The sequence below is a fragment of the Trichocoleus sp. AS-A1 genome, from assembly GCF_039962015.1.
Lineage (GTDB): Bacteria > Cyanobacteriota > Cyanobacteriia > Cyanobacteriales > FACHB-T130 > FACHB-T130.
Map to the genome: position 1 here is coordinate 1 of NZ_JAMPKG010000042.1, position 48687 is coordinate 48687.

General features: G+C 46.9%; 35 protein-coding genes and 1 pseudogene. 27 read left to right on the forward strand and 9 right to left on the reverse strand.

All coding sequences use genetic code 11. The annotated features are described in order from the left end of the window. Positions 1–183 precede the first annotated feature (183 nt). Both NC994_RS23555 and NC994_RS23560 read right to left on the reverse strand, forming a co-directional pair. Positions 184–570, reverse strand: a complete 387-nt coding sequence (locus NC994_RS23555; RefSeq protein WP_190438442.1) for a protein kinase — start codon at positions 568–570, stop codon at positions 184–186. Further along, a pseudogene (locus NC994_RS23560) lies at positions 501–1295 on the reverse strand (IS5 family transposase). Before NC994_RS23560 ends, NC994_RS23555 begins: the two are co-directional and overlap by 70 nt. A gap of 809 nt (positions 1296–2104) precedes the next feature. On the opposite strand from NC994_RS23560, the gene NC994_RS23565 reads away from it, so the two are divergent. From NC994_RS23565 to tilS, 4 genes are all read left to right on the forward strand, one after another. After that, positions 2105–2461, forward strand: coding sequence for a DUF565 domain-containing protein (locus NC994_RS23565; protein WP_190414525.1), 357 nt, complete (start codon positions 2105–2107; stop codon positions 2459–2461). After that, positions 2461–3519, forward strand: a complete 1059-nt coding sequence (locus tag NC994_RS23570) for a glycerate kinase (protein WP_190438361.1) — start codon at positions 2461–2463, stop codon at positions 3517–3519. The genes NC994_RS23565 and NC994_RS23570 overlap by 1 nt, the downstream gene beginning before the upstream one ends. A gap of 78 nt (positions 3520–3597) precedes the next feature. Further along, entirely contained in the window at positions 3598–3900 is a 303-nt protein-coding gene (locus NC994_RS23575; protein WP_190438364.1) for a KGK domain-containing protein, read from the forward strand. Continuing rightward, positions 3900–4955, forward strand: a complete 1056-nt coding sequence (tilS, locus tag NC994_RS23580; RefSeq protein ID WP_190438375.1) for a tRNA lysidine(34) synthetase TilS — start codon at positions 3900–3902, stop codon at positions 4953–4955. The genes NC994_RS23575 and tilS overlap by 1 nt, the downstream gene beginning before the upstream one ends. Positions 4956–5032: 77 nt before the next feature. On the opposite strand, the gene hmpF is transcribed toward tilS, so the two are convergent. Beyond that, positions 5033–6844, reverse strand: coding sequence for a pilus motility taxis protein HmpF (gene hmpF / locus NC994_RS23585; protein ID WP_348225628.1), 1812 nt, complete (start codon positions 6842–6844; stop codon positions 5033–5035). A gap of 524 nt (positions 6845–7368) precedes the next feature. Here hmpF and NC994_RS23590 point away from each other — a divergent pair. The 5 genes from NC994_RS23590 (at position 7369) to NC994_RS23610 (ending at position 20551) form a co-directional block, all read left to right on the forward strand. After that, complete coding sequence (locus tag NC994_RS23590; RefSeq protein WP_190438378.1) at positions 7369–8673, forward strand: response regulator; 1305 nt, start codon at positions 7369–7371, stop codon at positions 8671–8673. 284 nt (positions 8674–8957) lie between these two features. Continuing rightward, positions 8958–9323, forward strand: coding sequence for a response regulator (locus NC994_RS23595; RefSeq protein WP_190414517.1), 366 nt, complete (start codon positions 8958–8960; stop codon positions 9321–9323). A 111-nt stretch (positions 9324–9434) separates the two neighbouring features. Further along, a complete protein-coding gene (locus tag NC994_RS23600) occupies positions 9435–9965 on the forward strand; it encodes a chemotaxis protein CheW (RefSeq protein WP_190414516.1) in 531 nt (176 codons plus the stop codon). 85 nt (positions 9966–10050) lie between these two features. After that, the gene (locus NC994_RS23605; protein ID WP_190438380.1) at positions 10051–12912 is read left to right on the forward strand and encodes a methyl-accepting chemotaxis protein; all 2862 of its coding nucleotides are present in this window, start codon (positions 10051–10053) and stop codon (positions 12910–12912) included. A gap of 229 nt (positions 12913–13141) precedes the next feature. After that, the gene (locus tag NC994_RS23610; RefSeq protein ID WP_199299724.1) at positions 13142–20551 is read left to right on the forward strand and encodes a hybrid sensor histidine kinase/response regulator; all 7410 of its coding nucleotides are present in this window, start codon (positions 13142–13144) and stop codon (positions 20549–20551) included. 206 nt (positions 20552–20757) lie between these two features. On the opposite strand, the gene prfC is transcribed toward NC994_RS23610, so the two are convergent. Next, positions 20758–22407 (reverse strand): peptide chain release factor 3, encoded by a 1650-nt coding sequence (prfC, locus tag NC994_RS23615; protein WP_190438385.1) that lies wholly within the window; start codon positions 22405–22407, stop codon positions 20758–20760. Positions 22408–23150: 743 nt separating this feature from the next. On the opposite strand from prfC, the gene NC994_RS23620 reads away from it, so the two are divergent. From NC994_RS23620 to NC994_RS23675, 12 genes are all read left to right on the forward strand, one after another. Then, positions 23151–25370 (forward strand): ATP-binding protein, encoded by a 2220-nt coding sequence (locus NC994_RS23620; protein WP_190438388.1) that lies wholly within the window; start codon positions 23151–23153, stop codon positions 25368–25370. Positions 25371–25508: 138 nt separating this feature from the next. Then, entirely contained in the window at positions 25509–25853 is a 345-nt protein-coding gene (locus tag NC994_RS23625; protein WP_190414512.1) for a DUF4870 domain-containing protein, read from the forward strand. A gap of 91 nt (positions 25854–25944) precedes the next feature. After that, entirely contained in the window at positions 25945–26109 is a 165-nt protein-coding gene (locus NC994_RS23630; protein ID WP_190438391.1) for a hypothetical protein, read from the forward strand. 57 nt (positions 26110–26166) lie between these two features. Then, positions 26167–27150, forward strand: a complete 984-nt coding sequence (locus tag NC994_RS23635) for an alpha-ketoacid dehydrogenase subunit beta (protein WP_190414510.1) — start codon at positions 26167–26169, stop codon at positions 27148–27150. A 137-nt stretch (positions 27151–27287) separates the two neighbouring features. Next, on the forward strand, positions 27288–28706 hold the full coding sequence (secD, locus tag NC994_RS23640) for a protein translocase subunit SecD (protein ID WP_190438394.1): 1419 nt from the start codon (positions 27288–27290) through the stop codon (positions 28704–28706). Beyond that, positions 28703–29680, forward strand: coding sequence for a protein translocase subunit SecF (gene secF / locus NC994_RS23645; RefSeq protein WP_190438399.1), 978 nt, complete (start codon positions 28703–28705; stop codon positions 29678–29680). The genes secD and secF overlap by 4 nt, the downstream gene beginning before the upstream one ends. A gap of 125 nt (positions 29681–29805) precedes the next feature. Further along, a complete protein-coding gene (locus NC994_RS23650; protein WP_190438448.1) occupies positions 29806–30222 on the forward strand; it encodes a hypothetical protein in 417 nt (138 codons plus the stop codon). A gap of 676 nt (positions 30223–30898) precedes the next feature. Beyond that, entirely contained in the window at positions 30899–31474 is a 576-nt protein-coding gene (locus NC994_RS23655) for a TerD family protein (protein WP_190438403.1), read from the forward strand. A gap of 96 nt (positions 31475–31570) precedes the next feature. After that, positions 31571–32173 carry a TerD family protein gene (locus tag NC994_RS23660; RefSeq protein WP_190438406.1) on the forward strand — a complete coding sequence of 201 codons (603 nt, stop codon included), beginning with the start codon at positions 31571–31573 and terminating at the stop codon, positions 32171–32173. A gap of 93 nt (positions 32174–32266) precedes the next feature. After that, complete coding sequence (locus NC994_RS23665) at positions 32267–32839, forward strand: TerD family protein (protein WP_190438409.1); 573 nt, start codon at positions 32267–32269, stop codon at positions 32837–32839. 114 nt (positions 32840–32953) lie between these two features. Beyond that, a complete protein-coding gene (locus NC994_RS23670) occupies positions 32954–34324 on the forward strand; it encodes a VWA domain-containing protein (protein ID WP_190438412.1) in 1371 nt (456 codons plus the stop codon). 66 nt (positions 34325–34390) lie between these two features. Then, positions 34391–35092: a zinc-dependent metalloprotease family protein gene (locus NC994_RS23675; protein WP_190438415.1), complete on the forward strand. Its 702-nt coding sequence runs from the start codon at positions 34391–34393 to the stop codon at positions 35090–35092. A 73-nt stretch (positions 35093–35165) separates the two neighbouring features. On the opposite strand, the gene NC994_RS23680 is transcribed toward NC994_RS23675, so the two are convergent. Further along, on the reverse strand, positions 35166–37040 hold the full coding sequence (locus tag NC994_RS23680; protein ID WP_190438418.1) for a PAS domain S-box protein: 1875 nt from the start codon (positions 37038–37040) through the stop codon (positions 35166–35168). A 396-nt stretch (positions 37041–37436) separates the two neighbouring features. Here NC994_RS23680 and NC994_RS23685 point away from each other — a divergent pair, with 396 nt between their 5' ends. The 4 genes from NC994_RS23685 (at position 37437) to NC994_RS23700 (ending at position 40473) form a co-directional block, all read left to right on the forward strand. Next, positions 37437–38222 carry a prolipoprotein diacylglyceryl transferase family protein gene (locus NC994_RS23685; RefSeq protein WP_190438421.1) on the forward strand — a complete coding sequence of 262 codons (786 nt, stop codon included), beginning with the start codon at positions 37437–37439 and terminating at the stop codon, positions 38220–38222. A gap of 135 nt (positions 38223–38357) precedes the next feature. Beyond that, positions 38358–38609, forward strand: coding sequence for a hypothetical protein (locus tag NC994_RS23690; protein ID WP_190438423.1), 252 nt, complete (start codon positions 38358–38360; stop codon positions 38607–38609). Between the two features lie 67 nt (positions 38610–38676). Further along, on the forward strand, positions 38677–40101 hold the full coding sequence (locus NC994_RS23695; protein ID WP_190438427.1) for a radical SAM protein: 1425 nt from the start codon (positions 38677–38679) through the stop codon (positions 40099–40101). A gap of 54 nt (positions 40102–40155) precedes the next feature. After that, a complete protein-coding gene (locus tag NC994_RS23700; RefSeq protein ID WP_190438428.1) occupies positions 40156–40473 on the forward strand; it encodes a hypothetical protein in 318 nt (105 codons plus the stop codon). 408 nt (positions 40474–40881) lie between these two features. Here NC994_RS23700 and NC994_RS23705 read toward each other — a convergent pair whose 3' ends face one another. After that, positions 40882–41208, reverse strand: a complete 327-nt coding sequence (locus NC994_RS23705) for a hypothetical protein (protein WP_190438430.1) — start codon at positions 41206–41208, stop codon at positions 40882–40884. 182 nt (positions 41209–41390) lie between these two features. Next, the gene (locus NC994_RS23710; RefSeq protein WP_190414500.1) at positions 41391–42401 is read right to left on the reverse strand and encodes a phosphoribulokinase; all 1011 of its coding nucleotides are present in this window, start codon (positions 42399–42401) and stop codon (positions 41391–41393) included. Positions 42402–42964: 563 nt separating this feature from the next. On the opposite strand from NC994_RS23710, the gene petH reads away from it, so the two are divergent. Continuing rightward, positions 42965–44251, forward strand: a complete 1287-nt coding sequence (gene petH, locus NC994_RS23715; protein ID WP_190414499.1) for a ferredoxin--NADP reductase — start codon at positions 42965–42967, stop codon at positions 44249–44251. 552 nt (positions 44252–44803) lie between these two features. Beyond that, positions 44804–46690 carry an ATP-dependent zinc metalloprotease FtsH2 gene (gene ftsH2, locus NC994_RS23720; protein ID WP_190438432.1) on the forward strand — a complete coding sequence of 629 codons (1887 nt, stop codon included), beginning with the start codon at positions 44804–44806 and terminating at the stop codon, positions 46688–46690. Positions 46691–46813: 123 nt separating this feature from the next. Here the strand turns inward: ftsH2 and NC994_RS23725 are convergent, their stop codons facing one another. After that, positions 46814–47728 carry an ankyrin repeat domain-containing protein gene (locus NC994_RS23725; protein ID WP_277881138.1) on the reverse strand — a complete coding sequence of 305 codons (915 nt, stop codon included), beginning with the start codon at positions 47726–47728 and terminating at the stop codon, positions 46814–46816. 65 nt (positions 47729–47793) lie between these two features. Continuing rightward, a complete protein-coding gene (locus NC994_RS23730; protein ID WP_190438438.1) occupies positions 47794–48564 on the reverse strand; it encodes an ankyrin repeat domain-containing protein in 771 nt (256 codons plus the stop codon). Positions 48565–48687 lie beyond the last annotated feature (123 nt).

Genomic DNA, 48687 nt, shown 5'->3' on the forward strand with positions numbered 1-48687 from the left:
TGTGCATTTAAGCGGATCATGTGGGCGCGGTCGCGCGTCCGTTGCGGCACGGTTTGAGCAACTCGCAACTCGCTTAACATTGAGTCCTCTGCTTCGCTTAAGATAATCCGAATAGGAGCAGGCATAAATAATGGAAAACTTCGTTTAGGGGCTTTATGCCATCTTATATTTAATTAGTCCCACCTACTTAATATCTTTATGAATAATCTGGTTTTGATGCAGGGCAGCCAGGGTATCTGCTAGCTGAATGGCAATTAGAAGAAAATGGTTTAAATCAGTTTTTAGGGAAGAATTGATAACTTTTTCCAGAGATTCTCCGTCAAAATATTCTAATACCAGTGCTAGACCGTTGTTATAGTTTTCCAATGCCAGTGATTTGACAACTCCTTCTATATCCAAAGGAAGTAAAATTTTATATTCATGTCTCAATCGAGAAATTTCTTCAAGAGTAGGATATTCTGCTTTAAGAGGATGTTTGAAAAGGTGTGAGGTGTAAGCTTTTATGCCAAGCGGCGCACCATAATGCGAATCATGGCTAGGTAGATTAACGTCTCTGATGTTTGTGGCAATAACTCATAGTCTCTAACCAATCGCCGATAGCCCATCAGCCAGCCAAAAGTCCGTTCCACGACCCAACGCTTTTTGAGCAAGACGAAGCCTTTAGTCTGCTCTGGTCTGAGCACGACTTGCTTGGGTCCAACGGCACACGTCCATCACCCAAGTCATGAAGGGATTGCCATCATGCACCACCATCAACCCAAATCGTGTGTAGCCGTGACACTGCTTTGTCCATGCGTTTGACACTCTTGAGGACTTGGAAAGCCGCCTTCGCGTTCACCTACACTGGCAGTGGTCACGAAAACACGCAACACCAAGCCCAAGGTATCGACCGTCAAGAACCGCTTGCGACCCTTGATCAATTTTCCAGCATCAAACCCAACCTGCTCACTGACCATCGCAGCAGTTTTGACGCTTTGACTGTCGATGACGGCTTCTGATGGACTGGGATGTCGCTGCTGCTCCAAGCGCACCCACTGGCGCAAATGGTCATGTATCCTCACCCAGGTTCCGTTGATGCGCCAGTTGCGGAAGTAGGTATAGACAGTCTGCCATTTGGGAAAGTCACCCGGCAGAGCACGCTAGCAACACCCCTCACACAGAAGGTAGAAGATCGCGTTGAGGATTTCCCACATCTCGACTTCACGTGGACGACCACCGGGTTTTGGTTCTGGAAGCAGGTCATTGAGCAATTCAAATTGCTCTAACGTTAGGTTGCTAGGATAAGCTTTACTCATGTAGCTCTCTCGGTGCTGTGGAATCTCTATTCGCAGCGTACACTGAATGAGCTTTTTTACTAATCTTCCCACTTCTCAAACATCCTCTAAGGGCTTTTATACTCACAGAGGTTTGTTCAGCCTCTCTAGTACCCTGATAAATAACCGTTTTGGCTCCTTCATGAAGGGGCAAAGGAGAAAGCTGATAACCCGTTAGGTTAATGCTCATTTTTGGAAGTTAGATAAGTATAGTATTGATGTGTGATATTGATAGATTCTAGGAGAGGAGACTTCTTTCGAGAAATTTCTCCGGCATAAGTTGTCGCGAAATTGACACAAATTGAATTTATACCTTTTTTTCTATAAACTCCAAATTCAATTTTTAAATCTTATAGAGCGTATGAGAGGTGTTGGGTTTTGGTTATTGCGTTTTATAAGTTACTCACGATTAGAAAATGAATTTGGAGGAAGTGCAAATCTACGCTGGAAATGTAAAATGTAGCGATCGCTACCCCATTGCCGCAGCGCGATCGCTCCAATCCTAAGTTGTCTCCTGATTACCGTTGCCAGGGCTATCTGTATGCTGGTTGGCATAGGAGAAGGCACGGACACATCATCTCATCTGTATTGAGAATGCCCTTACTTTTAAAAAAATTTTTGATTCTAAATAAATCTCTATATTACAAACACAAATCTTTATTAAGGCGGCGCTTAGCGCGATCGCCGCCTCCAGCTTTATAAAACTTCCCAATCGAGGAAGTGGTAGGAGCATTAGATAATTAAAAAAAGCTTTTGGAAAGCAGGACATTACTTCGGAGTCAGCCTCAACGATGCAAAGGACTCGTCTCAACAATCTCTTTGATGTTGTCAGCCAACAGCTGAGGCGATGGTTTCGCAATCCCTGGCGACGGATATCGCTGGTGGTGATGAGCCTATTAGTGGGCGTGTTTCTAGGAACCGCTATTCCCACAACAGCGGGACAAACCGCTAACTGGGATGTGATTGCCGCTGGATTTTTAATTTTTTTCACCGAAACCGTGAATCGGTTCGTTTACGGCAGAAACCGGCGAGTTGTGCCAACAGGTGAAGGCGTTCCCAACCGCTTATTAGTGACAGAAATGTTGAATGCGCTGAAAATTGGTCTGACTTACAGTTTATTTATTGAAGCCTTTAAACTTGGTTCGTGATGGACTCTCTTCGCCAAATTTTTAACGATTGGATCGCTAGAAAAACGCCGACTTCAGCACAGTTGGAACATTTGGCAGCACAGGCGCTAGCAGATGACTTCCGGGCGAAAGCTTTTGGGATCGCACCCGCCAATGTGGAGGAAGTCATCCGCAAGCGATCGCATTTGTTCCTCTTAATCTATCCCCATCTTTCCTCAGTCCTTAGCCCGCAGTTCCTATCCCTCAGTTTAGAAACGCTGTGGAACCTCTGGCTTCCCCTAGCCACAAAACTAGCCCAGGATCGGCAACAGTTAGGACGCCCCCTCATCCAGGGAATTTTAGGGGGACAGGGAACTGGCAAAACGACTCTGGGAGCCGTCCTTACCTTAATTCTCAAACACCTAGGGAACTCGACACTCAGCCTGTCTCTAGATGACCTCTACAAAACCTATCGCGATCGCCTTGCCTTAAGAAAGCAAGACCCCCGCTTAATCTGGCGCGGGCCACCCGGAACCCACGATATTCAATTGGGTTTAGACGTTTTGGACTGTCTGCGTCAGCCATCCGGGCAACCGATTCCAGTCCCCCGCTTTGATAAATCTGCCTGGGAAGGTGCCGGTGATAGGACGCAGCCAGAAATTGTCCAAAACATCGATATCATCCTGTTTGAAGGGTGGTTTGTCGGCGTCCGTCCCATAGACCCCGCTACCTTTGACAATGCGCCACCGCCGATTGTAACCGCTGCTGAGCGAACGTTTGCCCGTGACATGAATGCCCGATTGCAGGACTATGTACCTTTGTGGGAACGGTTAGATCGGCTGATGATGCTGTATCCCGTTGATTATCGTCTGTCTGTGCAGTGGCGACGGCAGGCAGAACACGACATGATTGCTGCTGGTAAATCTGGCATGACAGATTCGGAAATTGATGAATTTGTCAAGTATTTCTGGAAATCGCTCCACCCAGAGTTATTTATCAAACCGCTGACGAGAAATCCTAGGACGGTAGACTTGGTGATTGAGATTAATCCCGACCACTCCCCCGGTGACGTTTATCGACCGAGCGATCGCACTGATTAAAATCAATAGCAGCCTAACAAGTAAACTCGTGGCTACTTCTGAAAAAATGTAGAACAAGTGCTGGAACTGGAGATTCACATGAACAATGGATTCGAGCGGATAGAAGCGGACAATGTTTTGTGTGTTAATACAAATACTCAGAGACTTTTAATTCAGCACCCTACTTTCCAAGTGGGTGAATTCATCAACCAGATGCAGGATAAATTGGGAGCGGGAAATGAGCAAAGAAAGTGGTTTAGCGAGGGGATAAATTGCAAAGTTCTAAGACCCGGTGCTAACTGGAAACAAGGAAAGGTTAGAGTAACTCTAGAATTTTGCCCGGATGAGCCAGAATCACCACTAGAGGATATTCGTCAGCAACTCAAAGAAGATGATAGCTAATGGCTAATCTTCCGACTTGGACGCCTCTCCATGCCCAATTGCATCGAATTTTACGCGATCGCCATCTCTTACCGCGAAACCAGCCCCTATTAGTTGCAGTCTCCGGGGGACAAGATTCTCTCTGCTTAATCAAATTACTGCTAGATTTGCAGCCAAAGTGGGGATGGCATCTAGGAATTGCTCACTGCGATCACCGCTGGCGTCCGGATTCCCAAGCAAATGCTAACCATGTGGAACAGTTGGCGAGAACCTGGCAAGTCTCCTATTACTTGGAAACCGCCCCAGAAACGCCATCTATCACCTCAGAGGCAGCGGCGCGGCAGTGGCGTTATCAAGCCTTGAGTGCGATCGCCCAAACCAACAATTTCCCATACATTGTCACAGGTCATACAGCGAGCGATCGCGCCGAAACCCTTCTCTATAACCTGATGCGCGGCAGTGGTGCCGATGGATTACAAGCCCTAACCTGGCAGCGTCCGCTGACTCCAACACTGCATCCAACACTGCAACTGGTGCGCCCTCTTCTAGAAGTCACTAGGGCACAAACCGCTCAATTTTGCCAAGAATTTCAGATTCCCGTTTGGGAAGATTCTACGAATCAAGATTTCAAGTATGCCCGTAACCGTATCCGCCAGGAGTTACTGCCATACTTACAAACTCACTTCAACCCCCAAGTTGAGCAAACACTGGCGAAGACAGCGGAACTTTTACGGGCAGATGTGCAATATCTTGAAGAAGCCGCTCAGAAGCTGCTGCAACAAGCCCTAGAAAACGAAGACTCGCCACTTATCTCTCAGCATGGGCAGGGAGACGGCTCTACAACACTCAACACTAACAAAAGACTCAATCGTTTCGTATTGCGTCAAGCCCCCCTAGCCCTGCAACGTCGCGTCATGCGGCACTTCCTCGCCTCAGTTCTACCCATCGCCCCCAGCTTCGAGCAAATCGAAAAACTGACTGCCTTAATTACAGCCCCCAACCGCTCTCAAACCGATCCCTTTCCTGGGGGCGCGATCGCACAAGTCGATGGAGCTTGGATTTCAATTAAAAATTAACAATCCAAAATTAAAAATTCAGAACGACTCATTTTTAATTTTGGATTCTTAATTTTTAATTCTCATGCCGCATTCAACTAACCACCGATCAAGGTGAGGAGAACTTGCCGCATCTCAGTAATTGATTGCAGCTGATAGTCACCCGTTTCCTGAACCTGAGCCAACGTCCCTACGATTGCCTCTAACTTCTGCCGCATCTCATTCAGGCGATCCTGCATTGGCTGTAGCGTTTCCTGATAGGTATTTACCTTGCCCACGAGTTCCGCCGCCGCCGCTCTCATTTCCTGCAATTTCTGCTCTAGCTGCTTAATCTGCTGGCGCTCTTGCTCCTGTTCGCCAGCTTGATGGTCAATCATGCCTTGAGCTTGCTGAATGCTCATCCGCACCTGCTCAATCTGGCTTTCCAGCTTTTGTAGTTCCTCTGCCTGTTGTTGTCGTTGTCCCTCTAACTGACTCAGAACCGGACCCAAGTCAATCTTTTGATTGTCCTGCCCTTCATTGTCCACAATCCCTTGCCGTCGCCGCAGCACCCGCAAGTGTTGATTTAAAACTTCTTCTCGCTCCCGCAGATAGATGCGTTGACCCACCAGCGTTTCATCCAGCATTTGGTAGCAATCCTGCTCCTCTGCTAGCTCATTTTCCAAACTGAGGCGGTCATACTCGCTGGCTTGCTCAATTTTCGTCTGCAATTCCTCAACCGTTTGGCGCTGCAAGGTCAACTCTTCTTCTTGGTCATTGACAAAGCGCATCACTTTTTCCAAATCTTGCTGAAGATTTTGCACGGTTTCTTGCAGCTCGCCTAGGGGCATTTTCTCCAGCGCTTCCAGATCGACCTTTTGGCTAATTTTGACACCCGTTGAAGTTGTTGCCAGACGGTGAAGTTGCTCGTACAGCTCCTCCTGATTTCGCAACTGGAGACTCTGCATCTGAGCATACTCCTGCTTGATCTCCAGGGAGTTTTGAAGCACCATCCGCTCTAAACGCACTTTTTCCAGAGCCTCTTGAGCCTGCTTTAACTCCTCCGTGCGCCTTTGCAGTTCTTGAGTTTGCTGGTCTACTTCCGCTTGCTTCTGTTGGGCATTGTTGCGTTGTTGCTCCAGATTTTGCCAGTGCTGGTCTAGGGTTCCCTGCTGCCCATTGACAATTTCAAAAGCCAGATTCAGTTGTTCTCGCACTGCTTCCGTAGGAGCGATCGCCGAAGCTAAACGATCTAGTAATTCCCGAATCTTTTGACCTTGCTCCTCATCTAATACGGTTCCCTGTTGGAACTCCGCCTGTCGTTCCTCCAAGCGTCGCTGCTCGCCCCGCAAGTGTTCCCACGCTCCCTCCATCTCGATGCGGTTGCGATCGCACTCTTCCCGCAGTCGCTCAATTTCCTCCCGCGAACTGTCAATTTCTTGACGTTGCGCCTCCAACCGTTCAAAGTCTTCCTCCAACTGTTGCAGCTGTTCCACCCGCGCTTCCATTTCCATTTCGCGCCGGTTTAACTCCTGACTCTGATAAGTCAGCGACTGCTTCCACTGTTCAATTTCTTCTTCCTGAGTTTTCGACTTTTCCAGTTGGCGAGAGAAATTCTGCAAAATATTCACCAACTGACGCCCCGCCTCTGTCGGCGGACGCTGCACTTGCCGATTCCCGCTTAGCTCAACCAGCACCAAGACGCCACCATTAAAATTATTGGCTTCTTCAGGAGCGGGAATCACTTCATCAGACGCAGCACGCCAACTCTGGTCATTCTGCTGACAAGCCAGCAGTTTTAGTTCGGCCTTGCCACCACCAAAAACACCGCCACTCTTTTTTTGTACTTCTGCTAGATACAGCACGCTGATGGTCCTCTTGATGTATCTTGTGCCCGCTTGTTGACCGATCTCTGGTCCCACCAGAGCCATGCCGCCATAATTCTCGCCCAGGCTTCATACCAGAACGATCCTAACCTTTTCAGACCTTGTTGTGGAAGTGCCGACCCACGAAGCGCTTCCACCTTTGAATTCACACCCCAATCTAAAACGCGATCGCCTTTTGGTCAGTTTCTCCCTGAAGACTCCGTAATTTAGCCCGTGTTGGCAGCCACGTCAAGTCTTAAATTAAACTAAATATGTTTCGATTTCTTTCTTATTTAATATTTAACTTGAATCCTAGGCAATCCTGCCACAGACAATTCTCGGCTAGTTCCATTTCTAATTGAACCCGGCAAAAGCAACCAGACAAATAACTTGCATGGGTTTGACTTTTGTCAGTAAAGATTGCGCCTTCGCCAGAATCTCTTTCCCTGGTACTGTATTATCTGGCTCCATCCTTTACTCAAAGAAAAACTACCTAACTGTAAAGATTTTTATAGCAGGCACCGCGTAAAACTTGACAAATGCCACATTAACTCAGATTCAAACGGTTATTAGGAGCGCATTTTCATTACATGCAGGGAACGTTAAATGAAATTGATATACGCAGCATCCTGCAACTGATCGAATTAGGTCAGCGAACAGGTGAATTATTCGTGGAGGCATACAGCTCACCCGTCCAAGGAACGGGTGAGCATGTAGGGGCGCGACGTACCAGCATCCCCTACCGAGACGCGAAACTCAAAGAACCAGGGCCGTTTTGGTTTGTCTTCTTCCTCAACGGACAAATCGCCTATGCTAGCGATGGAACCGGCAGTTTGTTGCGTTTGCGCGACTACCTACGCCGTTATCGAGCCGAAACCTCCCTCAAAACTCTGGAAGTCCCCTTAATTGATGCGATTAATGCGCCCGAATACGGCTACTTGTGGGCACTGTTGGAAAATCATATTTTGACCCCCGCTCAAGGGCGCAGCATCATCCGCAGTATGGTGCATGAAACCTTATTCGACCTCCTCAGCCTTCATCAAGGCTCCTTCATCTTCGACATTGGCCCAGCGCTAGCACCGCAACTTACCACCCTAGAAATTGCCCCCCTCGTCGCCAAGATCATGAAGCAGGTGCAGGAATGGAAACAATTTCATCCCCACATTCAATCTCCCAATCACTGCCCAGTCATTGCCGATGCAGTTTCTTTACGCGCTGCCCTGCCAGAAAATGCTTTTAAAACCCTAGATCGCCAGCTAGATGGAAAAACCTCCCTACGGCAGCTAGCCCGATATCTGAATCGTGAAATTTTAACCGTGGCAAGAGCCATTTATCCCTATGTACAACAAGGTTGGGTACAACTGCAAAGTTGTACCAGCGACGAAACAGCAGCCAGTCGCCGAGTCGGAATTAGCATAGAATCCGATTCGACCCCAGCCAACAAAATTCCTCGCGTTGTCTGTATCGATGATGACGTTGCCATCGGTAAAACCGTCGAATATATCCTAAAACCACAAGGTTATGAGGCAACCGCGATTAGCAATCCTCTCAAAGCACTCAGTCTCGTCTTCCAACTCAAACCCGACTTGATTCTTTGTGATATTGCAATGCCCGACCTCGAAGGCTATGAGATTTGTGCCATGCTCCGGAAATCAACCGCTTTTCGACAGACCCCCATCATTATGCTGACTGGCAAAGATGGATTTATCGATCGAGTCAGAGCCAGGATGGTAGGCGCAACCGACTACCTAACCAAGCCTTTTGGAGAAAGTGAGTTATTAATGCTACTAGAGAGATATATTGGCCCTGGTGAAAAGGAATCAACGATATCAGAACCTTTAGACGCTACAGAGTTAAATCGAGAGATAGAAGAAACAGATGTACGAGTCGGGTAAAATTGCCCCACCGATGAGGCGGGGCTTCATTCAATGATGAAATTAGGAATAAACTATGGACTAGGGACTATCAACGACGGGCTACCGACTACAGATACTAAGCAAGTCGTGGGGGCAATCGTTTACCAGCGACTCTCCAAAGTAGGGGAGACATCTCGTAAACAGCGCCCGTACAGGAGTCTAAAGTTAGATGGGATACTTAAGTCATGACATGGTTGAGGGGTGAACCAATCGTGGCTTACGAGCGTTCATGTTTGAACCGGCAGACAGGTAGGTAGGGAGTTATGAGTGTAGTTCTGGTTGTAGAAGACAGTCCCGCACAACGGGCAATGATCTCAGACCTCCTCAAGGGAAGTGGGTTAACTGTAACGATTGCCACTGATGGTGTCGAAGCCTTGGAACAAATTCTCAAGTCTTGTCCCGACTTAGTGGTATTGGATATTGTCATGCCCCGAATGAACGGTTATGAGGTATGTCGTCGGCTCAAAGCCGACCCAAAAACCCAGAATGTTCCTGTGGTAATGTGTTCGTCGAAAGGAGAAGAATTTGACCGCTACTGGGGGATGAAACAAGGTGCAGACGCTTATATAGCCAAACCCTTTCAGCCAACCGAGCTAATAGGGACGGTCAAACAGCTGCTACGAGGCTAACAAGCCATTAGCCATTAGCCCAAAACTACTAACCTCCAAAGTTCTAGTAGCTTTTAGGTTTCGAGAAGTAACAAAAGCTAACAGCTAACAGTTAACAGCTAAGGAGATAGAATGGTCGGCAATCCGGACTTTTTAACAGGCAGCGGTCAAGATCACTCACCCGGATTTCAGGAACTGGAGAGTCCTGAAGGTGAATTACACCTGCGGTTTTACGTTCCATCCGGTAACGAATTTGCCCTAGGAGCCAGTGGAATCCGTGAAGTGGTTTCTCCATCACCAGACAGGATTACTCCAATTCCCAACGCTTCTCCCCTCCTGTTAGGAACGCTGAACTGGCGCGGGCAAGTGATTTGGGTCGCAGACCTCGGGCAGTTTTTAGGGGATTCATCTGCCCTGAACACAGATAAACCTGAGATTCCAGTGATTGCCGTTGAAGACCAGGACACCATGTTAGGCTTAGCCGTTGAGCGTATTGTCGGCATGGACTGGCTCGATATCGATCAGGTACAGATGCTTACTAACGTTCCAGACAGTATGGCACCTTTTCTTAAGGGTGAGTGGTTATTAGACAAAGAGAAAAATCAGTTTCTCCGACTATTAGACCAAGTCGCAATTGTTCGCTCAGCGCGATGGGCAGCATGAAATCAATTAAAAATTAAAAAGTAAAAAGGCAAAATGAATTTTTTAATTTTTAATTTTTAATTTTTACTTGTTTTGGGGGAAGCAAATGAAATCAAGTACAGATTACACACAAGAATATCAACACGCATTTTCGGCCTACACGCTGGGCAACTACGAAGAGGCAGCTGCCATCATCGATCGGTTAGTCGAAAATTTTCCCAATGACCCAAATGCTCGGATTCTACGGGGTCATATTTACTGTTATGGATTACAGCAGTACGCGATCGCGCAAGAACAATACGAGTTGGTGCCTCAGCTCACCGACGACCAAGAGTTTATCGATTGTGCCAACAACGGAATAGAATACGCCCTCTCTTGCCAAAACTACTCCGAATCGGTTGGTGCAACTTCCGATCCCGTTGGTGGCGGGTTGGAACCAGACGAATTTGCACTCAACCATGATGATTATGCGATTCAAGAAGCCAACGCAGCATGGCCATCCCTAGAAGAACCAGAGATGGCAACTCAGGACATCTCTTCTCTAGATGATTTCGACTCCGGAGATTTTCAGGATATAGAGTCTTACTCAGCGGCGAATCCGTTTGTCAGCTCGGACTATACAGATAGTGCAACAGCACAAACACCAGAAGCCTATCACGACCCCTTTGCACAATCATGGTCGCCCAGTTCTCTGGATGACGAGGCTGGATCGCCCGCAACCAATACAGATTTTGATGCAGAGGCATTTCCGCTCGACGCCTTTACTGACTTCGATCAAACGGCGGATCGTGAATTTCAAATGCCATCGGGCAACTTCGAGAATGACAATTCGACATTTGAAATTCCCAATTCTTCAGACACTTTAGAAGAACCCAATTTCAATTACTTTCCTCTGGAAGACGAAACACTGTTAATGAGATCCGGAGAGCTGGAATCTAGAAGAACAGAGGAGGAAAGTTTCGGATATGACAGTCAGGATGCCTTAGGCGATACCGAACCTTATACCAGTAGCAACGATCCCACCCGATCCCGTCACCGCCCGTTTGAGACTCATCCCTACGAAGACGATGCTACTTATGTCGCCCATTCCGATCAAAACGGGAATACCCGAAATGACCAATTTGATTTTGAAGCCTTTGACGATGCCATTGGCTATGACTCGTTTTCCTCAGAAAATCAACAGCGCAACCGGCTCAATGAAAGTAGCAGCGACTTCTTAGACGAATTTGGTGATTTTGGAGACGATTTAGGGAGCATTCCGGATTTCGATCTGTCTCATTCAGAAGGCAATAGCCAAGGATTCTCCGCAGGAATTTCCGACTTGGGAACCTCTTCAAGACGAGCATCTGGAGATTCCAAGCGGAAAGTAGAGACGCGAACTTTTACCGAATCCTCCGGAAGTTCAAGCTTGGGCGTTCACGATGATGAATTCAGCATCACCGGAACCTCCGAACAAAGCCCCGGAACGATTTCCTTTACTCCAGAAGGCTCCAAAGCAGAGCCAAATGTCACCATTGAACAAGGCCCTTTGGCTGCCTTTGAAAACGCCCCTCTGAGTAAAAAGCCGCTGATCTCTGCCGCCGCTGCCGGAATTGTCTCCGCCGTTGTCGTTGCACTCGTCAGCTTCATCTCCGCGAGTGCTGCTCCCCAAGACAGTAAAAACACTACAATCTCCCATCTCCGTAACACCAGCTGGGTGATGAGTCTGGCAGCGGGTGCCGCCACCTTTGGGACTACCCTGGCTTTAGGACGAATCACGACTCGGCAAATCAAAAAAACCACCGAAGACCTCCAAGCCCAGTTTGAGTCTGTCTCTGGTGGCAACTTTAATGCCCAGGCAACTGTTTACTCGGAAGACGAATTCGGTTCCCTTGCCGCTGGGTTCAACCAAATGGCTCGCGTCATCCTGACCACTACATCCGAAGCTCAACGCAAAGCTGAAGAGCAAGAACAAGCAAAAGAAGACTTGCAACGTCAAGTGATTCGACTGCTGGATGATGTAGAAGGTGCTGCCCGTGGGGATCTGACCGTGCAGGCAGAAGTCACCGCAGACGTTTTGGGAGCCGTTGCCGACTCCTTTAACCTGACCATTCAAAACCTGCGGGAAATCGTTCAACAGGTGAAGATGGCGGCTCGACAAGTCAGTAGAGGAGCGACTGACAGTGAAGTATTTGCTCGCGGTTTGTCTTCCGATGCGCTGCGACAGGCAGAAGAGCTGGCGGTGACTCTCAACTCGGTTCAGGTGATGACTGGCTCGATTCAGCGGGTTGCTGAAAATGCGAGAGAAGCAGAAGAAGTCGCCCGCGCCGCCTCTGCCACAGCCTTGAAGGGTGGTGAATCCGTAGAACGAACGGTGGCAGGAATTCTGCAAATTCGGGAAACCGTTGCAGAAACGACTCGAAAAGTCAAGCGCCTTGCTGAATCTTCTCAGGAAATTTCTAAGATTGTCGCGTTAATTTCAGGGATCGCTTCCCGAACCAACCTCCTAGCACTCAATGCAAGTATTGAAGCAGCACGCGCCGGTGAGGCGGGTCGGGGCTTTGCTGTGGTGGCAGATGAAGTGCGACAACTTGCAGACCGAGCTGCGAAAGCTTTGAAGGAAATTGAACAGATTGTGCTGCAAATCCAGAGCGAAACGGGTTCGGTGATGATGGCAATGGAGGAAGGTACTCAACAGGTAATTGATGGAACGAAGCGGGCAGAACAGGCGAAGCGGAGTTTGGAAGACATCATTCAGGTGTCAAATCGGATCGACGCCCTGGTTCGCTCGATTACTGCTGACACCGTGGAACAGACAGAAACTTCTTCTGCTGTTGCCCAGGTGATGCAATCAGTGGAACTGACCGCGCAAGAAACTTCTCAGGAAGCGCAACGGGTATCCACTGCGCTGCAAAACTTGGTCGGAGTGGCACGAGACCTGCTAACTTCCGTCGAACGCTTCCGCATCGAAGCTACGGAGGGGAAATAAATTGAGAAATCAGAAATTGTGGGGCAAAAACGACTGAAAATTACCCTGGAAACGCGATTAATCGGGTTTCTACAAATCGGGCAAAAATCAATGATGTCGATTCTGTATAGATTGGGTACATTAAAAGCAATCTAGTGGAGAAAAAAACTTCTTTCTCCTACTCAGCACTCCCTACGGGAAGCCGCCGTATGGGCGTCAATAGGACTCAGCACTCTCGAAGGATACTGCTATGCAGCCGGAGCAACAACAGCGAATCATGGGCTACTTCATTGAGGAGGCGAAAGACCACCTCAATACCATTGAACAGGGATTGGTGAATCTGCAAAGCACCATTGAAGATTCTGAAATGGTGAATGAAGTTTTCCGCGCCGCCCATTCGGTCAAAGGCGGGGCGGCAATGCTGGGAATCAACAGTATTCAGAGAACCTCCCACCGCTTAGAAGACTGCTTCAAAGTCCTCAAAGAGTGTCCGGTGAAGATTGACCAAAAACTAGAGTCCCTCTTTTTGAAGGTTTCCGATACCCTCAAGGAATTGATAGAACAACTCAGCGGCCCATTTGGTCTGACTGAGGAAATTGCTAACGGTATCATGTCAGGCGTCGAGCCGGTATTTGAGGAACTGAACCAGCATATGGCATTCCTAGTGAATGGGGCTGGCGGGAATGTCTCCTTAGAGGCGGCTAGCGGCGCTCAAGAGGCAGGGACGGCAACGGCGGCAGGCGGCTACCTTCGAGATGGGCAAGCCCAAAAACGCTTTCAAAGCGACGTACTCAACCAGCTGCGCGAAATGTTGCAGCTATTTAAACAAACCGACCAACCCAGGTGCAGACAACAGCTTCAGGAAATCTGCGGCTCTTTGGAACGGATGGGCGAACAATATGAATGCCCGAAGTGGTCAGAACTGATTCAGGCTTCGGCAAGCGCGATCGCAAATCCAGAAAATTCCTATCGCACTCTGGCTACTGTCGTTATTAAAGAAATTAAACAAGCCCAAGAGCTGGTGCTAGCAGGTCGCGCTAGCTCAATTGAGCCGAGTTCCCAGCTCAATGCACTCCTACCATCCTCCGCCACTCCATCGCTTTTGGAGCAACTGGATGCCGAACCCTCGCTCATCTATTCAGCCCAAGAACTAGCTGGAGCAACAACTGCCGATTTACAGACCCGAATTGCGTCTGTACAATCGCAGCATTCTATGACCCCAGCAGAAGCCGGAACTCGTCAAAGCCGACCAAAAGCAACCGACCGTTTCAACTACTCAGAGACGTTTATCCAAGAAGAACGGTTTGCGGCTGGTGAATCGGGGGCTGGGTTGAAAGAACCCTCCCTCACCTCTGCGAATTCAGATACAACGTTCTCTCAACCGAGTATCAAATCAGGTCGGGGTAAGGAATCTGCCAATCATCCAGCCGATCCCAACGGGCCGGAAGTCGGCATGGCAGAACTCAATAGCCTTGCTGATTTGTTTGAAGGGGAAGCCCCGGATCTGGATGAAACCTGGCAAGAAGAACAAGTCATTGGCGATGGGGCAGAGAATATGGGCACAGAGCGTCAGGAATGGTTGAATCTTGAACAAGAAAACGACTTTTCTGACTTACTGGGTGGTGATACAGATGGGTTAGGAAAATCTGCCACTCCAGCAACCGAGGAAGATGATTTAACTTTATTTGGATTTGGAGAAGACTTAGTAGAGGAAGGCGAAACGCCTTCAGCCGAAAGCGAACGGGAAGATGCCGCACAATTGTTCGCAGGTAGCGTGTCAGATGGAAATGGAGATGAAGATGATTTTTCTGACCTGCTGTTTGCGGCAGATGCCCCAAGCGCAGCTTCAGAAGCAACCCCATCAGAGAATTTAGCCAATCTCTGGAGTGACAGTTTCTTAGAAGATGAAGGCTTTGAGCAACAGGAGAATGCCAACCTTTTAAGCGAGTCGCTTGCGGCTGCTACAGATGAAGATTTATTAGGCATTCTTACCTCTGAGAATTTGGACTTGGCACTCTTGGCGACAGAATCTGAAGCGTTAGAGTCGGATTCGGATGAAGATCTGTTCGGTGCTGCGGGTATAGATACTAACGAAAATGACTCGATCGAGGCAGCAGCGAGTCAGGAGTCGTCAGACTGGGAATTGATGACAACAGGAACGCTGTTTGGCGAAGCAGCCGAGAACAGCAACCAGGAAGTTTCAGAAGAGTTAGAAACTCCATCGATCATGTCTATAGAAGGGTCGGACTGGACTACAGATTGGTCGAGCGAGGATTTGCAGGTACTCGATAGTGTTGCTGCCGCCGAGCCAATCGCCACGACTGGTAACGATTTGCCAGATTTTGTGTTTGAGGATGAGCAGAGTACGAGTACAGCTTTGACAGGCGATTTGGAGATGGGGAGCCTGTTGGAAGATGAAGTTGATTTAACGGCAGCAGGTTGGGAAGAAGAACCCGACTTTAGCAACTTGGATCTGTTTGAAACCCCACACGCCAGAGCAGACAATGGCGATGTTCTCGAGGAACTGATGTTGGATGACAACACAGATCTGTGGCTTGAAGAAACGATGCCAAGAAACGAGACAAACGACCTGCTGGACTTGAGTGCAGCAATAGGAACTCCTTTTGAGTCAGAAGCGATCGCACCCGAAATCGAAGCGGATGCGGTAGGAGATGTTAACCTCGACTTTAATTGGCCTGCCATACCAGGTGTGGAAGATATCGATGCCAGTACAAGCAGCGTTGACAGAGCTTTCCTAGAGGATTGGTCAGCAACAGACTTGGCGTGGGACGAGAGAATCCAACCCGCGGGCTTCTCAGAAGTAACAGCAGCTCAAATGCCAGGAACGGCACGAGAAGACCTAGAAGATTGGGAAAACCAACTGGAGTTCAATGAAACTTTGGTTGAAGAGCCATTCTCAGCTTTAGACGATTTAGATATTCCCAGCAATTGGGCGTCTCCAGATGCATTTGCACTGGATACAAGCGCCTCAGACGCAAGGAACGAAGAAGCACTGGACTTGTTGGAGTTGGACAATCCACAAACCAGTCCCTTTAGCCTGGATTGGGAAAGTGAAGCGGAAAGCACTGGTAGCGAGATCGAGAACCTAGCGCTACAAGAAGATGCAGATGCGAATGGGGCGCTAAACGCTGTTCCTAATCTTACCGAAACTGTCTCGGTAGATGAGTTAGGTGATTTCTTTGGGTCGCAAGCAGCAGAGCTAGAAACAACAGAATTCGCATCTTTAGATGAATCTCTTGACATGAATGGGGAAAGCCATGAAGTGCCCCAACTTGACGCATTAGATAACTTCTTTGAGGCAGAGCCAGAAGCAACTGCAACAACTGAGTGGGATAGTTCTCTGGACTTTGCCAGCATGAGCCTATCCGATGGAAATACAGATGCTTTTGATGCTAGCCTAGGCGAGCCGTTATCCAGTTTGTTTGATCCTAGTCAGGAAGAGTCGCTGGTTTCGGCAGACTCCTCCGATGATTTCTTCGCTGCAACCGATGCGTTTTTAGAACTACCGTCAGAGGAAACATCTCAAGGATCTCTGGATGCCGCAGAAAATCTAGAAACAATGTTAGGCGATGAGCCATCTTCCAGTACCGATGCGCTGGATGCGCTGGATTTGAATGAAGAAAATCTGTTAGCTACTGAATTCGACGCTGAGTGGGGAATCGACTCAGCAGCAGTACCTGTCGACGCAGCTTTCGAGCTTGATGAGGATCTCTTAGATTCCTCGTTGCCTGCGGAAGCCCCAGAGAATCTGGAAGCAATGTTTGGAGAAGCACCTGCACCAACTCCAGAAGCGCTGGAATTAGCAGATTCAGACCTATTTGGCAGCGACATGGACGATGCTGAGTGGGGAATCGACTTGGCGGCGGTGCCGGTGGAGTCAGACAATTTGAAAGCAATGTTTGGAGAAGAAGCATCATCTGCACCGACTCCAGAAGCGCTGGAATTAGCAGATTCAGACCTATTTAGCAGCGAACCGGAAGCTGAGTGGGGAATCGATTTAGCCGCGATGCCGGTGGAGTCAGAGAATCTGGAAGCAATGTTTGGAGAAGAAGCATCACCTGCATTGACTCCAGAAGCGCTGGAATTATCAGATTCAGACTTATTTGGCAGCGAAACGGAAGCTGAGTGGGGAATCGACTTAGCAGCAGTGCCTACGGAAGCCCCAGAGAATTTGGAAGTAATGTTTGGAGAAGAAGCATCATCTGCATCGACTCCAGAAGCGCTGGAATTATCAGATTCAGACTTATTTGGCAGCGAAACGGAAGCTGAGTGGGGAATCGACTTAGCCGCGATGCCGGTGGAGTCAGACAATTTGGAAGCAATGTTTGGAGAAGAAGCATCATCTGCACCGACTCCAGAAGCGCTGGAATTAGCAGATTCAGACTTATTTGGCAGCGAAACGAGCGAAACGGAAGCCGAGTGGGGAATCGACTTAGCCGCGGTGCCGGTAGAGTCAGAGAATCTGGAAGCAATGTTTGGAGAAGCATCTGCACCGACTCCAGAAGCGCTGGAATTAGCAGATTCAGACTTATTTGGCAGCGAAACGGAAGCTGAGTGGGGAATCGACTTAGCCGCGGTGCCGGTAGAGTCAGAGAATCTGGAAGCGATGTTTGGGGAACAAGAAGCACCAACTCCAGAAGCGCTGGAATTATCAGATTCAGACCTATTTGGCAGCGAAACGGAAGCTGAGTGGGGAATCGACTTAGCCGCGGTGCCGGTGGAGTCAGAGAATCTGGAAGCGATGTTTGGGGAACAAGAAGCACCAACTCCAGAAGCGCTGGAATTATCAGATTCAGACCTATTTGGCAGCGAAACGGAAGCTGAGTGGGGAATCGACTTGGCGGCGGTGCCGGTAGAGTCAGAGAATCTGGAAGCGATGTTTGGAGAAGAAGCATCACCTGCATTGACTCCAGAAGCGCTGGAATTAGCAGATTCAGACCTATTTGGCAGCGACATGGACGATGCCGGGTGGGGAATCGACTCAGCAGCGGTGTCTCAAGAGGCAGCTTCCGAGTTAGAGGATCTCTTAGGTAGCGAACCAGTAGAGTTTGGGGATGGATTGGATTTTCAAGAGAATCTGTTAATTGGAGAAATTTCTTCAGAAAACCAAGCGTCAGATGCAGATGAGTTGAAGGAAGTTGACGATCTCTGGGACTTAGTGACAGAACAACAAGAGATTGCAAATCCTTCAGAGGCTGCTGTTGCAGATGAGTTGTCTTTGCTAGAGACAGTTGGGGAACAAGACCAAGACTTAGCCATCTCATTAGTGGAAAACGATGAGTTTGACGAATTAGAGGCAATGTTGGGTGAGGAAGTGTTCGCAGAACCAGCATCTAACTTGGCAAGTAACGATGAGTTTGACGAGTTGGAAGCACTGCTAGGTGAAGAGGAATCCGTCCCAGCGGCTTTTGATGCAGAAGACATGAATGAGTTTGCTGACTTGGAAGCTCTCTTGGGGGATGATGAACCTCAGCTTGTTCCTCAATTTGCTCAATCGCAGCGTTCTCCTACGAAGCCGATAGCTGAAACAGCTACATCCGCAGACGCCCTTGACGATGGATTTGGGGATTTGGAGGAACTGTTGGGACAGGCTGAGGAGACGATGGGTGGGCCACGTAGTGTGAAAACAAGCCCAGGCCAAGTTCGCCCGGTTAATCGTCCCCGTCCGGTTAAAGTGTTTGAACAGACCATGCGGGTGCCGGTTAAGCACCTAGACAACCTCAGCAACCTGGTGGGGGAATTAGTGGTGAACCGGAACACTTTGGAACAGGATCAAGAACGCCTGCGACAATTTCTGGATAACTTGCTGCACCAGGTACAGCAACTCAGTGACGTGGGAGCAAGGATGCAGGATCGGTACGAGCGATCGCTCCTAGAAAGCTCTCTACTCGCCAGTCGTCAAAGCAATCGGTTCAACGCCCGACCTGACCATACGTCGGCAGCGCAGGAGGCTCCCGCCAACAGCCGTTTTGGTTTGGGTGAATTGGAACTCGATCTGTTTACGCCTTTCCACAGCCTTTCCCAAGAAATCATTGAGCTAATTGTCCGCGTCCGAGAGTCGGCGGCTGACATTGAATTCCTCGTTGATGAAACCGACCAAGTCGCCCGGATGCTGCGGCAGGTGACGACTCAGTTGCAAGAGGGATTGACGCGATCGCGCATGGTGCCTTTTGCCCAAACTGCCGACCGCTTGCCCCGTGCCGTCCGCGAGATTTCTCTCAAGTGCGGCAAACAAGCCGAGCTACAGATTGAGGGTCGGGAAACCTTGATCGATAAAGTGATCCTGGAACACCTCTACGATCCGATGACGCACCTAGTGAACAATGCCATCACTCACGGCATTGAACCGCCAGAAGTGCGTATAGCCGCTGGAAAGCCTCCCGTAGGTCGGATTACCATCCGAGCCTTCCATCAAGGCAACCAAACCGTTATCTCCGTCTCGGATGATGGCGCAGGCATTGATTCAGAACGGGTAAAGGCAAAGGCAGTCGAAAAAGGGCTGATTACCACATCTGAAGCCAAGTCCATGACCCGTCTGGAAGTCTACGATCTGCTCTTCCATCCTGGTTTTAGTACCAAAGACAAAGCCGATGACTTCTCAGGTCGCGGCGTCGGGATGGATGTGGTTTGCACCAGTTTGAACGAAATTCGCGGTGTAATCACAACAGACTCCACCCTAGGCAAGGGCACTACCTTTACCGTTCGTCTGCCCCTTACCTTAAGTATTTGCAAAGCACTTTGTTGCCTGAGTGACAAAGCTCGCATTGCCTTCCCGATGGATGGGGTGGAAGATATGTTGGATGTGCCCCAAGACCGCATTCAAACGAACTCAGAAGGTGAGACCTGTATCTCTTGGCGCGACTCTCTCATGCCCTTCCAACCTCTAGAGGAACTACTGACCTACCAGCGTCACCTCAGTCGAGGCACCGTTTATGGTGGAAACAGGGAAGATGACATGATTTCGGTTGTCGTGCTACGCAGTGCTGGCAATTTTATCGCCGTCCAAGTAGATCAGGTGCTGGGAGAACAAGAAATTGTGATTAAGCAACTGGAAGGCCCTGTGCCCAAGCCCCTAGGCGTCGCAGGTGCTACTGTCTTAGGGGATGGTCGGATCATGCCCATTGCTGACGTTCTAGAGCTGATTGACTTAGCGACGGGTCGGATTGGCAAAGACCGTAACGTTTCTCTGTGGGATAAGGCGGGTGTTTCCCTTCCTGTAGAGGCTCCAGCAGTGAAGACCGATCCGATGGTCTTGATTGTAGATGACTCAATTACGGTGCGCGAACTTCTCTCCATGACCTTTAACAAGGCAGGATACCGAGTGGAACAAGCCCGTGACGGTCAAGAAGCTTGGGATAAACTTCGGTCGGGTCTGCCTTGCGAGATTGTCTTCTGCGACATTGAAATGCCTCGCATGGACGGACTGGAGTTGCTCTCACGGATTCAGAAAGACCCCAGCCTCAACCATCTGCCGGTAGCCATGCTAACTTCTCGTGGCGCTAGCAAGCACCAGCAAATGGCAGCTCAGTTGGGAGCCAAGGGCTACTTTACCAAGCCTTATCTGGAAGAAGCGCTCCTTGATGCCGCCCAACGGATGATCAAAGGTGAGGTGCTGCTGAGTATTAACACGAACGCCTAATAGTAGGGGCGGGGAAACCCCGCCCTTTCTAGATAAAACGGAAGATGAGAGTAGGTAAGGTGGGCAAGTGTCCACCTTTTTTGATATCCGGCTCCTTTTGATATCCGGCTCCGGCGAGACAATGGCACCCAGCCTGAAACAGCCTGGGTTCCATCAATCATGACCCAGGAAACCAGTGAGGTATTGGCTTTTACCAAGCGCTTAGGTCAAAAATCTACTGGTTGTTGCCCCGCCGCTACAGGCGCTACAGAATTTAACTTCAACTCTGGATGATCCGCTTGCACCTGCTGACAATTCCATTCGTTTCGGAACAACAGCACCGGACGCCCCCAGCTATCCTTCACCGTCACGGTGTTGAAAAGACGCCCTACTTTTTGCAGAGCCTCCCAGCCACCGGCTACCCAACGAGCCACACTATAAGGCAATAATTCTGTGTGAGTTTCAACACCGTATTCATTCTGCAAGCGAAATTGCACTACCTCAAATTGCAATTGTCCCACCGCTGCTAGGATTGGGTCGCGTTTGCCTTCATCCACTGAGTACATGATTTGCACTGCACCTTCTTCCCGCAATTCCGAGACGCCCTTGTGGAATTGCTTGAACTTAGAAGGGTTGGGGTTTTTCAGATAAGCAAACAATTCCGGAGAGAAGCAGGGAATACCTTCGTACTCTAGCTTCTGACCCGTATAAATCGTATCGCCAATTGCGAAGACGCCAGGATTGTTCAATCCAATAACATCGCCGGGATACGCTTCTTCAATCGATTCTCTATCTTGGGCAAATAGTTTCTGAGGACGAGACAAGCGAACGGTTTTGCCAGTACGGGCATGATTCACTGTCATGTCTTTTTCAAACTTGCCGGTACAGACGCGCACAAAGGCTATCCTGTCGCGGTGCTTCGGGTCCATATTGGCTTGCAGCTTGAAGACAAAACCCGTGAATTCTGGGTAAGTGGGTGGAATTGCACCATTACTGCTTTGCCTGGAACCGGGTTTGAGGGCGTAGTCGAGAAACGCATCCAAAAATAACTCCACCCCAAAGTTGGTCATGGCGCTACCAAAAAACACGGGCGTCATGGTGCCATTGTGAACGAGGTCTAGATCCAGTTCTGAGCCAACGCCTTCCAGGAGTTCTAAATCTTCTTTGAGCTGATAGTAAAGTTCTTGCTCTAGCAGTTCTTCAATTCGGGGATCTCCCACGTCTACAACGGTATCCAGGGCTTCCCGCTTGCCATGTGCGCTGCGCTCAAATAGGTGAATTTTCTGCTGGCGTCGGTCGTAGACGCCCTTGAATCGATCGCCCATTCCTATTGGCCAGTTTACGGCATAGGTTTGCAATCCCAATTCCTGCTCAATTTCATCCAGCAGTTCCAATGGTTCCCGTCCGGGGCGGTCGAGTTTATTCACAAAAGTGAAGATGGGGATTTTTCTCATCCGGCATACTTCAAATAGCTTCCGTGTTTGCGGTTCCAAACCTTTCGCTGCGTCAATCAGCATCACCGCATTATCTGCTGCCGCCAGCGTCCGATACGTATCTTCACTGAAATCTTGGTGTCCCGGAGTATCCAGCAAATTAATCTGACAGTTGTGATATGCAAACTGCAACACCGTCGAGGTAATCGAAATTCCCCGCTGTTGCTCCATCTCCATCCAGTCAGAAGTCGCCTTTTTTTGCGCCCGACGCGCCTTCACCGCCCCCGCTTCGTGAATCGCACCTCCGTACAGCAACAGCTTTTCGGTCAGCGTCGTTTTACCCGCGTCGGGGTGAGAAATAATCGCAAAGTTACGCCGACGCTCAACCGCTGCTTGTATTTCAGATTGAGTGGTTGCTTCTGGGGGCTGGAAATCAGTAAACATTCGGATGCCTGGTTCGGTACTTTCAACAAAAATTATAAAAGGTTAGATTGTGAAACGATGAAGCGTATCCGTATACAACAGACGGAACAACCCAAACCGGAGATAGCCTTTTTACTTTTATTCGTTCTAGGGTTCCGATTGGACTAAGACGCGATCGCTTCTTTCAGTAACATTCCCGATTAACAACTCTTACCTTCATCAAAAATTTAGATTCACTCCTGCTAGCCGCAATTCGCTAGCAGTTTTGTCTAAGGAGGTAAGTCCAATTAACCGGAAGACCTTGCCCATTCGCCTGCTGTGTTGACAAGCGTTGCTCTTCCATTCGCGAGAACCTAATGCTAACAGAGGTTTCCTCTGTTTAGACTTTTCGCCCCAAGAAAGGGAGAAAGTTTCTCTCTTTCGTCAATAAAAATTCTCACCCTTCTTCCCCCGACTTGTGGGTGAACTGAGAACGCAGGGAAGTTTCGTTTAAGGTTGCACTTTCTTTATATCTATCTACTTAATTTAATTCTAAGCGGATATATTCCGTTAATACTCGTCTCCTATCTCAAATTACGCACTGCTGACGAATCCAAATACAAGGCGCTAAGCAAAGCAAGTTTTTTTTTAAGTTCTACGCTAAGAAACCAACCGTCTTTTTGCAAGAGCAAAACCACTGTAATTTATCCGGTGCAGACCTACCCGTGCCAGCTCTCGCAAGCGAGCGATATTCAGCTATAAAGTAGCAACCCCAAGGAGACTTTATGCCATCACTCTTGCACAATCTTTTTACTTCCGGGCAATTTATCCCGCACGGACACTGCTATTTGTGGAAAACAGGGCTAGTGTGGCTGCATATTCTGTCAGATGGTTTAATCGCCCTGGCTTATTATTCAATTCCGCTGCTGTTGGTTTACATTGTCCGCAAGCGAGGCGATTTGCCCTTTGATTGGGTATTTCTGTTGTTTGGCAGCTTCATCATCGCTTGTGGGACGAGTCATGTGTTGGAAATTTGGACCCTATGGCACCCAATGTATTGGCTGTCAGGGTTAGTGAAAGCTGTAGCTGCTGTGATTTCTGTGGCGACAGGTATTGTATTGATGTCATTGATTCCTAACATCCTAGCACTGCCCAGTCCCGCTCAGATCGAGGAAGCCAACCGCCGACTGAAATCAGAAATTCAGGAACGTCAGCAGATAGAGGCGCAGCTGCGAAGTCAAGAATACTGGCTGAATACCCTGATTGATGCGGTTCCGAACGTGGTGAATATGAAAGACGGTGAAGGACGCTGGCTGATCTCGAATCAAGAAGGACTGAAGCTTTTTCAGCTCGAAGGTGTCGATTATCAGGGCAAGACAGACGCAGAACTAGAAGAATATACAGAATTTTATCAGGAAGCTCTTTTTGATTGTCAAGAATCCGATGAAAGAGCGTGGCGTGCAGAAACCATTAGCCATTACGAAGAAGAGATTTTATTACCCGATGGTTCAGCGAAGAAGTTTGATGTCGCCAAGGTGCCCTTATTCAACCCAGATGGAAGCCGTAAAGGGATTGTAGTCGTAGCAAGCGACATTACTCAACGCAAGCAAGTAGAGGCGGCATTGCGTGAAAGCGAAGCGAAAAATCGCGCCTTCATCCAAGCCCTACCGGATATGTTGTTTCGGATTTGCAGTGATGGGACTTTTATGGACTTTCAAGCGCCCAGAGAAGATGCTCTGGCGATGCCTCCCAGTCACTTTTTGGGGAAAAGCGTGTGGGAGGTATTACCTACCGAGTTGGCTGAAGCTACCATGTACAACGTATCGAAAGCGATCGCTTCCGGTGAAACACAACTCTACGAGTATCAAATGACTTCCCTAGACGGCAACCAGCACGATTATGAGGCTCGGTATGCGCGTAGCTTAGAATCAGAAGCTTTGGTAATAGTACGCGATATTAGCGAACGGCAAGCCGCGCTTCGCGAACGCAAGCAGGCAGAAATCGCTTTACAAAAATCGGAAGCGCAATTAAGACAACAGACACTTCATCTAGAAAAAACCTTATGTGAGTTGAAACAAACCCAATCTCAATTGATTCAGAGCGAAAAAATGTCTAGCTTGGGTCAATTGGTTGCTGGTGTTGCTCACGAAATTAATAACCCTATTAACTTTATTTACGCCAACCTAATTCACACCGACGAATATACAAAAGAATTACTACATCTGATTCGCCTCTATCAGCAACACAATTGCGAACCTGTTCCTGAAATTGCCGCAGTCGTGGAGAACCTTGACTTAGATTTTCTTCAGGAAGACTTACCCAAAATGCTGTCCTCAATGAAGGCGGGGACGAACCGTATCCGCGGAATTGTCTTATCGTTGCGAAACTTCTCGCGCTTGGATGAGGCGGAGGTGAAGGCGGTTAATCTCCACGAAGGCATTGACAGTACGCTGCTGATCTTGCAAAACCGCTTGAAAGGGAAACTGGGACGCCCAGCGATTGAAATTATTAAAGAGTATGGCAATCTGCCCCCCATCGAGTGTTATGCGAGGCAACTGAATCAAGTATTTATAAATACCATCACCAATGCAATTGATGCCTTAGAAGAGGCAGAGGCACAGAGGCGCAGAAGTGCTGAGGAGAATTTGGTACACTCTCCTCAGCAGCTTTGTTCCCCAGCGCCCCTGCCTTGGATTCGGATTCGCACTGAAGTTCAAGACGATCGTCAAGTTGTGGTTCGGATTTCTGATAATGGTCTTGGGATAACGGAGGAAGTACGCCAAAAGCTTTTTGACCCCTTCTTTACAACTAAACCTGTTGGTAGCGGCACAGGTTTGGGGTTATCTATCAGTTATCAAATTGTAGTCGAAAAACACGGCGGCAGCTTGAAATGCATTTCAGCACCGGGACAGGGGGCAGAGTTCGCGATCGCGATTCCAATTCGGCAGCAACATCAGCAAACGGCTGCGGTCAGTGACCGAAATTCTGCCGCTGTTTCCGGATAAATTCTCTCTGCTTTAGTACCAGAAACTTTTGTGCCTTTCGGGTACGGAAAGCCGTTCGCTAGCGTGCGGCTCACCCCCAGCGATCGCGTGTTACAGTCTTGACTAGAGGCAACGCAACAGAAGCATTAGGGGGTTTAGATGTACGACACGGACAAGCGAAAGTTGTTGTCGGTACTATCTCATGGCTCGATCTTTCTTAGTACGACACTGGTGTCTATCGGGATACCCGTCGCGATGTTATTTGTATCCGATGATCCAGTTGTGAAAGACAATGCCAAAGAAGCAATCAACTTTCACTTCAATGTTTGGTTCTATGGAGCGATTATTGCCTTCTTAACTTTTATCACCCTTGGTTTATTGGGCTTTATCCTCGGACCTATCGGGTTTATCGTTCATTGGGCACTGACGATTCTGGCAATTACTCACTGTTTGGGTAATCCCGATCAACCCTACCGCTATCCCTTCACCTTCCGCCTGCTTTAAAAAAGGGAAAAGTAAAAAGGAAAAATTGTTTGAGTTTCACTTTTTACTTGCGTGGCTCTTAAAAGGTACGTGAAGTCAAGAAAGCTGTAGGTTGATTAATCATAATTTTCCCATAAAACCCGTCTTCTTTGAGAAAACGGGTTTTTGCATATTTTTAGGCTTTTGTCAATACTACGATAGATTTGCCGATGAACAAAGTGCGATCGCTTCCGGTTCATCAATCCAGAGCGATGTGCGATCGCTGGCAAAATTCTAGAGCCTCAAGAGGTTAAAATCCTAATCTGACCCGATCAAACTCCTCTCTCCTGTACCGATGGCAGAAACTTTATTCTTCAACGCCCTCCGCGCAGCCATAGACGAAGAAATGGCTCGCGACTCAGCCGTATTTGTCCTTGGTGAAGATGTCGGTCACTATGGCGGCTCGTACAAAGTCACCAGAGACCTGTACAAAAAATATGGTGACTTGCGCGTACTCGACACCCCCATTGCCGAAAACAGCTTCACCGGCATGGCAGTAGGTGCTGCAATGACAGGTCTCAGACCAATTATCGAAGGCATGAACATGGGCTTTTTGCTCCTTGCCTTCAACCAAATCTCTAACAACGCTGGAATGCTGCGCTATACCTCCGGCGGTAACTTCAAAATTCCGATGGTGATTCGGGGGCCAGGTGGCGTCGGTCGTCAATTGGGTGCCGAACACTCTCAGCGACTAGAAGCTTATTTCCAAGCAGTACCGGGTTTAAAAATTGTCGCCTGCTCCACACCTTACAACGCCAAAGGATTGTTAAAGGCTGCCATCCGCGACGATAATCCGGTTTTATTCTTTGAACACGTCCTCCTCTACAACCTGAAAGAAGATTTACCAGAGGAAGAATATGTGCTGCCCTTAGATAAGGCAGAAGTCGTGCGGCAAGGCAAGGATGTCACGATCCTCACTTATTCGCGGATGCGTCACCATGTCATGCAAGCGGCAAAACAGATGGAAAAAGAAGGTTTCGATCCGGAAGTAATTGACCTAATTTCCCTCAAGCCGCTGGATTTCGATACCATCGGTGCTTCCGTGCGGAAAACCCATCGGGTGATTATCGTAGAGGAATGCATGAAAACCGGCGGAATTGCGGCAGAATTGACAGCCTCAATTAACGATCGGCTATTTGATGAGCTAGATGCGCCCGTTCTGCGGCTATCTTCCCAGGATATCCCCACACCTTATAATGGAGCGCTGGAGCGGTTGACGATTGTCCAACCAGAGCAAATTGTGGAAGCCGTGCAAAAGATGATGGCACTCCAAGTGTGATCGGTCATTAGTCCTTAGTCCCTAGTCTGAGTCAATTGCCAATGACGAATGACTAATGACTAATGCCCGCTGACAATCAATCCGGATCGACCAGCCCAAAAGGGATTATCATAGCATTTGTTTGAGCGGGTCGTGGTATGCAGAGACAGCGTTCTTTATTAGCCTTAATTCTGGTTCTGGTGATTGCTTCTGTCACCGTGCTTGCCAGGATTCCAATTCGGCTGGGATTAGACCTTCAAGGGGGATCGCAACTGACGCTTCAGGTGAAACCCACTGAAGGCAAAGAAATCACGCGAGAAGATTTAGAAGCAGTTCAGAAAGTCGTAGAGAACCGGATTAACGGTCTTGGGGTGTCTGAAGCCATCGTGCAAACGGTCGGACAAGACCAGGTTTTGGTGCAGCTGCCGGGGGTCAGCGATCCGGAGCAAGCGGAACGGGTGCTGGGTGGCACCGCTCAATTGGATTTTCGCGAACAAAAGCCGGGTTCGGAAACCCAGTTGCAAATTGAACAACAGCTGCGACGGGAATTAAAAGCGAAGCAGGAAGAGTTGAGAAAGACGAAAGATGAAGCCGCGATCGCGAAAAATCAGGAAGCTCTCCAGCGGAGTAACCAAGCGATCGCAGCTTTGTTTGAGCGCACCGACCCCCCACTCACGGGCAAAAACCTCACGGGAGCGACCGCCCGACCTTTTCAGACGAGCGACAACTGGAGTGTCAACATTTCCTTTGATGCTGAAGGAGGCGGACGCTTTGCCCAGTTGACCAAAAATATCGCCGGGACGGGACGCACCTTGGGGATCTTCTTAGATGAAGAACTGCTCAGCGCTGCTACCGTTGAAGTAAAGTATGCCCAAGAAGGCATCAGCGGCGGCGGTGCCGAGATTACAGGCAACTTTAGCTTAGAAGAAGCTAACGAGTTGGTCGTCCAGCTGCGAGGCGGTGCCCTACCCTACCCCGTAGAAATCATTGAAAACCGTACCGTGGGAGCCACCCTAGGTCGAGATAGTATCCAAAGCAGTATTTACGCCTCTATCGGTGGTCTGATTTTGGTATTGATCTTCATCGGCGTCTATTACCGCTTACCGGGGGCAATTGCTGGGATAGCGTTAGTCATTTATTCGCTATTGTGCTTATCTGCCTTTGTTTTACTCGGCGTTACTTTGACTCTCCCTGGGATTGCTGGTTTTATTCTCAGTATCGGGATGGCAGTCGATGCCAATGTACTGATTTTTGAGCGGACGCGGGAAGAATTAAGAGCCGGGAAGAGTTTATATCGTTCGGTAGAATCTGGTTTTTATCGGGCATTTTCCAGCATTTTGGACGGTAACGTCACAACGTTAATTGCTTGTGGGTTTATGTTTTGGCTGGGTTCGGGTCTGGTAAAAGGCTTTGCCCTGACGCTAGCAATCGGAGTCTTAGTGAGTATGTTTACAGCAATTACCTGTAGCCGTACCCTACTCATGACAGCGATCAGCTTTCCAGAATTACGCAAGCCACAATGGTTTTGTCCGAATTTGCAGGCGTCAAGGAAGTCTGAGCCAGAGGTAGGGTCATGAAATTAAATCTAATCAAACGGCGATCGCTCTGGTGGACGATTTCTGCCGTCCTGATCCTGAGTGGACTGATTGCGATGGTAATCAACTGGACGCAGATCGGTGCGCCGTTACGTCCCAGTCTGGATTTTGTCGGCGGTACGCGGTTGCAGTTTGAACTCGATTGTTCTAAACCAAACAACTGCGATCGACCGATTGATATCGCGACGGTTCGGGAAGCGATCGCAGCTCAGGGTTTGGGTGACAGTAGCATCCAAGCGTTAACCAGGAACGCTCAAGGGCAAACTCAGCCGGGTGTGTCTATTCGCACCAAAGCGTTGAATGTTGACCAACGCACCAAGCTGCAAAATGCCTTAAACCAACTCAGAGCCTTCGATCCCCAAAAGACTCAGATAGACACGGTGGGACCGACTCTCGGACGCCAGTTATTTGCCTCTGGTTTACTGGCGATATTGCTCTCCTTTGTGGGTATTTTTGTTTACCTGACCTTCCGCTTCCAGTTCGACTACTCCTTGTTCGCCTTTGTTGCCTTGCTCCACGATGTTTTGATCACCCTAGGGTTTTTCGCTATCTTGAGCTTGGTGTTCGGTACTGAAGTCGATAGCTTATTTGTCGTCGCTATCTTGACGATCATTGGTTTCTCGGTCAACGATACGGTGGTGATCTACGACCGGGTTCGGGAAGTCATTAAACTGAATCCTGGAGAGCATATTAACCAGATTGTCGAAGACGCGGTTAATCAAACCCTGACTCGCTCGATTAACACCACCTTTACAGTGTTGCTGACTTTGTTTTCCATCTTTTTCTTTGGTGGAGAAACGCTGAAAAACTTTGCCTTAGCGCTGATTGTTGGGTTTGCCGCTGGTGCTTATTCCAGTATCTTCATTGCGAGTACCCTTTTAGCTTGGTGGAGAGAACGGACGGGTCAAGCGATCGCTATTGCGGCAACGGAACCCAAAGCTTCTGATGAAATCTGAAGGGCATAAGGCAAGAAGCAATGAATCAGGCAAGAGACGATCGCTGGGAGCAAGGGCGCAGAGGAGCTGGAGAGCCGGAGAGCGGGGAAGTACAGGATAATCTAGATTCAACTTCTCCTCTACCCCTGTGCCCTTCTGAACCTCTGACCCGCAACCCCCTCAGCCATGCCGATGATCCAAGCTTCCAACAGCAAGTGCAAAGGTTACACCGGCTGACTGTCTACGGCAGGTGGTTGGTCGCCGGGTTGCTTTGGATTACCATTGGTCCCTTGAGTCTCTGGGGCTTGCGCTACCCAATTTCTCTATTGCGGGAATACTTTACCTGGGCGGCAGTGCGATATGGACTTTATTACAATCCGCTGCCAGCCCTGGGACTTGCTTTGTGCATTGGCATGACAGCTTCTGTATTGGTGTGGCAAAGCCGGAATATTTTACTTGGAATATCCAATCGGGAACAACATCGCTTAGAGCAACAGGTATATCGGATTCGCCAGCAAGGGCAAAGTCATCCACTTTGGAAGTGGGTTTGTCAAGTCAATTAAAAATCGAATTCGCCAGCAAGGGCAAAGTCACCCACGTTGAAAGTGGGTTTGTCAAGTCAATTAAAAATTGTTCAATTTTATGACTTACGCACTGACAAAAAAACAATAACATATATTAAAATACGAAGCTTTTTGCAACTTGTTTGCTATGGAAATTCATTATGCTGTTTGCAAATGAAAACCTCTATAGTTCTAGTAGCAGGGAATTATTTGGCATAAACATGGCGTTTTTTTTCACGCTAAGTATTTTTACTCTTTACAATGCTTTTTAACAATGACTACGATAGAGCGCATGGCATGGCCTGCGTTCCAGCCTGTAATACATTGAGGGGAAAAGCCGGATAGTCATAAAAACTTTTAGTAATGACTCAACGGAAATAGGCAAAGTCGCGCGTGAATTCCCGTAGTCAACCGGATTAACACAATAAAAATTAGCGGCTTCATTAAGTGTGACTTACTGTAGGGTAAACCACGCTCAACCTTCACCACTAGCCATGCAAAAAATTGCTAATTGCTGTTCAACTATTCTCAACATAGTCCGAATTAATCAGCGACTAACTGTAGCTGATTGAATTGTGTTGCTATTTGCAAAAAAATTCCGAATTTGATGCAACAAATTTGAAATTAATTTCAAATTTGTATGCTTTTTATTGGCTATAAACAGGAAGGAAAACTTATGGCAGTTTCACTAGCTAAAGGGCAACGAGTATCACTTGAAAAAGTGGCACCTGGCCTAACAGAGATATTGATTGGACTCGGATGGGACGTTAAAGCTACAGACACAGGTTACGACTTTGATCTGGACTCATCAGTATTCATGTTGGGTGCCAACGATAAACTTATTTCTGACAACCACTTCATTTTTTACAATAATCTCACAAGTCCCGACCCTGATAAATCACTTCAGCACATGGGAGACAACCTCACTGGTGTAGGTGAGGGAGATGATGAAGTCATCAAAGTTAATCTCAAAAAAGTGCCAACCAACGTTCAAAAAATCGTTGTTACTGTAACTATCCACGAAGCACAGCAACGCAGTCAAAATTTTGGTCAAGTACGAAATGCTTTCGTGCGTATCGTTAATGCTCAGACAAAACAGGAAGCAATCCGTTACGACCTTGTGGAAGACTACTCGATAGAAACAGCACTAATCATGGCTGAACTCTACCGTAAAGACGGTGAATGGCGGCTCAATGCCGTGGGGTCAGGCTATCAAGGCGGCTTGCAAGCACTACTGGAGCGCTATAGCTAAAATTTAGAATCAAACTTGAATGAATTTTGTGGCGAACGACTACCCAATCAAGTAGCTGAAAAACATTACCAACCTAAGATATCTAGGATAATTTACATGGGAATCAACCTACAAAAAGGGCAACGCATCTCACTTTCCAAAGAAGCACCCGGACTAACTAAACTCATGTGTGGCCTCGGATGGGATGTAGCAAAACGCACGGGCGGCGGTTTGTTTGGAGCTTTCAGCAACACTCAAGACTACGATTTGGATGCCTCAGTAATCTGTTTAGATCAAAATGACAAAGTAAAAGATAAAGCTAACATTGTTTTCTTTGGCAACCTATCCCACCCCTCAGGAGCAATTACCCATCTGGGTGATAATCTCACAGGTGCAGGAGAAGGCGATGACGAGCAGATTCTTGTAGATTTAGCTCGGCTACCGAAGGAAATTGTGAAACTTGTTTTTACGGTTAATATTTACCACTGTATTGAGCGTAAACAAGACTTTACACAGGTAAAAAATGCTTTTGTACGTCTGGTAAATAGCTCTAATAATAAAGAACTTGCCAAGTATAATTTGTCCGGTGCTGAATACAAAGGAATGACCGGGATGATCATGGCTGAAATTTACAATCACAACAACGAGTGGAAAATGGCAGCCATTGGCAATGGTGTTAGCGTTAATGGGTTACATGAACTCGTGCAAGCCTATACTTAACCATTCGTTAAGTAGCTAGCTCGATAATTATTGAGTAATTAAACTCAATGTCAACTCTGAATGAAAGTCGCTTTGTAGTAAGAGGTAGTAATCATGTCAATTAACTTAAACAAAGGCGAAAGAATCAATCTCTCAAAAGAAGCACCTAGCATGAAAAATGCGGGTATTGGTTTGGGATGGGATATCAACGCTACAGATACAGGTTCAGCATTTGACTTGGATGCTTCTGTATTTATGTTGGGAGCTAACGGAAAAATTCCTAACGAAAAATACTTTGTATTTTATAACAACTCAACATCGCCAGACAGTTCTGTAAAACATCAGGGAGATAGCAAAACTGGCGAAGGTTCAGGAGATGATGAAACAGTTCAAATTGATTTGAGCAAAGTTGATGCTTCAGTTCAAGAAATAGTTTTTGTCGTGACTATCCATGAAGCAGATCAAAGAAAGCAAAACTTTGGGCAAGTGAGAAACTCTTACATCAGAATTTACGACAATGCCACAGAAAACCAAATTGCCAAGTATGAATTAGATGAAGAAGCCTCGGCAGAAACGGCAATTGAATTTGGTAAGCTTTACAGAAAAGATGGTGAATGGAGATTTCAAGCTGTTGGCGCTGGTTATAAATCAGGGTTGCAGAGTTTTGTAGATAAATACGCTTCTTAGAAGCTAGTTAAGGAGTTAATCAAAAGGGGGATTTATTATTGTCTCCCCCTTTTTTTTATAAATACTTAACTTGATTACCAGCATTGACCTATAAACATAAAGGCTCTAGTAAAAATGGAAATTGAATTATCCAAAGGCGGCAGATTTAATCTTTCTCAAGAAGCTCCACAGTTAAAGAAAGTTTCTATTGGTTTGGGCTGGCAGGTAAGTCAGCATGGACAAAGTTATGATGTTGATGCTTCGGTGTTTATGTTGGGCGCAGATAGCAAAGTTCCTGATGAAAGATACTTTGTCTTTTACAACAACCTTCAATCCCTTGATGGTTCTTTAAAACACTCAGGGGATAATAGAACTGGAGAAGGCAACGGAGATGATGAAACGATTTTTGTTGATTTAAAAAAAATAAATCCGATTATTCAAGAAATAGTTTTTGTTGTCACAATTCACGAAGCACATGAAAAAAATCAAAATTTCAGCCAAATTAAAAACGCATTTATCAAGATTTATAACCCAGAAACAAAAAGGTCTTTAGCTCGGTACAATTTGAGAGAAGCTTTTTCTCAAGAAACAGCTTTGGAATTTGGAAGATTGTATAAAAAGGACGGTGAATGGAGATTCCAAGCCGTAGGGGAAGGTTATAATGCTGGTCTACAAAGTTTTGTAGATAAGTATATTGTCGAAACTAACCCAGAAGAAAAGAAAGTAGAGCCTAAAGTAGAAATTCCAGTAATTGCGCCCACTCAAAACGCTCCATCGCTGCCTATTGATATTACAAAAAAAGCAAACATTAGTTTGTTGAAAACAAAAGTAGATATTGTTCTTACAAAAAAAGGTATTGCCAATGTTGTAGCCCGAGTTGCTTTGGTTTTAGATATTTCTGGCTCTATGCTCCAACAGTATACTTCTGGTGCAGTACAAGCCTTTCTTGAAAGAATAGTTCCAGTTGCCAGTAAGTTAGATGATGATGGAAAATTAGACGTTTGGTTTTTTGGTTCAACATTCAAAAGAACAAAATCAGTAGATGAGACAAATGTTGATGGTTACGTTCAAGAAGAATGTGGAGAGAAAAAAAGAACTTTCCTTATTTTAAAAACCTCTTCTCTGATGAAAGAACTAGGTTTTGGAAATAATGAAGCTTGTGTAATCCAGGATGTAATCAAGAAATACACTCAAGAAATGCCTAGTAAGCTGCCTACGTTTATTGTATTTATTAGTGATGGAGGCGTTACTGATGAACAAGGGATTACAAAAGCTGTGGTTGATGCAGCAAAATATCCTATATTCTGGCAATTTGTTGGCTTGGCTGGTTCTAATTATGGAATTTTAGAAAAATTAGACACGATGGGTGGTCGGATCGTTGATAATGCCGACTTTTTTCATGTGGATGATTTAGGAAAAATAACTGATGAGCAATTGTATGAAAGACTGCTGAATGAATTTCCGAGTTGGATTAAAAAGGCAAGAGCGAAAGGTATATTAAACTAGACTTACGCGGTTATTGTAAAATTAGCTCTAAAAAAATCTACTATAGAAATTACTTGTTATAAATCAATGTCTTTGTACGATCGCCTGGATTTTACCAGACCCACTCGTAAGCTTAAAGTCCCTATTTGGGAACGCATAAACCTGACTAGACCCCCCAAATTCCGCTGTCAGGGATGTCGTTCGCGCATCCAATCTCATTGGGGGTTTTGTCCTTCTTGCGGACGAACTATTGTAGAAAAGGATAGCGATCGGCGTTGCATTTGGATAGATGTCTCTGGGATGGATGTTACTGAGGAAAATAGAGAAGCGATCGCGACTATTCTTATCGATGCCTTTTCTAAAATATATGGTGCATTTAGAAGCGTCAAAGTATTTTTGACCTCAGATATGCCTGATATCCAAGAGTGGGGAGAGGACTTTACTCACGTTTATGTATTTGCTGACAACCAGCCAGTTGACTATCTGGGAGTGGCTACTTTTCAATTAGGAATGGTTACGAATCGTGCTATTGTCCGCATTGACCAGATATTTAATGCGTCTTACAATGCGAGTCTTAATGCTAATCAATTGTCTAATTTAATTGCAAATACGATAGCCCATGAAATCGGGCATACGTTAGGACTCGATCACTCTGCACTACAAACGGATGTTATGTATGATGGACTCGATCATATAATCCATAGTCTAATGCCTCCATCATTTCACGCTTCGCAAATCAACTCGATGAATAATGCCATCTCTAGGCAAGCCGCCAAAAGACGTTATTAGCATACAGCAGAGTAATAGCTGTCACCGTTGGAATTCTGCGGGATTAAGCGTAAGTTTTATCTTTAATTCTTTCTCAGGCGCACCGAGACAGAGCTGGTTCGGAACGAGTCTGCCGAATCGGAATTTCAATTAAAAACTCTGCCCCCTTTCCCGGTTCGGAAACACAAGTCAATTGACCGCCGTGCTTTTCGACGACAATCTGATAGCTAATGGACAAGCCGAGTCCCGTACCTGTGCCTATCGGTTTCGTAGTAAAGAAGGGGTCAAATAACTTACGACGGACTTCCTCGTTCATCCCAGGGCCATTATCAGCAATCCGGATGGCGATGCGATCGCTGTCTTTGACCTCGGTACAAATCCGAATACAAGACTGAGGAGCCGGGGAGCCAGAAAGCCAGGGAGATACCATCTCCTGTGCCCCTTTGCTTCTGGGTCCCTCTGCCTCCTCCAGGGCATCAATCGCATTATTGAGGATATTCATTAATACCTGGTTGAACTGACCGGCATAGCACTCCACCAATGGTAGGTCGCCATATTCTTTAACGACCTCGATCGCCGGATGGGTAGCGGTAGCTTTTAAGCGGTCTTGCAGCAATCTCAGAGTGTTGTCAATGCCTTCGTGAATGTTGACCGACTTCTTTTCTGCTTGGTCATGGCGCGAGAAGTTCCGCAGAGAGGCGACAATTTGCCGAATGCGGTCAGCCCCTAACTTCATTGAGGACAGCAGTTTCGGCATATCTGCGATCACGAAATCGAGATCGATTTCATCTATCAGATCCTGGATTTCCTCAGGGGGTTCGGGGGAGTGTTTTCCATAAAGTTGCAACAACTCGATCAAGCTTTGAATATAGTGAATGGCGTAGTCGAGATTCCCGTAGATGAAACTGACAGGATTGTTGATTTCGTGGGCAATACCAGCAACCAATTGTCCCAGACTGGACATTTTTGCACTTTGAATCAGCTGGGTTTGAGTTTGTTTTAATTCGCTTAAGGCTTGTTTTAGCTTTGCTGCTTTTTCTCGCAATTGCGCTTCTGATTGTCGCAAAGCTTTCTCCGCTTGCTGACGCTCTTTAACTTCCCTCTTTAGCAGCTCATTGGCGGCTTTTAATTCAGCGGTGCGTTCCTCAACTCGTCTTTCTAAGTCGTTATTTGCTTGTTCCAGCGCTGCTTGCGATCGCTTGCGTTCGGTGATATCCCTCGTTATTGTGGCAAAGCCGCGCAGCCGTCCATCTTCACTTCGTAAAGCTGTCACGACAACATTTGCCCAAAACTGCGACCCGTCTTGGTGTAAGCGTAAAGTTTCCCATTCACACCGACCGTCTAATGCTGCCTTTTGTAGAACTCGCTCAGGTTTGCCGCTCCTGCTCTCACTGGAAGGAAAAAAGCAGGAGAAATGCCGACCAATAATTTCCTCTGCCTGATACCCGTTCAGCCTTTCCGCCCCTTTGTTCCAACTAATAACTTGCCCGCGGGTATCGAGCATATAAATTGCATAGTCTTTGACATTTTTGATTAACAAGCGGAAACGCTCTTCGCTTTGCCGCAGTTCCTCTTCTGCCTGTTTGCGCTCGGTAATGTCACGGGCAGCGGCGTAAATTAATTGTTCTTCCGCGCACAGGGCGGCATTCCACAGCAGCCATTTGTAGGTTCCGTCTTTGCAGCGAAAGCGGTTTTCAAAAGTGACCGTCTCCCCGGTGCTGGATAGTTCCTGCAATTGAACCAGAGTAGATTCCCGGTCTTTGGGATGAATAAATGCAATCCACGGCTTGGCTAGAAATTCCTCAGATGTGAACAGGAGCGTTTTTTCGCACATCGGGTTCAGTCGCTTGAAATAGCCATCGAAACCAGCGATGAAAAACATATCCAGTGAGAGCGTGAAGAAACGATTATTCTCTGCTTCCACTTTGCTGCTCTCGGTAATTGGGGATTCTGCCGCTGGGATTGCCATTTTTCACTTTACCTACCTAGTTCGCTCAAATCATCTCCTTGATGCTTTCCCTGATGTTGACGGAGACTCTAGTCCTGATTAATTCTCAAATCTGGCGATGCATGTTTACACATCATATAGTTTTTTATTTATTACTTGACAGTTATTAACAATTTTTATGCGGAAGATTTAGATTTTGCATGTAAAATGCCTTGCCATATATTGCTGGCAAGAAATTTTTAATCCTTTAGCAGAGGATAGCAATCTTCTGTGAAGAGTTCCAGGAAATATAGCTTCTACAAGCTTGGGTGGGTATGATATCGTCTAGGCAACCTCTGTCTAGCTCCAGGCAACAGGGCTTGTCGGGTATATTTTCAAGCCACGAGGAGGCACTATCCTCAAGCGGAGATACAAATAATGAGTTTCCCGGTTTATTTGTGGCTGGGTTCGGTGCGGATTCACCCTCATATTTTGTTTGAGTCGTTGGCGTATGCGATCGCTTTCCGTTTATTAATCAAAAATGCTCGCGAAGATGCGATCGCACCCACGCAGCGCAGTTCGGTAATTGTCGGTGGCTTGGTAGGGGCGCTAGTCGGTGCGAAAGCGCTGGTTTTACTACAGCACATCGATTTAATTGGGAATAATTGGCAACTATTCTTTTTGGTTCTCCTTCAAGGAAAAACGGTCGTAGGGGCGTTACTCGGTGGATTGATTGGTGTAGAAATTACCAAGAAAATGATTGGTGTCAATCGATCTACCGGCGATGTTTTTGTTTATCCCTTGATTGTGGGAACGGCGGTGGGACGGATTGGCTGCTTTTTGACGGGATTAAGCGATCGCACTTACGGCATTTCCACTCATTTACCTTGGGGAGTAGATTTTGGTGATGGCATTCCCCGGCATCCGACTCAATTATATGAAGTTATTTTTTTACTAATTTTAATGATATTTTTACAAATTCGCAGCCGCTACTATCGGCAAGAAGGCGAATTATTTAAGTATTACATGATTTCTTATTTGAGTTTTCGCTTTTTCATAGATTTTCTAAAACCCGATTCTCACCCTATTTTGGGACTGAGTGCTATTCAACTTGCTTGTTTATTGGGAATTTTATATTATCGGAGCAGTATTCTAAAATTGTTCGTTTTTCAATCATCCAATGCAATTTACTATCAAGGGAAAGCAAGAAAAAGTAATCATTGATATTCAAGAAATAACAATCTCGATACAGACAATTATTGGGATAAAAATTGGATTAATTCAGAAATTGAGATAATCTTACCTGGCTATCACGCTAATTTTTTGGGTGATATACGGACTGAGGAAATATTTAGTTTCTTGGAACAACTTAAAGAGATATCTCAAACGCTATCTGGTATTGCAGAGCTAAGTACAATGGAAGGATTGATAAACTTAAAAGCAGAAATTAATAATTTAGGACACATCCAATGGACTGGAAAAAAAACTTATCCAATTGGTAATGGCAACACTTTAACCTTTAATTTTTCTAACGATCAATCTTTTCTCTCAAATCTTATAACTGAGTTGCAAATGATAACGAAGCATTTTTCTATAATTGGAAACCTGTGAATCCATACACCTAGAATCAATCAGGAAAGCTGATCGACCGATTGTAATCATTTTAACAAAAAAATATATGCCTACTCGAAACTACCTTTTCTATGCTTTAACTAACAGCGTTTGCTCTAAATGTCTCGTCAAAGTAGAGGCAAAAATTATCTTTCGAGATGATTGCGTTTACCTGGTAAAGCACTGTCCTACCCACGGACATCAAGAAGTCTTAATTGCTGATGATATCGATTATTACAAACTCTCCCAGGAATTTATCAAACCAGGGGATATGCCGCTTAAATTTAATACTCCCATAAAATATGGCTGCCCCTATGACTGCGGACTTTGCCCCGATCACGAACAACATAGCTGTTTAACTTTAGTAGAAGTAACAGATCGCTGCAATCTTTCCTGCCCAATTTGTTACGCAGATTCGGGCACAGAAGAAGTTTCTCAACATTCTAGTCAATCCCGGCGTCATCGCACCTTAGAGCAAATTGAAAGAATGATTGATGCGGTGGTGGCGAATGAAGGAGAACCCCAGGTTGTGCAAATTAGTGGGGGCGAACCAACGATTCATCCAGAGTTTTTTAAAATTCTGGATATTACTAAAAGTAAGCCAATTCGCCATTTAATGATCAATACCAATGGTATTAAAATTGCCAAAGACCGAAATTTTTGCGATCGCTTAAGTCAATATATGCCCGGAATTGAAGTCTATCTCCAATTTGATAGCTTTGAGGCGGCAGCATTAAAGGAGTTACGGGGGGCAGATTTGCGAGAGATTCGGGAACAAGCGATCGCGCATCTCAACGAGTTTAACATCTCGACAACTTTGGTCGTTACCCTGAAAAAAGGGCTAAACGACGGCGAAATTGGCAAAATCATTGAATACGCCTTGCAACAGCGATGCGTGCGGGGTGTTACCTTTCAACCGATTCAGGCAGCAGGGCGTCTGGAGGGATTTGAGCATGAGCGCGATCGCTACACTCTCACAGAAGTTCGTCGCTCTATCTTACAGCAGAGTCCCTATTTTAAACCAGAAGATATTCTCCCAGTTCCTTGCCATCCCGATTGTTTAGCAATGGCTTACGCGCTAAAAGTTAAGGGCAAAGTGATACCCTTAACTGGGCTTTTGGAGCCAAATAATTTTGTAAAAATCATGCCGAATTCTGTTCTTTATGAACAGGATGATGAGCTAAAGCGAAATATTTTTAATTTGTTTTCCACTAGCCATTCACCCACATCTTCTGCAACATCGTTAAAACAGTTACTTTGTTGCTTGCCACTACTACCTGTTCCTGAAGGAATTACCTACGAAAATATATTCCGAGTGATGATTGTACAGTTTCTTGACCCCTTTAACTTCGATGTCCGTTCTGTAAAACGTTCCTGCATCCACATTGTGCATTCCGATGGGAGGATTATTCCATTTGATACGTTTAATATGTTTTACCGCGAGGGAAGTGCTGGATATCACTTGGTTAATAATCGTCCCCTCTTGGTTTAATTTATCTAAAACCATTATTAACAACAAATATTAGTTTAATTCAGCAGGAGTTTTATGGAACATAAAAATGAATTGCTTGGGGTACTTTCCGGAATGCTGTTGTTATTAGGTATGCATCTTATCGCTGGTCTAGCAGTATTTTTAGTAAGTTTTCCTATTGCTGCTTTGCTAGGAGGAGGATACGCTATTTTAATCGTTTGGGCGTTTTCTGCTATTTCTATATTCTTATGGCAGCTTTTATATGTGATTCCGCTTATTTTTTGGCTAAGACGGCGACAGCGAGGGGCAATGGTGAAAGGGGTGATTATTTGTGCAGTTCTTACCGCTTTATTAAATGGAGCCTGCTATTTACTGTACTTTAGTCCTAAATAAAACGCTAAATTTTATAACACCCTAATATAGCAGCAATAATTTCATGTTTATAAGAACAAAATTATGCGCTCAAGGAATGAAATCACTGAAATGATTAGCAGTATATTCTTACTATTAGGAATACATATTTTAGTTTTGGTTATCGTAGGATTTTTATCGTCTATAATCGTGAATTTATTGTATATTTATACGATCGCTTAAATTGTAGCAATATTAATTTTTTATATTGGATTGTCTTAACTTCTGTATGTAATCCCAATAACTTTTTGGCTAAGACGGCAACAAAGATGGGGATTGATGAAAGGAGTGATTATTGGTGCAGTTCTCACTGCTTTACTCAACGGTGGTTGCTGGCTCTTAATCCTTTCGGTAAGCCGGTAAACATTATAATTCCCCGACCCAGCAGCACTATATTGAGTGGCTGCTATTCGCGCCTTTTTTCGTCTTCTTTTCGATTTTGAAAGAAATGGGACGAGGCGATTGAGGCGTGAGGTTCGATGGAGATTGGCTAGAAACAGAACGCATGGCTAGCGGCGTCTGGTCTTTAATCGACGCTGGTTCGTCTTCGTGGCTTTGCAAAAAAGGAAAGCTAGATAGTTTGTCGTAGTTAGATGCGATCGCTAAAAACGCACCTCCCAGAATATACACCGGCAACGGCAGCGTGAACTGTTTCAACCACTGATAGATTTCTGCAAAGCCAAACAGCAGCAAAAAACTGGCAACCCACACTCTCATATTTCTACTCAACCCAATCCCAAAATTTATATCTCTATTAAAACCTAGATACCTAAAATAAAATGCGAGAGCCTTTTGTCAGTCTCTCGCGTCAGCAATTCACTTAGATAGCCCTTGCTAGAAGGCTTTGAACGCAGTCGTAGGGACTCACGAGCGTGCATCCCTACCCTTGGGGGTCTAGTTTATACTTTCGTCGCTGCCAACGGTTGGCTCTTTCCAGACGTTAACCGCTCGTAGGTTGCCCGCATCTTCAGACCGACCAGCACTTGGAACAAGCCAGTTCCGTTATTAGAGCCTGGATATTCCCGATGCTTGAGCAACAGTTCGGTCAGTTCCCCGTGGTACTTAGCCGCAGTCTTGCTGAGGTGGCTTTCAATGTAGATGACTTCCTCTAGCTTGTCGAACTGACCATCTACTTCCAGAACGGACACCTCATGACCATAGTAAGAGTCTGGGCCATAGTACATCTTGATGCCAGGGTAGCCGCAGGTTAGCTTACGACCGCAGGGTCTCCAATCAATCGTAGACCCTTCATCAAATAGATAAGCTGGCTCAAAGCCTTCCACGCCATCGCGCTGAAGCAAGCGCACCCGCAGGATTTGACCTACCTTCTCTTCCTTGACTAATTGCGTCGGCAACACCTGGATCACAACGTCAGCGTGTTCCTTCTGCGGCTCGATGTAGGCAGTAAAATCTGGGCGGCGAGCGTTGATGGCAGCGAGTACGTCTTCGTATCGGTGCCCGCGCTCAGCCATATCCCGCTGAATCTTCCAGGCAATCTTAACGTCATCGCTGATGTCGAGATAAACGCTGAAGTCGAGGAGCGATCGCACCCGCTCATCATACAAAGGATGAAGCCCCTCAATCACAATAATATGGTTAGGATCGACTCGCTCTGGAGGATCGATCTCGCCGGTTTCGTGGTTGTAAATTGGCTTTTCAATGGACTGACCGTTCTTGAGCGCTTTGATCTGCTCGGCCATCAGATCGAAGTTATTCGCCTTGGGGTTCAGCGCCGTAATTCCAGTTTCTTTGCGCTGTTTCCGATCCAGGCTATGGTAATCGTCCAGGCAAATCACCGTGACGAAATCTTCCCCAAACAAATCTGTTAATCGGCGCAAAAATGTAGATTTACCGCATCCGGAGTCTCCAGCAACACCAATTAGAACCACGCGATCCAGCTGACTGGTCATAGCTTCCCTCTAACGCAAAAAATTTTTTCTCATTGAGTTTTAAGCAATCTAAATCCTCAGCCCGGAGGGCACCCCGTTGGTTACTCTTGCAGCTCTTGCGACACAGCAAGAAGGCATAACCAGTAGGAGCTTACAGCACCCTAGAGTAAGGCCCGTTGGGGAAGACTCAAGCTTCGTCCAGTAAGTATTTAATACTAGATGTTACACAGTATCTTACCAGAACGGGATAGACGCTACAAGCTAACCCCAGTGGAATCATCTCGCTCAGTATTTATGCTACGGCGTGCCGTGCATTTTTAGAAAGGAAAAATTAAATTGACTCAATGGAGACATTATTTAAATAAATTGCTGGCTACCCTAAAAAAAGCTAGCGAAGGGTTTCCCAATCGCCATCCGGCGAGGAAGAATATCCCTAATATTAGCGACGTTAACTATCCAGAAACTATCCAGATTCAGTCATTGCCCTCTTTTACCTGCCCTCGGTCAGCAGAGCGATATGTGGTGGAAAGACCGCTTTGTAGCAGAATGTTAACAGAAGGTGGGTTCGGAGATATTTAAGAGCAATGTACAATTCCACAGCAGCCAACGGTACTGCCAATTCAGAATCTGGTAGCCGCGTCTTTGTTTATGAAGTGGTGGGCCTGCGTCAGAACGAAGCAACTGACAACGTAAACTACCCGATTCGTCGTAGTGGCAGCGTGTTTATCACAGTGCCCTACAATCGCATGAATCAAGAAATGCAACGGATCGCTCGTTTGGGCGGCAAAATTGTCAGCATCCACCCTCTGGGTGCTGACAACGGAGCAAATGGCTCTAAGGGTAGCTCCCCCAGCTCCCCTGCTGCCGCAAGCGTTGAGTCAAGTGCAACGAATGCTCCTGCCACTTCGCAAACCGTCGCACAGGACACTCAAGCACCAAAAGAGAGTAAGCCTATGACTCAAGCGAAGGAAAAAACGGAAAAAGATATTCCCGTTAATATCTACCGCCCGAATAATCCCTTTATTGGTAAGTGTCTGAGTAATGAAGAGTTAGTTGGTGAGGCTGGGATCGGCACCGTTCGTCACCTGATCTTTGACATCTCCCAAGGGGATCTCCGTTATTTAGAAGGTCAAAGTATTGGCATCATCCCGCCGGGAAATGACAACAAGGGCAAACCCCACAAACTAAGACTGTACTCGATTGCCTCGACTCGTCATGGCGACAAGGTTGATGACAAGACTGTATCGCTGTGTGTCCGGCAACTAGAGTATAAGCATCCAGAAACGGGCGAAATGGTCTATGGTGTTTGCTCTACCCATCTGTGCAATCTCCAGGTTGGGGACGATGTGAAAATTACCGGACCAACTGGTAAAGAAATGTTGTTACCAGAAGATCCGAATGTCAACGTGATCATGTTGGCAACCGGAACGGGTATTGCGCCATTCCGCGCTTACCTGTGGCGGATGTTCAAGGAAAATGAAAGAGCAGTTAACACCGACTACGAATACAAGGGTTTAGCTTGGCTCATTTTCGGGATTCCCACCAGCCCCAACATCCTGTACAAGGAAGAACTTGAAGAACTGCAACAGCAGTACCCTGAAAACTTCCGCCTCACCTATGCCATCAGCCGGGAACAGAAAAACCCCGAAGGCGGCAGAATGTACATTCAGGATCGGGTGGCTGAACACGCTGATGAACTCTGGAAAATGATTCAGCAAGAGAATACCCACACCTATATCTGCGGTTTGAAGGGTATGGAAGGGGGCATTGATGAAGCCCTCTCCGCCGCTGCTGCCAAGGATGGGGTGACTTGGAGCGAATACCAAAGAACGATCAAGAAGGCTGGTCGTTGGCACGTAGAAACCTACTAGGTTACTACTGGCTGGAAGTCCTGCCTAGTCGTCTCTCCTTGACTCTCATAAAAACCCAGTTTCTTAAAGAAACTGGGTTTCTCAGTTTGATGGCGCTCGCTTCAAGCCAACTGGCGCGTCTGTCTTACCAGAATTGAAACTGGGAAGCAGGCGCGTCAATCCTTTGGAGGAAGGTTATTTTCCTGATTCATTGCAAGATATTCAGGCGTGGGCGTAGATTCGCACAGATGAATATCTGCAATGATTATTTCTCTTGACAAAAGTCCTCAAAGGATATAAGCAAAGCAGTCAGTTGATCCAATGATGAGAATTAAGTTAAATTTAATTAAGTTCACGTTTAAGGTGCCAATGTTCGCCCTATAGGGACAAGCCTAAATGTCCTGGTGGTAGCAAATCCAGCTTTTGGCTGGGATTTCCTGCCTAAAGTCTTGCTCAATTAGGTAAAAAAAGGAATGTTTCAGTTCCTTCAACTAGCTCTCATCCCTTGTTTGTGATAACGCTTTATCTGCGCTGAATCTGCTTCTATTAGCCGTATCTAGAGACAACCGATTTATGAAATTTTCCTGGAGAATATTAGTACTTTGGACATTACCCGCCTTAGTCATAGGGTTTTTCCTCTGGCAAGGGGCATTTGCTGCTGCTCCCACCGATATGGGCAAAAACACTGCTAGTACCCGCATGACCTATGGGCGCTTTCTGGAATACCTAGATGCCCAAAGAGTTACCAGTGTTGACCTCTACGATGGGGGTCGGACAGCAATTGTCGAAGCCGTCGATCCGGATCTGGATAACCGCATCCAACGGCTGCGGGTAGATTTGCCAACAACTGCCCCAGAATTGATTGCTAAGCTCAGAAACGCAAATATCAGCTTTGATACCCATCCCGCTCGCAACGATGGAGCTATCTGGGGATTTTTGGGGAATTTAATTTTTCCAATTTTGTTGATTGCTGGGCTGTTCTTCCTATTCCGTCGCTCTAGCAACATTCCTGGCGGTCCGGGGCAAGCCATGAACTTTGGCAAATCAAAAGCTAGATTTCAGATGGAAGCCAAAACCGGCGTCAAATTTGACGACGTCGCCGGGATCGAAGAAGCCAAAGAAGAACTTGAAGAAGTCGTTACCTTCCTCAAACTCCCAGAGAAATTCACCGCCGTGGGTGCGAAAATTCCCAAAGGCGTTCTGTTAATTGGTCCTCCCGGAACCGGGAAAACATTACTCGCCAAAGCGATCGCAGGAGAAGCCGGGGTTCCTTTCTTCAGCATCTCCGGCTCGGAATTTGTGGAGATGTTCGTCGGCGTCGGTGCATCCCGCGTCCGCGACTTATTCAAAAAAGCCAAAGAAAACGCACCCTGCTTAATCTTCATCGATGAAATCGACGCAGTGGGAAGGCAACGGGGCGCAGGCATCGGCGGTGGAAACGACGAACGGGAACAAACCCTCAACCAGTTGCTGACAGAAATGGACGGGTTTGAAGGCAATACCGGGATTATTATTATTGCCGCGACCAACCGCCCCGATGTTCTGGATTCGGCGCTGTTGCGTCCGGGACGTTTTGACCGACAAGTGATGGTGGATGCACCGGATCTTAAGGGACGCCTTGCGGTTCTGGAAGTCCACGGACGGAACAAAAAAATTGCTCCCGAAGTTTCCTTAGAAGCGATCGCTCGTCGGACTCCAGGCTTTACAGGTGCTGACTTAGCGAACCTGCTCAACGAAGCTGCTATCTTGACCGCTCGCCGTCGCAAAGAGGCCATCACGATGATGGAAATCAACGACGCCGTTGACCGGGTGGTAGCGGGTATGGAAGGCACGCCGCTGGTGGATAGCAAGAGCAAGCGACTGATTGCCTACCACGAAGTAGGACACGCCATCGTCGGTACCCTAGTGACCGACCACGACCCAGTCCAAAAAGTCACCCTCGTGCCACGGGGTCAAGCGCGTGGCTTAACCTGGTTCACTCCTAATGAAGATCAAGGCTTAATCTCCAGATCCCAGCTATTGGCACGCATTACCGGCGCTTTAGGCGGACGTGCGGCTGAGGAAGTCATCTTTGGCGATTCCGAGATTACTACGGGTGCTGGCGGAGACTTGCAACAGGTGACAGGTTTGGCACGGCAGATGGTTACGCGGTTTGGAATGTCTACCCTCGGCCCACTGTCCCTAGAAAGCCAGAGTGGTGAAGTGTTCTTGGGACGCGATTGGACGAGCCGTAGCGAGTATTCTGAGGAAATTGCTTCCCAGATTGATGTGCAAGTGCGGTCAATTGTTGCTAAATGCTACAAAGATGCCTGCAAGATCATGAGCGAAAATCGGGAAGTCATCGATCGACTCGTAGACTTGTTGATTGAGAAGGAAACCATTGACGGTGAAGAGTTTCGCCAAATTGTTGCTGAGTACACAGATGTACCAGAAAAAGAGCAATTTGTGCCGAGTTTGTAAATTGTCTTGAGTTTAGAGTTATGAACTAATTCATAACTCTTTAGGATATGGGGATGAGGTAGCTCATCCCCGTTTTTTTTATTTGTGCTGGGAGGAAGGTGAATGCGATCGCGATATCTTCCATTAAAAATTTTGCGACTTGGTAGCACCTGCTTGCTTGAGTAATTCAATCACCTCAGTGTGTTGCCCACCTTTGTGATGTCCTTCCATAATGCCCAACTCAGCATATTCAAGAGGATTACAGAAACCTTCCGCATTCACATCAGCACCCGCCTCTACAAGGGTGCGAACAATCTCAAGATGTCCCGCGTAAGCAGCACGAAGTAGCGGATTAAAATCGCCTTCGCTGTCTCTTTTGTTTACGTCTGCACCCGCTTCAATCAGCATCCTCACGATTTCATAATGCCCTTCTAAAGATGCATTGCATAACACGGTGCTATTCATCCTGTGATTAACGTCTGCGCCTGCTTGAATTAACGCTCTAACCTGTTCTGCATTTCCGTCAGAGACTGCTTGAATTAAGGCAATATCATTCATTCCCTCTTCTGAAGCACCCGCTTGTTTGAGCAGGCGAACAATTTTAGGATATCTGCCACCCTCAGCCAGCATCATTGCTGTATTGCCCTCATCATCTCTAGCATCAAGGTCTGCACCTGCTTCTATCACAGCCTGTATTGAATCGGCATAACCTGCCATAGCAGCCCACATCAGGGCGGTACGACCATCCTTACGTTTAAGATTGATGTTCGCTCCCGCTCCCACTAATATTTTGACCACCTCAGCCCGTTTTCCTGTTGCAAAAAAGCTTCCAGCTACGTGCATTAAAGCGGTTTTTCCTTCACCCAATCCATCTTCTTCACTCAAAATATTTAAGTCAGCACCTGCATCAATTAGAGCCTGAATTACTGGAATATGAACGTAATGAGCCGCATACATGAGGGCAGTTTGACCGTTAGAGCCAATGGCATTGATGTCTATCCCCTTCTCAATGGCTGCTTTTACCGCTTCGCCTTTTCCAAACATTGCTGCATCAATCAAGTCTTCGACATCCTTCTTCTGTAACCGCTCCTTTTTCTTGACACCTTTCTCAATTTCTCTCTCCCCTACTTCCGGATATCTTCAGAAATCAAAGGATACAGATAACCGTAAATTTCACGATGCCCGCTATAAGCTGCGTAGAGCAAAGGAGTATTAGAGTGTTCGTACCAAGCATTAGCATCAGCTCCTGCTTCTACCAGCATTTGCACCATCTTAAATTGACCGTTGTTAGCCGCCGCCATTAATGCTGTGTAATCGCCTTTGGGGTAGTTGATATCTACGCCAGCCTTGAGCAGAAGCTGCATGATTTCTATATCTCCGTTTGCCGCAGCTAATGCTAGAGAAGTATCGCAACTGCGTCCTCCTCGAGGATTAACGCCTGCCTCTAGAAGAGCGCGAACGATCTCCACTTGTCCATGCTCAACTGCCATGCCTAAAGGTGTGTACTCGCAATCCCACCCACATTTATTGACTTCAGCACCAGCAGCAATGAGAGCGCGGACAATCTTAAGCTGTCCGTGTTTGGCAGCAACTACGAGAGGAACCGGATCATCCCAAGCTGTTGGATTGACCTCAGCTCCTGCTTTAAGCAAAGCTTTTACAATTTCAACATGACCGGAAGCGATCGCTGCTATCAATGCCGTTTTTTCTTCCCCCTCATCAAAATTTTCCTCTTCGTCAAACTCTACACCTTCATCTTGGGAGGAGTTTTGCTGCTCATTGGTACTCGCACTATTGACGTTCTTTTCATTGGAAAAAGCATCAACGAACTGCGTAAAGCCTGCATAAAAGCCTTTTGCTTGATCGGGAGCATCTTCAAGCGCTTCGCTTATCATCTCGCCTATAGCGGTTCTCACATGAGAGGAATACACTCTGAGGTATCAGGAGCAACGTAGTAACAGCAATGAGTGAACCAGCCAATCATGTCTTTAATGGTGACTGAATTGAATGCTTCTGTA

Bases quoted from the DNA above. Each gene is read 5' to 3' on its own strand.
- NC994_RS23565 (WP_190414525.1), top strand. From the start codon at position 2,105: ATGCAAAGGACTCGTCTCAACAATCTCTTTGATGTTGTCAGCCAACAG.
- NC994_RS23570 (WP_190438361.1), top strand. From the start codon at position 2,461: ATGGACTCTCTTCGCCAAATTTTTAACGATTGGATCGCTAGAAAAACG.
- NC994_RS23575 (WP_190438364.1), top strand. From the start codon at position 3,598: ATGAACAATGGATTCGAGCGGATAGAAGCGGACAATGTTTTGTGTGTT.
- tilS (WP_190438375.1), top strand. From the start codon at position 3,900: ATGGCTAATCTTCCGACTTGGACGCCTCTCCATGCCCAATTGCATCGA.
- hmpF (WP_348225628.1), bottom strand. From the start codon at position 6,844: ATGGCTCTGGTGGGACCAGAGATCGGTCAACAAGCGGGCACAAGATAC.
- NC994_RS23590 (WP_190438378.1), top strand. From the start codon at position 7,369: ATGCAGGGAACGTTAAATGAAATTGATATACGCAGCATCCTGCAACTG.
- NC994_RS23595 (WP_190414517.1), top strand. From the start codon at position 8,958: ATGAGTGTAGTTCTGGTTGTAGAAGACAGTCCCGCACAACGGGCAATG.
- NC994_RS23600 (WP_190414516.1), top strand. From the start codon at position 9,435: ATGGTCGGCAATCCGGACTTTTTAACAGGCAGCGGTCAAGATCACTCA.
- NC994_RS23605 (WP_190438380.1), top strand. From the start codon at position 10,051: ATGAAATCAAGTACAGATTACACACAAGAATATCAACACGCATTTTCG.
- NC994_RS23610 (WP_199299724.1), top strand. From the start codon at position 13,142: ATGCAGCCGGAGCAACAACAGCGAATCATGGGCTACTTCATTGAGGAG.
- prfC (WP_190438385.1), bottom strand. From the start codon at position 22,407: ATGTTTACTGATTTCCAGCCCCCAGAAGCAACCACTCAATCTGAAATA.
- NC994_RS23620 (WP_190438388.1), top strand. From the start codon at position 23,151: ATGCCATCACTCTTGCACAATCTTTTTACTTCCGGGCAATTTATCCCG.
- NC994_RS23625 (WP_190414512.1), top strand. From the start codon at position 25,509: ATGTACGACACGGACAAGCGAAAGTTGTTGTCGGTACTATCTCATGGC.
- NC994_RS23635 (WP_190414510.1), top strand. From the start codon at position 26,167: ATGGCAGAAACTTTATTCTTCAACGCCCTCCGCGCAGCCATAGACGAA.
- secD (WP_190438394.1), top strand. From the start codon at position 27,288: ATGCAGAGACAGCGTTCTTTATTAGCCTTAATTCTGGTTCTGGTGATT.
- secF (WP_190438399.1), top strand. From the start codon at position 28,703: ATGAAATTAAATCTAATCAAACGGCGATCGCTCTGGTGGACGATTTCT.
- NC994_RS23655 (WP_190438403.1), top strand. From the start codon at position 30,899: ATGGCAGTTTCACTAGCTAAAGGGCAACGAGTATCACTTGAAAAAGTG.
- NC994_RS23660 (WP_190438406.1), top strand. From the start codon at position 31,571: ATGGGAATCAACCTACAAAAAGGGCAACGCATCTCACTTTCCAAAGAA.
- NC994_RS23665 (WP_190438409.1), top strand. From the start codon at position 32,267: ATGTCAATTAACTTAAACAAAGGCGAAAGAATCAATCTCTCAAAAGAA.
- NC994_RS23670 (WP_190438412.1), top strand. From the start codon at position 32,954: ATGGAAATTGAATTATCCAAAGGCGGCAGATTTAATCTTTCTCAAGAA.
- NC994_RS23675 (WP_190438415.1), top strand. From the start codon at position 34,391: ATGTCTTTGTACGATCGCCTGGATTTTACCAGACCCACTCGTAAGCTT.
- NC994_RS23680 (WP_190438418.1), bottom strand. From the start codon at position 37,040: ATGGCAATCCCAGCGGCAGAATCCCCAATTACCGAGAGCAGCAAAGTG.
- NC994_RS23685 (WP_190438421.1), top strand. From the start codon at position 37,437: ATGAGTTTCCCGGTTTATTTGTGGCTGGGTTCGGTGCGGATTCACCCT.
- NC994_RS23695 (WP_190438427.1), top strand. From the start codon at position 38,677: ATGCCTACTCGAAACTACCTTTTCTATGCTTTAACTAACAGCGTTTGC.
- NC994_RS23700 (WP_190438428.1), top strand. From the start codon at position 40,156: ATGGAACATAAAAATGAATTGCTTGGGGTACTTTCCGGAATGCTGTTG.
- NC994_RS23705 (WP_190438430.1), bottom strand. From the start codon at position 41,208: ATGAGAGTGTGGGTTGCCAGTTTTTTGCTGCTGTTTGGCTTTGCAGAA.
- NC994_RS23710 (WP_190414500.1), bottom strand. From the start codon at position 42,401: ATGACCAGTCAGCTGGATCGCGTGGTTCTAATTGGTGTTGCTGGAGAC.
- petH (WP_190414499.1), top strand. From the start codon at position 42,965: ATGTACAATTCCACAGCAGCCAACGGTACTGCCAATTCAGAATCTGGT.
- ftsH2 (WP_190438432.1), top strand. From the start codon at position 44,804: ATGAAATTTTCCTGGAGAATATTAGTACTTTGGACATTACCCGCCTTA.
- NC994_RS23730 (WP_190438438.1), bottom strand. From the start codon at position 48,564: ATGATAAGCGAAGCGCTTGAAGATGCTCCCGATCAAGCAAAAGGCTTT.